We start from the raw sequence: 57,671 nt of genomic DNA, 5'->3' as shown, positions 1-57,671 counted from the left end.
CCGTCGACAACTTATGGATCACCTCCAATTCCAGCAGCTGGGTCTTCAGCGCCTCTACCAACTCACTGCACTGGCTCAGATGCTGGCGGACATGTTCAACATCGCCTTCCGCCTGTACCACAAGGCGCTCCTTGCCACTGGCGGTGTTGTCAATCAAGAACTGCACCGGGACGCCAAATGCCTCGGCATTGAGCGCAGGGTTGAAAAAAACCGTACCTACTCGCAGCAGCTGGCCGTGCCTGCCGCATAGTTCGAAGCGCGGCGCAGGCAGCCCACATTCACACGGGCCGGTCACCCAACGGCCCAAATCGCCAAGGTCATAACGGGTTACCGCCTGCCCTTCGCGCGCGCGGGAGGTAAACAACAAGCGGCCGGCCACACCGGGCTCTGCGGGTTGATCTTGCTCGGCATCAACAATCTCCAGCCATTGGGTATCCGCCAACAGATGAAACACGCCATCGGGCGAGTCACCACAGGCGTGGCCTAACGGGCCCGCATCAACCGAGCCATAAATGGCCGAGCGGATCATCGATACGCCGAAACCGGCCAGGAACTCGCGTTGCTGGGGGTTCAGATGCTCGCCGCCCAGCATGATCTTTTGGACGCCACCGTAAGTCCGCAACCGAGTCTCTTCCCGCACAAACAAGCGATGAATCGTGCCGGGCATACCAATCAGCGTATTTATCCGCTGGTTGACAATCAGCTGGGCAATTTCGCTGTAGTCATCGTCACTCGGGCCACCCATGGGGAAATGCACGGCCGAAAGCTTGTCCAGAATGGTGAAGAAGCTTAATAAGCCGCCATACAGGTTGCCGCCATACAGCAAATTCATTACCCGGTCATTTGCTGGATCAAGCCCCGCCGCAAACAAGCCATCTGCCGCAGCTTGCATTTGCCGGTGATAGTCGCGATAGCTGAAGCCCGCAAGCTTGGGCTTGCCACTGCTACCACCGCTGCGGAAGAACAACTGCGCATCAGCCGTCATCGGTGTTTGCTGGAAAGCGACCTTATCCATAATCGGATGGGCAACCAAATCTTCTGGTTCCGCCGGGGGCTGATCGAGCGTGACATGGTTTGGCAAGGTGTCTGCCGCCAGACTCACCGATACCCGACGCGTCAGCCGTGCCAGGGCATACACGCCATCGTGCGGTTCACCTTCGTATCCATCGTGCATCGCGCCCGCTGACGTCACGCGGCTGACACCGGCGGCCAGCAACATCTGGCCTAATTGCGCCAAATCATTGTCGTGCGCCACCAAACCACAGGTTTGCAGCCGTGTACGCCAGGGTTGCAGCGTCCCTACCAGCTGCGCCCGCGGCACTGGCCGTAGCTGTACGGTGCGAAATAATGGCGAGGCCACCAAGGCGGCGGCTTGCGCCCAGATAATGCGCCAACCCACGCCCTGCCAGACATGCCCCGGCACATCGGAGAAACTCTGATCAAGCCGTGCGAAAGCAAGCTGAGTGCTAATTTCAGCAGACTCTTGCTCGCTAGGGGTCAGCCCGGGCCATTGCCGGGCGCGGCGTGCGAGTGCTTCGGCCAACTGGTCGCCCACTTTACGCAGTACGGCTGGGTCCTCGCTGTCCACCAACACACATTGCGGGCTGGAACAAGCCTGCTGGTCAAGACGACAAACCTCATCCGCTACGGCATCAAGTTGCGCCTCGCTCGCAGCGTTTGGCACCACATAAGCAAAGCTGATGCGGTGCCCCCAATCGATCCAGCGGCAACCAGCTGGCAACTGCCTGCGGATAGCAGTCAATGCCGTATCACCACCCCAGGCGGAAACCGCATCGGCGAGGCTGAACAGGCGGGTCAGATCAGCATTAGGCCAAGGTAACACAGCGAGATAATCTGCCAGCGTACCAGTGCTGTCATGGCGGAGGAAAGCCGCCAACAACGCAGCCGTACGTCCGTTATCGCTGCTACTGGGGCGTAGCCAGTTGATGTTGCCTACCAACAGGCTTTCCAACATGGCGAAGAAAGGCAGCAACGCCGAATTGGCGGGTGTGATATGCACCACTAAACCAAGCGGCCGCCAACTTTCAAAATGCGGGCTGCGGTAATCAATGCGGCGCAGCGAAAACGGCGTTTCACCCAACTCGCGGGCCAGCTTGGTCATCAGTGCATCACGCCGGCAAAAGCTATGCAGCGCAGTGCGGCTTTCCGCATCCAGCTCCAACGCATCGGGATCGTTCAATACCCATTGGGCAAAGCTTTCAGCACAAGCCAATACGGTGTCGCTATCCAGCCGCTGCGCCAGCGTCGTTGGCAACCGTGTCTGCAGTGACGCCAATACGTTGTCGGCTCCGGTCTGGGCCATGAGGGTGCCATGTGCGAGGTACATGCTTAGGACTCCTTGATCAATTCAGATGCCGCCAGCGCACAGCTGCGGCTTTTACTGGTGCCGGCGCGTCCCAGCAGTTCAAACCAGTCGGTTTCGATACCACAGCCACAGTCATGGCCCGGGTGCAAGATGGCCAAATCACTCATCACCACGCTGTGAGCAGGGCTGGAGGTGATGTAGGGTGATACGAAATGCAGAAAGCCCCTTGCGCCGTACGATTGCGTGGCCAAGGTCGCCGGATGGCGGATATAGGCGCGCGAATAGCTGGGAATATGAAAGCGATGATTCGGGCATTCGATATAGGGAACCGGGTGTTCCACCGCACCATAGCCATCCCGGCAGCGGATATCGGGGATGCCCAGTTGCTCGCCCAAGCGCCGATACAACATGGCTTTAGGAATGGCTTGGTCAGCATGGGTCTTCCAGCCGCCTCCCAGAAACACCAATGAATCGGGGTGCAGCTTCAAAGCTGGATAGCCCATTTCCCGCATACGTTCGAGCGCGAACCATAAAAATGCAGGAAAGCCGAAGATACGTACCGGCAAGCCTTCCTCAGCAAACTCCTGCAAGGCACGAATCACGCCAAACGGGTCGAACTCGTTACCATGGCCGTTATGCCGCAAGGCATATACTGCCCGGTTGATTGGCGCGTATTTGCACAGGAACTGGTCGGTATAGGCCGTACCGAGCGTGATCGTGCCAGCAGGCTCGTAACTCAACAGCAGGTAATTGCATGGCGTATCGGGCGTATTCCAGCCATACAGATTGAAGATACGGTCAACCATCGCCTGGGCAGCATCCAGACTGCGCCCGTCGTAGCGCATGCGGCTTTTCTGGCCGGTGGTACCCGATGAGGTCAACTCCAAAGCTTCTTCACCCGCTTTGCTCAGCAGCAGGCGACGCTTGAAGTAATTGGCAAACAGCGGCGGTAGGTTCGACCAGTCGTTTACATTTTCCAGCTTCGCCTTATCCCATCCATTGGACGCCAACCACTGGGCATAGCCCGGCGATTCGTCACAGTGATATTCAGTGAGTTCGCACATCGCGGCGTTAAACAACTGATCGCACGCGGCATCGGCACGATAGGGGGACTCGATGGCGCATAGCGCATCGACATGGGCGAGTGAAGCCACAAATGATCTCCTAAGGAAGATAAATAAGCTGAAGCGAAGGGAAGACGATGAAAATCAGACTGTTGCGGCAGTCATAGGCGAACGCTTGAGCAAGCACCATAGTGGCCAGAGCGCCAAACCCGCACCAATGCTGGCTGCAATGGCGAAGGCAGCCAGGCTGGCACCAGCACCCAGCGCCGCGAGTGCCGAACTACCCAGACCGATGGTGGCGACGGAAATCATCCCCAACATGGCTGCAACCGTACCCTTGCCGCTCTCGCTGGCAAACAGGGTCAGCCGATAGAGCGTTGCGTTGCAAATACCCATGCCGAAGGCGTAGATCGTCAAGCCCAACACCAGCGCCAATAAGTGGCCCGTAGCTAGGGTTACCCCCAGCATCAATAGCAAGCCACCAAAAATAGGCAGCAGCGATAAACGAATCAGCGCATCAAGTTCAAAGCGGGAAACGACATAATTCAGTGCCAGATTGCCCGCAATCAACCCACCAAAAATCGGCAACTGCCACAAACCATAAGCAATGGAACTCAACCCCAGGTTATTCATCAGCAGCAACGGCGCAAGGCCAATCCAGCCAATCAGCGGAATGCTGATCAGCCCCAACGCCAAACTACCCTGCATGAAGCGTGCATTGCCCAGCAATTCACGGTAGCTCGCCAAAATGCTTGCAAGATTAAGCGGTGCCGACTCAAGCCTGCTGCCATCTGTACGGGTAACGCCTATGGTTTCCGGCATGAAAAACCACAGCCCGATCAATGCCAAGACGCCACACAACCCCACGCCCACAAACAGCGTGCGCCACGTCAAGACCTCCAACAGCATACTGCCCAGCAATGGGCCCAAGAGGGGGGACAGCAAGGCGATATTGGCCAAAAGCGCCATGAGGCGAACCGCATCGGTTTCCTGAAAGGACTCTTGCAGTGCGGGATAGCTCACCACCACCACAAAGCCCAGCGCGATACCCTGAACAAAGCGCAATACATTAAATATATGTATGCCACCTACCAGGGGCGTGACCAGACAAGCCACAGCAAACAGCGTTGCGCCAATCAACAACAAGGGGCGACGACCAAATCGGTCCGACAACGGGCCGATGAGCCATTGGAAAGCGACGCCGCCCAACAAATAGGCGTTCAACGCCACAGGCACATGACTGACCGGTGCGCTGAGGTCTGCAACCACATACAACATGGCGGGCATCACAATATCGCTGCCGACGTAGGTCAAAAGTTCAAACGTGGCAAGCAGTAAACAAAAAAACAGCGCCTGGCGGGAGGAAATCGGCAATAACGAGCGGGAAAAAGAAGACATCGGGCCAACAATCTAGTTGAATCAATCAGTTACGGTAAATCGGCAGACTTTCTTTTATAGAGAAAGTCAAAAGAGGTACTGCAGAAAAATATCGAGCCTACAAACGAACAAATTTCCTTAACAACTTTTTAATAACCCGACGCTCTCGGAAAAACCCCTACAAGGGTGTGTTTTTCAAACACGACCCATCGCCAAGAAAATTAGATTAAAATAATCTAATAAATCAATATATTATGTCATTACCTCAACAATGGTCCTGCTACTTAATGATTAAAATAATTAGAACTATCACCACTATATAAAAATCAATATTTATGAACGTTAATAAATAAACTGTACAAATTTACAGATGATGTTGCGGATTTAGGTAGCACCCGATTACCAACCAAGGAATAAACGAACCGAAAAGTTGCCATGACAGTCTGATGCCGCTAAAGGCACAATCACGCCTCGTTTTAGAAAACCGCCTAAGGAATACCCATGCAAGTTCTTAATGCCAAACAAGGCATCAGCTTGGCACTTATCGCCACCCTATTCGCTGCGGGCTGTGCCAGCGACGGTAGCGGCATGAACAAAACAGGCCAGGGTGCAGTCATTGGTGCACTGAGTGGCGCCGTGCTCGGCGCAGCAATCAGCCATAAAAACCGTGGCCGGGGCGCACTGATTGGCGCAGTGGGCGGCGGCTTGGTGGGTACCGGTGTCGGCGCCTATATGGATAAGCAGCGCCAGGATCTGCAAAAAGCACTGGCGCCCGAAGTGCAGGCAGGCAACATCAACATCGCGCAGGCCGGTAACAATGTCATCAAGATCACCATGACGGCCGCCACTGCCTTTGATACCAACTCGGCATCAGTAAAGCCTGGCTTTAATGGCACCATGGACAAGATCGCCAAGGTGGTAAATGTGTACGGCAAAACCACCATCAGCATCATCGGGCATACCGATAGCCAAGGTAGCGATAAGCTCAATCAAGATCTGTCGGAAAGGCGTGCTGCCGCAGTAGCCGACCAGTTCCGCTCACGTGCGGTGATTGACGCGCGGCTTGATTCGCAAGGCCGCGGCAAGATGGAGCCGATTGCCAGCAATGCCAACGAAACGGGCCGGGCGCAAAACCGCCGAGTCGAGTTGTATCTGGAACCTATTGTCGCCAAGTAACGTACGCGCTCACCGTTCCAAATCCGCATTGTTTTAAAAGAACGCCGGCCCAAAGCCGGCGTTCTTACTTACATTACCCAACTCTTTTTGTCCGCAAGGCAAGCCCCGAATACATACAGCTTTTTGCCATTCAGCTCATCAGCCAATAGATTGGTTTTATCCGCTCACCACCGCTACGACGGATTGTTTTTTAAACACCCCGCTATAACAGATATACACAAAGTGGAAATATTTCGTTGCATATGCGGGTGCTAGACTCAGTTTCAGTATTCGAGCCTGTGCCACTTTTTTAAAGAAGCACATTCTTCATGGCCATCCTGCTTGGTAAATCCTGTCCCTTCGAGGCTTTGCATGTCCCGTCGTCCTGTCTTTTATCTAGTTGGTGTCAGTCTCGCCGCCTTGATTGCCTACGCGGCCTTCAAGCCAGCAGTCTCTGGCGATAAAAATAGCGGCGCAGGCGACCGCCCCAGCCAGATCAGCAGTGTATTAAGCCAAGCAGATGACGTAACGCTCCAGGTGGAAGCCCAAGGTACTGTGACGGCGCTGAATACCGTGGAACTACGACCCCAGGTATCCAGCACGGTACGCGAAGTACATATCAAAGAAGGCCAGGAAGTACGCGCGGGCCAGTTGTTGTTCAGCCTGGATACACGGGCCGACGCCGCCAAAGTGGCACAGACAGCGGCAGAACTCACGCAGGAAAAAGCCAAGCTGGCTGATGCCGAACGCAGCCTGAAACGCACTCGTGAACTGATGGGCCAGGGCTTCGTATCACAAAGTGCGCTGGATACAGCCCAAACCACACTGGACAGCAGCCGCGCCAGCGTAGCGGCAAAACAAGCATCGCTCGAAGCCACCCGTGTGGGTTTGGCTTACCAAACCCTAACTGCGCCATTGAGTGGCCGTACCGGCGCGATTGATATCCACCCTGGCTCGCTGGTGCAACCCAGCATGGCGGCGCCTTTGGTTACCTTGACGCAAACCGACCCCATTGCCGTCGCCTTCACCCTGCCCGAACGCGAACTGAATCGGCTGCTCGCCCTCCAGGCCGCCGGCCCTGCCGAGGCGGCTGTCCAACTCGGCAACGAACGCATCGTTGGCAAACTCAGCTTTATCGACAACACCGTCAATAGCGAAAGCGGCACTGTGCGGCTCAAAGCCGAATTCCCCAACACCAAGCACCTGCTTTGGCCGGGTGCATTTGTCCGCATCACCCTCAACCTCGGTGTGGAAAAAAACGCCGTCATCCTACCCAGCAGCGCCCTGCAAACTGGGCCTAAGGGCCAGTTTGTCTACGTGGTGGAACCGGATCAGACGGTGAAGATGCTGCCGGTACAGCTAAAACGTGTGATTACGCGTGAGGGTAAGCAGTTTGCCGTGATTGATGGTCTGCCCGGTGGCAGAAAAGTCGTGGCCGAAGGTGGCCAGAACCTGCGCCCTGGCGCGAAGGTTAGCGAAGGCTCAAATGAAAAGCTGGCCAAAAGTTAACCAACAGAATCCCCCCAAGACCCACAGTTTTCAAGCCACAAGTTAGCGCGACAACGATGTGGTATTGAGTAGCGCCCGACTGATCGCCGCCAGCCAGGCAATTGCCGGCCGGCCCATACGCCCCGTTCCACCCTGGTTCTGTCGACATGCATTTATCCGAACTCTGTATCCGCCGCCCCGTCATGACCTCGCTGTTGTCAATCAGCGTGGTCGTGCTGGGTTTGTTCGCCTACCAAAAGCTACCGATTGCCGCGCTACCGTCCTACGACACGCCCACCATCAATGTCTCGGCCAACCTGTCCGGCGCATCGCCGGAGACCATGGCTGCATCTGTCGCGACACCGCTGGAAAAACAGTTTTCAACAATTGCCGGCCTTAAGTTGATCACCTCCAGCTCGCGGCAGGGCTCGACCTCGCTGACACTGGAGTTTGATGACGATCGCGACATCGACAAAGCCGCCGTCGATGTACAAGCCGCCTTGCTGCAAGCGCAGCGTAGCTTGCCGGAGGACATGACCGACCTCCCTTCCTACCGCAAGGTCAACCCGGCTGATGCGCCGATCATCCTGATCAGCCTGACTTCGCCATCAATGCCGTTGTCGGAACTGAACAATTATGCGGAAAACCTGATCTCGCCCAGCCTGGCCACCATTGCCGGTGTCGCCCAGGTGAATGTGTTCGGGCAGCGCAAATTTGCTGTCCGTGTGAGCGTGGACCCGGACAAACTCACTGCGCGCGACCTCACCATGGGCGAAGTTGCCACCGCCTTGCGCGCCGCCAATGCCAATACGCCTGTTGGCGTGCTGGATGGACAGCGCCAACAGCTGATCATCGAAGCCAACAAACAACTCAACAACGCAGACCAATTTCGCAATCTGATCATCGCCCTGAAGAATGACCGACCGGTGCGACTTGGCGACATTGCCCATGTTGAAGACAGCATTCAATCCGTTACCTCGTCAGCGCTCATCAATGGCGAATTGGGTGTGGTCATGGGCGTGCAACGCCAACCCAGTGCCAATACTGTCGCAGTGATTGATCGCATCCGTGCTGTCGTGCCGGGCTTGGTTGAACAGATGCCCAGCTCGGTCAAGTTGGAATTTCGCAATGACCGCTCCTCGTCGATCCGCGACGCGATTGCGGATGTGAACTTCACCCTGTTTCTCACCATTGCCCTGGTGGTATTGGTGATCTTCCTCTTCTTGCGCCGCGCTACCGCCACGCTCATCCCAACCGTCACCCTGCCGGTGTCACTGATCTCCACCTTTGCGCTTATGGCGTGGCTAGGCCATTCGCTGAACAATATCTCACTTTTGGGCATCACCTTGGCGGTTGGCCTCGTGGTGGATGACGCCATCGTCGTGTTGGAAAACATCGTTCGCTACATCGAAGAGGGCATGCAGCCGCTGGAAGCCGCCATCAAGGGCGCGCGTGAAGTGGGCTTCACCATCGTGTCGATTTCGCTGTCGCTGGTGGCCGTGTTTATCCCCATCTTTTACATGCCCGGCGTCATCGGCAAGCTCTTTCACGAATTCGCAGTGGTGGTAAGTCTCGCCATTGTGGTATCCGGCCTCGCCTCGCTGACGCTTATCCCGCTGCTATGCGCGCGTTTTCTCAAGCATGAGGACCACGATCAACCAAGCAACCCCATCAGCCGGGTGTTCGAGCGCGGTTTCAATGCCCTGCTCAGCGCATACCAGGACACGCTCGACCTGGCGCTCAAACACCGCCGCATCGTCATGTGCGTGGCGCTGGCTACTTTCGGGCTCACAGCCTGGTTCTTCTACACCATCCCCAAGGGATTTTTCCCCGAGGAGGACATCAGCCAGATCACCCTGCGCACCGAAGCCTCGCTCGATACCGCCTATCCCACCATGATGAATCTGCAGGACCAGGTCGCACAAAAGGTTCGGCAGCACCCGAGTGTGACGCAGGTCGTTTCGATTGTGGGTGGCGGTATGAACAGCAACAACGGTGGGCGGATGTTCATTACGCTAAAGCCCAAAGCCGAGCGCCCGCCGATTCAGGCGGTGATTAGTGAGCTACGCAAGGCCACCGGCAATATTCCAGGCTTGCGCGTGTTCATGACACCTGACCAGAACCTGCAAATCGGCTCGGTGCAGACCAATAGCAAATACCAGTATGTGCTGCAAGCAGTGCAGTCCGATGCGCTCTACGATTGGTCGGAAAAGCTGGAAAAGGCGCTGCGCGAAGAAAAACTGCTGACCGATATCAGCAGCAATGCCCAGCGTAAAGGCTTGCAGGCCAGCTTGAAGGTAGACCGCGAGCAAGCCGCCCGATTGGGCGTCACCATGGCAGCCATGCGCGATGCCTTGTATGCCGCGTTTGGCGACCGTCAAGTAGCCACCATCTACACCGCGGTCGACGATTATGCCGTGATGATGCGTTTCGACGACCCATTCCGTACTGACGAGACAGCGTTGGAAAAAGTAAGAGTACGTTCCAATAGCGGCCAGTTGGTGCCTCTAAGCAGCTTCGCCACCGTAACGCGAACCATCGGGCCGACTTCAATCAGCCATCGCGGCCAGCTACAGGCTGTAACCTTGTCGTTCAATCTAACCGCGGGCGTTACGCTGGGCGATGCACTCAAACGTGTGGACGAAATCAAACGCGAAATCCAGATGCCCAATAGCATCCTGACCAGCCTTGGTGGTGATGCCGCAACTTTTGCCTCCAGCCAGACCAGCCAGGTCGCGCTCATCCTCATCGCCTTGGCGGTTATCTACGTACTGCTGGGTGTGCTATATGAAAGCTATATCCACCCCATCACCATCTTGGCCGGTTTGCCCTCAGCCGCGGTTGGTGCACTGGTCACCCTGCGGTTATTCGACAAAGATCTGAGCCTGATCGCCGTTATCGGCATCCTGTTATTGGTCGGCATCGTCAAAAAGAACGCGATCATGATGATCGACTTTGCGGTCGAAGCCCGCCACCGCGGCGAGATCGACCCGGTAAAAGCCATCCGCAATGCCTGCCTGCTGCGCTTTCGCCCCATCATGATGACAACGCTGGCCGCCATGATGGGCGCACTCCCCATCGCACTGGGCCATGGCGCCGGCGCAGAGTTACGCCAACCATTGGGCCTTGCCGTGGTAGGGGGGTTGATCTTCTCGCAGCTGATCACACTTTTTATTACCCCTGTGCTCTACCTGTTCTTTGATGGATTACAGGAACGCTTTACGCGCAAGTCACCCAAGACAGCTTGAACCTGTCTAAAGTCTCGCGTGCTAGGGCAAGATAAGGCGAAAACAGCCGAGGAAGCGGAGTTTACACAGGGTAAATGAGCATTACGAGGGTGTTTTCAACGCCATATTGCCGACGTGCAGCAGACAGTAGACAGGTTCTTAGAAATGGGTGGATTTTTTGTGCAATGAATTAAATCACCTTTGCTTAACCGGCAATAGCGGGTGAACGGCTACAACTTATTTTTAATAGAAAGAGTAGCAGCTACATGAAGATTCAGATTGATTACTGAGAATATACATATCTGACAGCAGCCTGCGCTTGATTTCGAACCTGTAATTTCTCATAAATGGCCGATTTCTGAACACGCACTGTATTCACGCTTTTATTTAGAATCAAAGCCACTTCTTTAACGGTTTTACCCATTACCAACAAATCCAGCACCTTTCGCTCGGCTTGGGATAGTAATTGCAGCCCAGGCATGAAATGTTCACGCCTTATCACCGCTTCAGACATTTCCATCATTGTCCCCCTTTAGCGCCCTCATAAACCAAGCCAGAGCTTCTTCAGTGAAAATACGGGCTTGGTAGAGCGTGGAAGATCCACGCTCTACCAAAGCATGTTGAATTAGTCGGACTCATATTCCTTCGACAATAATCTGGCTTTTGGCATCACGCAGCATGGTCTTTAACGAAGGCAGCATTGCCTCGAAATCAGCCGGCATACACACCACCTGCCCGATAGACTTCACCTCTAGCTCACGCTTTACCGATACTTTCTGCCCTTCCAATTTGTAACTGGCGTTATATAGGAAGTAACGGTCCTCCAATTTAACCGGCTTGGGCATGGACACGACTTTCACATTATTCGGCAATACATAGCTGGCTTCCTCGGTTGCTTTACCAGAAGAGCAGGGGAATGGTTGGGTTCGGACAGGTTCCGGCAAATAACTGGTGATTGCATCAGCCACACCGCCGGATAAGCTGCTTAGTGTGGGCATACCTACAGGACCAGGAAATGCAGCATAGCTTTCAATTTGTGCTTTAAACGTTAATCCCTGCTGGTCACGTTGGGTACGATCTGCATCCAGAACCAAGGTCCCCTCCCCTTTCAAGCCACTGCGCAGCAATAGATTCTTAACCATATTGGCTTGTTCAGTTTCCGGCATATTACGGAATACATAACGATTCAACTCCGCCCCCCAGCCCAGTAACTTTTGCGTGCCCATCAGTTGGGCCGCACCACTTTCCTGAAGAACGAATTGCATCTGTGACTGCGCTTCACTTTTTTGCAGAGCAGGCGTTCTTGCCAAATGGCCACTTTTTGTCAACAGCACAGATTTGCCTCGCTCACCCGGCCCAAGAAAACCAGCGCCCAGTGCCGCAGCGGTTGAATCGGTATAAAGATCCAACGAGGGGATGTAGGTAATCGCATGATTGAATGCACCTACAACCGGCACCTCGGGCAGTCGATAGCTATTGTTGTTATTGATCAATGCTGTGGTGCTGTCGATATCCACTGCTGCCAACAGAGCTTCCAGCAGAGTCGTATGGTCTTTGCAGTCACCATAACGATTACTCAGCACATCTTCTGCCGCATGAGGAACCACCCCCCCACGGCCCAGGTAAATCGCCACATAGCGAATGTTTTGGCGTACCCAGTCCGACAAAATCATGGCTTTACTACGCGCATCCGATACGCCTTGGGTCAACTCCTTTGCCAACGCGGTAAGTTTAGGTGTCGGCTTGGCTTTCTCGGCGACACCTTGCTCATAGGCCTTTGCCAATTCGGCATAGTCCTTGAAGGTGCTGACCTGCAAACGATCGCCATAATCGATATAGGCAACAGAACCCGCTTCGATACGATCCTTAGGCTTCAACCCATAGCGCCACTCATAGACTTTGCGCCCCTTGGCAGCCAGGGCGGGAACCGCCACATAACCGTGCGCCTCCACCTTCAACGCAAGGCTATCGGGCACGTCAAATATCGCTGTGGATTCCTTATGGGGATTAAATTCAGGTAGCGTGGTACTGGTGAAATAACCCGGAAAGACCGGCTGGCGCTTGCGTGAGTACTTGAAATAAGCGCGATCTCCTACCGCGAGGTCGGGGAAGACAATCACCTTGTACTCACCATCATTGAACATAGGTGCATTGCTGGACACCGGATCAGCCTGTGTCTTGATTTGCTCCGGCGTGACGGGCACCTTCCTGCCATCCGCTTTGAGCGTGTAGGCTTCCAGCGAAACCAACTGATCAAGCTGTTTGTTCAGATAGATGTATTGCTGGCCTTCTTGCTGAAGGGCGCGTTCTTCACGTAGCAGCAGTTGCACTTCATTGCTGGCTAGATAACTGCCATCGGCTTCGATACGGTAGTACACATTATTTTTTTCGATCAAGGTCGCAGGATCATCCCCCAACTGAGCTGCTTGAACAGAGGGTATGAGCGCGCTGATTACGAAAGCTAGAACGGTTTTTTGCATCATTAAATTCTTTAGTGGGTTACTAAGGGTAGGTCTTCGAACCTGTTCACGACTTTATGTAGGCAACAATCTCAAAGGTCAAAACAAAGCGTACTGCAACAGTGAAAACAAACGCTAATAAAGTGCATTTATTAGAAAACAAAAAAATCCCTTGACCACCAAGTGGCCAATATCACCTTTTGGGCTTGCAAGCCCCTGCTCTCAGCTTTATTGCCTTACAGTGAAACCTCGCAACGATGGTTAGCTAAAGACTTCAAATACGGCTTAAAAAGCCTCCTGATTTCAACAAACCGACACACAAAGAAAATATTCTTCGTCTGTGTTTCAAATCTGGATACCTATTCAGAAAAGATTGGCACATCCAATCATAAGCAACGCAAGGTCAACGAGCACTTTAATCGGTGGTAGTTAGCTTTAGCATTCAGCTAAAAATCAGATTTTACTAATTTATAAAAATACTGAATTCAAATATTTGGTATCAATACCACACCGATAGATTGGCTTAGCCTTGCTAGGGAAAGTCCGAGCTGTAATAAAAGCGACTTATTAATCAAGCAAGCAGGGTGCTTCTGGCTGTGCATTTACTCTAGGCTGGGACATATTAACGTTACAACACAGTAAATATCTAATTTACAAAATGGTGGAATCCGGTCTGCTGACGTATATATCCATGAAAAGGCTACACAATCAATCTTAGTGTGTGCGCAAATACCCAATCCTTACCTAGCATGCGCTTGATCTATAAGGATGATTTCTTTTGAACATCCCATCGCGCCGCTGTAACACCAAGCACCACACAAATCCCTAACAATGAGCACCTCAAGCACTATTAACCCACCTAGATACAGAAAGACCGATGCAAATGCATCGGCCTTTGTTGTATTTACATCAAACTTACAGTCTTACCAAGAGAGGTTGAGTGTGTACATACCATTGGTACTGCCGGTAAGGCCCGACTCATAAACTACGCGAGCGTAATAGACGGCACTGGTAGACGTATAATTCTTGACGGAAGCGACATCGACCCGACCCTCGCCCAAGATACTCTTTGCCACTTGGTTGCCTTCCGCGTCGTACAGGTAAAGATCATAGTCGGCCTTTTTGGGGCTGGTCAGTTTTCCAACCAGGGTATGACGAGCCGGCACCGTCACCTTGAAGTAGTCCTTATCCAAAGCGAGCGCAATAGTGCCACTCATGGTCGCTGGCGCAAGTACTTCATTGGCCGTTTCCATCGAGTTGTTTGGCTCGACTTCATTACTGCCTGCTGGCGGCCTGGTACCGCCAATGGCTGCTTGTACTGCTGCATACGCATCGAGCATACCAGCACCACAACCACGACAGCTCGCCACAAAAGGCTTGGCAGACGACTTTAGCAAGCTTTCCACTTCGTCCGGCGTAAGTGAAGGCTTGGCGGATATCATCAATGCCGCAACTGCTGAGACGTGCGGAGCCGCCATTGATGTGCCCTGATAGTAGGCATAGCTGTCTGCACCCGGCGCAGACAATCCATTATTCAATATCGAAAGCGTGCCATCACTATCGCCCGTACTTTGGTCGCCCCCTGGTCCTGAAATATCGACCAGATTGCCGAAGTTGGAGTAATAAGCGCGGGTACCCGTCTTGCCATAGGCAGCAACCGCAATCACACCTGAACAGTTAGCCGGGCTGGAACGGCTTACATCGCGCGTCTCATTACCCGCCGCCACTACTACCACGGCACCATTGGCACGTGCTGCATCTATCGCGTTCTGGCTGGTGACATCACATGCGCCACCACCACCAAGTGATAGGTTTAACACACGGGCTGGATGGGTATTGTGTGGTAAACCCGTTACCTCGCCACCCGATGCCCAGATCATGGCATCAGCAATATCAGCAGTGTAACCGCCGCACCTGCCCAGAACTCGCATCGGCACAATCTTGGCCCCAGGGGCAATCCCCGCCACGCCAATACCATTGTTTGCGATGGCAGCAATGGTGCCGGCTACATGGGTACCATGCCAACTGGAGTGAGTAGCAGGTTCGCCAACACCACACTCACCCTCATTGGTCGCATCACCCGGATCGCTAGCATCTGCATCGCGGCCGTCACCATCGTTGGACATCACTACATCATTCACCATGTCGTAACCACCGACCACATTGGCGGCCAAGTCTGCATGCGGCCGGTAGCCTGTATCGATAACCGCCACGTTTACCCCGGTGCCAGTAGAGTGATCCCAAGCCCCCAGCACATTGATGCCTACTGATGTATTTTGCAGATCCCACTGCTCGAACCAGTGACTGTCATTGGGCGCTGCAGCCATATGATGTAACAAGCGATCCGGCTCTGCGTATTCAACGGTAGGGTCGCTCTTGGCGATCCTGCTGGCCATGGCGGCAACTTCAGTCAGCGGCCGTGCGCGGTCCAACTTCCAAACCTGGGCACCCAGCCCCGTCCCACGCACAAACTTTACCGATACACCAAGCTGGCTGCCTGCAGCTTGCATGCGACCTTGCCTTTCAGATTGCAAGGTGGCAACTGCAGTTGCAGAATTTGGGCTGGCCAGGACACTGGAACTGATCGCATCGGCACGGTACTTAACAATGATTCGATCGGTATTGATAGGCTTGCCATTCACGGCAACATCCTGTGCAGCGAATGCCGTACTCAGTGCCATTCCCAGCGCAATCGCCAAGCGGCTACGAAGAAAAAGCGGTGCCCACTGATTGCAGTATTTCATCACATTGCTCCATTTTATATTGTTGCTTCGCACCGGGGCTCTGCCGGCGCTGGATGTGATCCACCCGCAGCAGTCCACGAATGGACTACAACAGGAGAGCCTGGAGGGGGTGTCGGAGAGACTGGTATAAACCAGCCGGCGCCAATTAACTGGGCGGAAAAGAAACCGAAAAACTGCTATGCGAGTGGTAGTGAATACCTCTATGAGTCGAGGTATCTGGTAAAGCGGATAAATACGACGAATACATGCGCAACCCTCCGACAGACGCCAGAGCACCAGCTCTTGGCGGTCAAGACAAAATCGGTTTGTCGTACAAAAAGGTACGACGACTTAAAGCAGCAATATGTCGAGGGATCATCCCGCATTGTGATGAGCAATCACGCTGCCGGGAAGACCGGTCTAGCGCCGATCTGTATGTAAGATCAATGTATGCGTATTCAGAAGCAGTCACAATATATTGTTATTCGACTGTAACTTAGTTACAACATTAAGACGTGCGCAATAACAACATTTAAAGCCGACATCATACAAGTCTTTGTTTTAATTATTTTTTTACATCAACACAGACCCAAAGGCTTCATATACACACTAGAATATGGATATAACATCCAGCATGAAGCGTCCCATTTGTTTCATCTCCGGCTTTGCACCATCTGCTGGACGATGCCTGTGCGCCAAGCAAAAGACACTACCAGTGCACTTGTAATTCGCCGGGGAGTAGATGGACATGGCAAGCAAGGCGGGGCAGTGCCGGCGTGTCGGGCAAATACGCCGCAACCCGCTGCGCTTCATTAAGCAAGCGCATGCGCACCAAGACATTCCTCTCCTTGCCGCCCATTACCAGTTCACCCGGCTGGTCTGCATGCTGCAAATAAACCAGACAAGCACCACAAGTACCCTGGCCGCAACGCCAATACAGCGGTAATTGCCCATCGCCGGCCAATTCACGCACCACGTCGATCAATAACCCACTACTAGGAGTAGTGAATTGAAGTGGCTCCCCCATCCCACCTCCTTGCAATATCAATTTCGTTTCAGGCATTTCCGGCATGATGTTTAAGCTCCGTTGACATGATTCTTCCGGTTGTTCAGAGGCAAGTTGTTGCAGTAGGGCTGGGCTCTGCTAGCTTTAATTTTACTGCGCCCGAAAAGTCAAAGCGCAGCTGTACCACCTAGGCTTTGCCAAGTCGCCTGAACAGATTTCATATAAGCCGCTGTTTATGCGTAAAAGCAGGGAACACCGTGTGCTAAGCTCGCTGGAAACCGTATCAGGCAAGCCATTCCCAACTTATGAAACCGCTTTTCACCCTACTTTCACCACTATTGCTCAGCCTGATGGCGCTGGCGCCCCGTGCCGCCCTTATCGACGATATGCTCAAAGCCCGCGACTACACCCGGCTGGGCCAGTTGGACAAGGTTGCCGAACTCACTGCACGTACCGATGGCACGGCGCTAGAAATGTACCCACGGTATTGGATCATCTCGTCGCAGATCGACCAGATGCCCGAATCGGAGTTGAATTTCTTCCTGGAGCGCTATGCCGGCAGTTACCTTGCCGAGCGCCTACGGGGTGAATGGCTGAAAAGCTTAGGCAAGCGTGGCCAATGGACCTTGTTTGAAAGGGAATGGCCCAAGCTCGCAAGCTGGGAGGCCGGCAGCGAATTACACTGCTATCGCCTGCAATTTGCATTGCAGCGCAATGACACGCGCGAAGTAGTCCGTGATGGTCGTCCGCTCTGGTTCAGCGCGCGCGGCCTTAATGAAGCCTGCGCCCCTGTCTTCGATGCATTGTTTGCCAATGGCAGTCTGCAACAGGATGACGTGTGGAAGCGCATTCGTCTCGTTCTGGAAGCCAATAATCCTGATTTTGCTGCCCAATTGCTACCACGTATCGGCAATCCTGCCGGCATAGACCGTAAACGCTTGCAAGCCGTCGCAAACAACCCCGCCAAAGCGATCAACAACCTCGCCTTCAATAGCCGTGGCGGCCGGGAAGCGGCGCTCTTCGCCATCAACCGGGCAGGCCGGGCCGACGCCGACAATGGCAGAAATCTGCTGGAGAAGATAGTCAGTCACCTACCTGAAGCAGACCGACGCTACGCATGGAGCCGACTAGGCTATCACGCTGCCCGCCAACTACGCGATGAAGCATTGGAATACTACCAACGTGGGTTAAACCTTCAACAACTGGATGATGAGTCACGCGACTGGTTTGTACGTGCAGCACTGCGGGCAGGCAATTGGAATCTGGTAGCCAATGGTATTGATGCCATGCCTGCCGAAAAGCAGAAAGACGCCGCCTGGCGATACTGGCGCGCACGTGCCTTCGCCCAGGCAGGCCAGGTGCCAGAAGCAAATCGCCGTTACGCTGAACTGGCCGGTGAGCATCATTTCTACGGCCTGTTGGCCCGTGAAGAAATCGGCCCTATGGTGGAGCCAAGCCGCGCAACCTACAAACCCAGTACCGCCGAGCTGCAAGCGATTCGCCAACTGTCCTCTGTCGAACGCGCGCTGGCGCTCAATAACCTGGAATGGCGCACTGAAGCAATCCGTGAATGGAACTGGGGCATGCGCGGGCTGACCGACAATCAACTGCTAGCCGCCGCAGAAGTCGCCCGCCAGACCCGTTGGTACGACCGTGCAATCTACTCGGCGGAGCGCACAAAGGATCTACATGACTTCAGCCTGCGTTTCCTGGCTCCCTATCGTGAAGTCACTCAGGTTTATGCCCGCCAGATCGACCTGGATGAGGCCTGGATCTACGGTTTAATTCGCCAGGAAAGTCGTTTTATCAGCGTGGCAAAATCTGGCGTTGGCGCCCAAGGCCTGATGCAGCTGATGCCGGCAACAGCCACCTGGGTAGCCAAGAAAATCGGCATGCGCAATTACAACCCGGCCGCAGTCAATGAGATTGGCACCAACGTGCAACTTGGTACCTACTATCTAAAGCACGTGCTGGAAAGCCTGGGCGACCAACCCGTACTGGCGACAGCGGCCTACAACGCAGGCCCGGGCCGAGCAAGGGTCTGGCGATCGTCCCGGTCGATGGAAGGCGCAATCTACGCCGAGAGTATCCCCTTCGCCGAGACACGCGATTACGTGAAAAAGGTCATGGCCAATGCCATCTACTATTCGCAAGCATTCGGTCAAGGCGAAACCTCACTCAAGAAACGCTTGGGTACCGTGCCTGGCCGTAGCGGTACAGAAGCCCCCCTGGATGACACACCTTGAGCCTGTCTAAAGTCTCGCGAGCTAGGGCAAGATAGGGCGAAAACAGCCGAAGAAGCGGCGTTCAAAAGTGGTAAATGAGCATTCCGAGGACGTTTTCAACATCATATTGCCGACGCGCAGCAGATTTTAGACAGGTTATTAGAACCTATTTACGAGTTTTACTGCACAGCCGTGATCAGGGCTCATTATATTTACAGCCCTACCCTGCACAACAACACCCCGTTCCAAGGAAATGCAATGCCTATACCTAGCAACACCCGCATTCTGGTCATTGGTGGCACTGGCTTCATCGGCTGCAGTTTGGTTGAGCGATTGGCGGCGCGTGGTCATACCGTTACCCTACCCTGCCGGAATCGTGAAAAGGTCAGGGAGGACCTGATCCCCTTACCGGGTGTTACCGTACTTGATGCCGATGTACACAATCCCAAAATACTGGCCGAATTGATGGTTGGACACGCAGTGGTCATCAATCTGGTGGGCATCTTGCACGGCAGCCGGGCGCAATTTCACCGCGCCCACGTTGAACTGACGGAGAAGATCATGGCCGCCATGCAACAAGCAGGTGTACGGCGCTATCTGCATATGAGTTCGCTGGGGGCAAATACCACGGGGCCGTCGCATTATCTGCAAACAAAAGGTGAAGCCGAAGCCAAGGTACGCAATAGCGACTTGGACTGGACAATATTCCGTCCCGCCGTCGTGTTCGGCTCCGGCATATGCTTTCTCAGCAAATTCGCCAGCTTGGTCAAAATGGCACCGCTCATCCCACTGGCTGGCGCTTCAGCCCGTATGCAACCAGTGTGGGTTGAAGATGTCAGCCGGGCTTTTGTCCGCGCACTGGAAGACGACAGCCTGCGCAAACAGTCCCTGAGCCTGGTGGGGCCAACCGTCTACACCCTGCAGGAACTTATGCAATACGTGGGCCAGACTGCCGGCACACCTCGGCCAGTCATCGCCATTCCTGATTGGGCAGGCCGATTACAGGCCGCAGCCCTGTCTATCCTGCCCAACCCGCCGTTGAGCAGCGATAACCTGAATTCGCTGAAAGTCGATAGCGTGGACCCGGCAGGATTCGCCCCCTTGCTAGGCTGGCGACCAACCGCTCTGGAAGCCATTGCGCCGATGATTCTCGCCAACGGCCGGGCTCGCGATCGTTATCTCGCACTGCGTAAGCGACATCGCCACATTTAACCAAACCGCATTTGGCGCTGCCCGGCACAGATAACGCACGCCCAATTTCTATCGATTACTCTTAGAACCTGTCTAAAGTCTCGCGAGCTAAGGCAAGACAAGGCGGAAACAGCCGAGGAAGCGGAGTTTACGAGTGGTAAATGAGCATTTCGAGGGTGTTTTCAACGCCGTATTGCTGACGCACAGCAGACTTTAGACAGGTTCTTAATCAACTCAGCTAAAAGGCGCCCACCTATGCTGCAACTCGTGATTGGCAACAAAGCTTACTCCTCCTGGTCGCTACGTCCCTGGATTCTGCTCAAGCAATTCGGCATTGCTTTCGAAGAAATCGTGATTCCGCTTTATGAGGCAGGTACCGCCGAAAAGATTGGGCGTTATACGCCGACGGGCAAGGTGCCCTGCCTTATCGATGGACCGATCACCGTCTGGGAGTCCATTGCCATCTGCGAATACTTGGCTGAAGAATATCCACAGCACAAGATGTGGCCTGAGGACCGGGCTCGCCGCGCCGAAGCACGGGCCCTGGCCGCGGAAATGCATGCTGGCTTTTCAGCGCTGCGCACCCACCATCCCATGAACGTCCGCAAAATAAAGCCCGCGAAACCACGCCAACCAGAAGTGGAGCGTGATCTGGCGCGCTTTATTGCCATTGTCGAAGGCTTGCGGACACGCTTTGCCGATCAAGGACCTTTTCTCATGGGCGAATTCAGCATCCTCGATGCCATGTACGCCCCGGTGGCAACACGATGCCGCACCTATAGTTTTCCTCTTCCAGCACATACCCAAGCATGGGTAGACCATATCCTGAGCCAGCCTGCCGTACGCGATTGGTATGCTACAGCCGAGGCCGAACCTTGGGTATTGGCAGCAACGGAGCATGCCGGGGAATAATCAGCCTGCAAGCTGGCAGCTTGGCTGAGAAGGCCAATCGCTCCACCAACCTAAGAACCTGTCTAAAGTCTGCTGCGCGTGGGCCTTACGGCATTGAAAACACCCTCGGAATGCTCATTTACCACGCGTAAACGCCGCTACCTCGGCTGTTTTCGCCTTGTCTTGCCTTAGCTCGCGAGCCTTTAGACAGGTTGTAAGGAAACCGTCACGCTAGTTTGGTGGGCTTGTCGGTTGAGTCTTTACCTCACTATGACTATCCGATTCAAACAGCGCCTCCAACTCGGCCATAGCGTCGCGAGCGGTCTGCAGCAATTGGGTTTCATCGTGGTGTACCGCGTACTGACGTTCCAGCAGCGCTTCATCATGCTGACGGAAAGCCGTTAGGGTCTCGTCCACAATCGCACGCGAGCTACCCAGGCCGGCCAGCACATCACCTGCCAACTCCAGGCTGGCGGCAAAGGTCTCACGCGTTACGACATCCACACCGAGATCACGTAGACGGTAGTAGTGAAAGCGATTACGGGCGCGCGCATATATTTTCAGCTGAGGAAAATGCCGCCGCGCCGTCTCTGCCGCCTTAATGGAGGCCTCCACCTCGTCGATAGCCAATACCAGCACTTCCGCTTTATCGGCACCCGCCGCACGCAGCAGCTCTACCCGAGAAGCATCACCATAATAGACACGGCTCCCAAAGCGGCGGACAAAATCGACTTGCTCAGGATTGGCCTCCAGCACCGTGACGGCAATTTTGCGTGTTCGAAGCACCCGGGCAACGATCTGACCAAACCGGCCAAAACCGGCAATGATCACGCGATGCTGTTCCGCCTCGATTTGGTCGAACTCCCTTGGCGGCTTGCGTTCAAGCTTGGGTGCAATCCAGCGCTCATGTACCGAAACGAAAAGCGGCGTCAGCGCCATCGATAACGTTACCGTCATGGTCAGCAACTCTGCCGTTGGCGTATCAAGCAGCTGCTGACTTACCGCTACCGCTAGCAGCACGAAGGCGAATTCCCCTCCCTGTGCCAGGTAAATTGCCAACCTACGCCCAGCCGGGCCATCCAGCCCTACCACTCGACCAATCAAATACAACAGCAGTGCTTTGAGCAGCATCAAACCCAAAGCCAAGCCCAATACCACCAACGGTTGAGCGCGTAGCAAACCCAGGTTCGCCGCCATCCCCACGGCAACGAAGAACAAACCTAACAATACCCCCTTGAAGGGCTCGATATTGGCTTCCAACTCGTGGCGATATTCCGAATCTGCCAACAGCACACCAGCGAGAAAAGCGCCCAGCGACATGCTTAGTCCCGCGGCTTCCATACCCCACGCCATCGCCATTACCAGCAATAGCGTGGCCATGACAAAGATTTCATGACTCTTCGCCCGCGCTACCAACGCAAAAGCTGGCCGCAACAAATAGCGCCCGCCAACCACAACCGCCAACACCGCACCAATCGACACCCAGGCGGAAGGCCGGCTAACTGCTGAAGTCGCCGGCGACAACAGCGGCAAAATGGCAAGCAGTGGAATCACCGCCAAGTCCTGGAACAACAACACCGCAAAACCATCTCGGCCATGCCGGCTGGTTAACTGGTTCTTCTCGGCCAACATCTGCAGGACAAAAGCAGTGGACGAAAGCGACAAGGCAAGGCCAGCCACGATCGCGGCCGTGGTATCGAGCCCCAATAGCCAGCCGATCAAAGCAAGCGCCGTACTGGTCAGCAACACCTGTGCACCACCCAACCCAAACACTGCCCGACGCAGCACCCATAGCCTCGATGGCTGTAGTTCCAAACCAATAATGAACAGCAGCAACACCACGCCGAATTCGGTGGCATGCAAGATAGCACTCGGGTCACCAATCAAACCCAATCCCCAAGGGCCGATCGCAACCCCAGCAGCCAGATATCCCAACACTGACGCCAGACCAAAATGCTTCAATAAAGGTACGGCAATCACCGCCGAAGCCAACAAGACAACTGATTGCGATAGCAAGGACACAAGAAAACTCCGAAACAAGTGCCCGGATAATGGCAAGTAGACGCACACTTCGCCAGTGTTTCAATGGGACAAAAGAGCAAGGCCCCTGGCAAAGATGCAGAAAACGCACGTTCAATACCACTATATTATTACTTTGTCATACTTGCTAAGTGATTGTTTTATATTGGTTTTTCCAGTAGCACTTGTTTTTATTAGAAAGTAGTGTTCTACTGCGCCCCCCCAAAACGGCTGGTATTCATGTCATTAGCAATGTCAACGGCATTATTCCCATATGCGCTCGTTACAAGCTACCCGTTTGTATTGACGTTGCCATTTTTGGGGGCTGCAATATTGCGTAAACCACTGTTTTCAATGAATTAAGAGCATTCGCATGAAAAAAATCCAAAAAGGTTTCACCCTGATTGAGCTGATGATTGTCGTTGCCATCATCGGCATCCTGGCCGCTATCGCCATTCCGCAGTTCGCTGAATACCAGAAAAAGGGCAGTGACAAGGCGGCGCAGTCGGATGTCAAGAATGGCTTGACCGCCTTCGTCAACTCCGCCTCGTCTAATCAATAATCAATAATCAATAATCAATAATCAATAATCAATAATCAATAATCAATAAATATATTCGGCCTGACTCGAATAAGGACAATCGTTTATGAACGTTAAAAAAATCACCCCATTCATGCTGTCTAGCGCATTAGCTTTCTCGTCAATATACGCCAAAGCAGAAACTGAAGGCACGATAGACGGGTCAAAGGGCGGAGGAAAAGCCCAATCTACAGAGATTAAAGCTGAAGACAATCCTTATGTATTAGAAGATTTTAAGTTAAATACTTCAGCCAATGTGATTTTAAAATGGAAAGTAGATGCAACGGCAGCCGCACTTTCCGCTGGTCATATAAAAGGCATGCACACCTTTGCTGGCACAACCGCTGGTGGCTCTGTTAAACAGTGCGAAGGGCCTGGACTTACTGTAATTAACGATGCCGCAGTAAAAATTCCCGACCTTGCGTTAGGTTGCACGCCCTAAATAACTGTTGAACACATGCGGGGAAAATTTGAATCGCCATGCAATATTTCGCCATTCGGTTTAGTTAGCTTTATTTTCCATATGCGAATATGGCAAAACAATTAGCCCCTCAAAGTGCCGCTAAAATGTTGCAATGTCCTGTCTTGCAATGATTCATCCACATGAATCATTGCAAGACACTTTTTATCCAATGCACCACATTCAATTGGATTGCGACCACCATGTCGTCACTTTTTGAATGGGCTGGTATAGAAAACCTTAGCCCCATCAATAAGCAATACGCCAGCGACGGTAGACAAAGCCCAACAACCATGCAGGGCCAATCAGCAGGAATTTGATATCTTCAAAGAAGGAAGGCTTCTTGCCCTCAACCTTGTGGCCGATGAACTGACCCACCCAGGCCAACACAAAAATAAGCAAGCTGATGTAGAAGACTTGGTCGAGCTGGCTCAGCACCAACAACATCAAACCCACCAGCACCAACATACCCGTGGCAATAACCCAGCTCAGCCCAAGGTAATACCCTAAGGCAAGGATAACGAGGCCGATTGCCAACCAAGGTGACACAGCCCAAAGCATACCAAGCAAGCTAAAGGTAATAAGCGGCACGCACAACCAGTGCACCCGCTTATTGAAAGGATGCTGGTGGCTTTCGCCATAACGGTCGAATAGTTGATCGATTGTGCGCATGACGGCTCCCCCGAGCGATATCAACGTTTCCCGTGATTGTGAAACTAAACCTGCCCTAAAAACCAGTTAACAATATAAAAGTGGTCTTCAAACAACTGTTCTTCCATACGGTTGAACTCAAACAGCGGCACCCATTTAGCGCGATCGGCGTCGTCATCGCCACGCACTTTGGGCAACCCTTCGCTGGTCGGCGCCAGCTCAATCAGAAACGCATGGGTGATGGTGCGACCACGCAAAGAACGCTGCGGGTGATCGAAAACACGACTGGCGCGGATAGACCCACCCAACACCGGCGCAGGTACTCTTAAGCGGGCCTCTTCACGCAACTCACGAATCACGGAGTCCTTGATACGCTCATCAGGGTGGACAAAACCACCGGGTAACGCCCACAAGCCTTTACCCGGTTGAGAACGGCGGCGTACCAACAGCACATGGCCAGAGTGAATCACCACCGCATCCACCATCACGAAGGTGGGGGGATAGGGTGAAGCGGCCCAGCTCTGCCGATAACGCTTCAGGAACAGATATTCGCTTTGCAGATTGGCAAAGGTTTCGGTGACGCGAAATGCATTTAGCCAGTCAAATACCGGCGGTGGCAGCAAAGCGGCGCAAGCGGGCCAATCCCCTTGGCGTTCCGGATCAAAAAGCACATGCCGAACACGCGACGCATGCACATCCGGCAGCTCCGGTGCTTCCAGCCGTTGCCATTGGGGGAACAACTCCAGATACTCGGCACTCCCCTTCTTGCCACCGCGTGGCGGGCCAACAATACCGATGCGAAATTGAGCCTGCCTGCTACCCACGTCCGAGTTATCCACGGCGATCACCCGATCAACCAGATTCTGCACCTCGGTCAGCCACTGCTGGTCGTTGTACATGCGATCGGAAATACCTACCACGAATACGCGCGACTGAACCTCGTCGGGCAACGCGAGCCGTATCATCTTCTCGCGGTCTTCCACCGTGAAAGGATGCATTGGGTTACGCGCCTGACGTGCCGAACCACATAGCACTACAACCTTTTCCGAGCGTGCCAAAGCATGCTGCAAGGTCCACAAATGCCCCTGGTGGAACGGCTGAAAGCGGCCGATAAAGATCAGGTAATCGAACTCATGCATGGCTTTTCCATCATTAACGGAATGAAAAAAGGGCAGATCAACCTGCCCTTTCTACGCTTTTAAACTAACGCAGTTATCGAACAGGCTACAACAGCCACCCGTTCCGGCATTGCTGTCTTTTGCATTTGCGCCTCGCTAAACGCGAGCATTCTTTCGATGGGCAGGCGGGCGGCATTCATTTGTTCGGCGGTCAGGTAATCGATACGCGTACCTTCGCCAGCCTGGGCACGTTGCACCCGCTCTACGTTATTCATCTTCATGTAGGGGCATTGGTTACACTGGCAGCCCGCATAAATCGGCGCCTGCTTTATTTTTAGATCAGGCCGCGCCAAACCCATGTTGTAGAGAATACCGTCTTCGGTAGCAACAAAAATGGTGGCATCGGGCTCTCGGTCAAACGCCTTCACCCAATTCAGCATGCCACTGGTCGAGCCGACATAATCAGCACGCTTTAGCACCGGTAGTGGGCTTTCCGGGTGGGCAATCAGGTACTTGGGGCCATCGACAGCGACCATACCTTCATTCAGCGCAGTTTCATTGAACTTGTCGTGCACTTCGCACACTGCCGACCAAAGCGGCATGTCGTAGCCATATTGGTAATTCAGATAGGCACCCATATTGCGATCAGGCGAGAAGATGACTTTCTTACCTTCGGCGTACAAGTGGGCAATAATGTCGTCCACATTGCGGCTGGTCACAATCCAGTCGCTCAGGGCTTTATGCTCAGCCGAACTGTTGATGTAGGAGACATGCACATAATCAGCATGCTTTTCACGCCAAGCTTTCAAGCGCTTGACATCGGTTTGGGTAACCAACGAACAGGTGGAGCCCGCATCAGGCAGGATCACTTCAGCTTGCGGGTTGAGAATCTTGGCGGTTTCGGCCATGAAGCGCACGCCGGCAAAGACGATAACGTCCGCCTGGGCATCACGGGCAAACAAAGAGAGTTCGAGAGAATCGCCGACTTTATCGGCCATTCGTTGGATTTCTGGCGCGGTGTAATAGTGCGCCAGCGTAACGACACGCTTGGACATGGGAGTTCCTTCCATGTAAAAACCACCTTTCCGGCGGCTGACTGAGCCTGACAATTGCAGGCAGTTCTTGCAGGCTGCCAGCGGAATCCCCACTGTTGGTACAACGCAGCACGCCTGAACCATAACAAAATCAAAATCTTTATGCTACCCGTGCAATCAGGTACTCCCTTTGCAGACGCCCAAGGCGTAGGGTCCCGTCGACTTCCTTATACGTGTCCATCATGTCCCTCATGACTTTCGACGCCGCCCGGCAAGCCTTGCTGGATGCCGCCCAGCCGCATAACCACTACGAACTTCTACCACTGCTCAACTGTGATGGGAGAGTACTTGCGACTGCCATCGACGCCCCGATCGACGTCCCGGGGTTCGACAACAGTGCGATGGACGGCTTTGCATTACATCTCTCTCACTTCGATGCCGTACCCTTCGATTTACCGGTAGTACAACGTATTACGGCGGGCCAAAACGGCCACCCGCTGCCAGCCGACACGGCAGCGCGTATCTTCACCGGCGCGCCGATACCACCCGGCTGCAATGCAGTAGTGCCGCAGGAGGAAGCCGAGGCGTACGACGGCAGGGTACAGATAAAAGCTACCATCAACCCCCACCAACATATTCGCCGCCGGGGGGAAGACATTGCCCAAGGCAGTCAGGTGTTACAAGCTGGCCAACGCCTCGCACCGCAACATTTGTCCTTGGCCGCCTCATTGGGCATTGCATCGCTTTCAGTATTCAGACCACTGCGTGTCGGCCTGCTGTGTACCGGCGATGAATTGATACAACCGGGCCAACCATTACCACCCGGTGCTATCTATAACTCCAACCAATTCGCCATCACCACCTTGCTTGGCCGCCTCGGTTGCAGCGTGCATGACTTTGGGCAGGTAGCGGATACCCATGCGGCAACCTTGGCAGCCCTACAGCAGGCAGCAAGCGAATGCGATGTCGTCATCAGCTGTGGTGGGGTATCGGTAGGAGAAGAAGACCACGTCAAAGCTGCCGTCAATGAGCTAGGACACCTAGATTTATGGCGCATTGCCATCAAGCCCGGTAAACCACTGGCATTTGGCAAAGTGGGTAATGCCGACTTCATAGGCCTTCCGGGTAATCCCGTCAGCGCTTTCCTGACCTTCGTCTTACTGGCGCGGCCTTTCTTGCAGAAGCGCATGGGTACGCATGCCCTCCCCTTGCAAGCCATCACCTTGCCTGCCGCATTTACCTGGCCCCGGGCAGATAAACGCCGTGAATTCCTGCGTGCCCGCTTGGCCCAGCAAGCCGACGGTACGCTGGCTGTCGCGCTCTACCCCCAACAGGGTTCCGCTGTGATGAGTGGTTTGGCATGGGCTGATGGTTTGGTGGACTTACCATCCGATACCGTAGTGCACGCCGGACAATCCATATGCTACTTATCACTCGATAGCCTACTAAACTAGGGTATAGAGATAGGGAAGTTAACCAAATACCTTCCTGCAAATTTGCCCAGCGCAGGTTAAAGAATCTGCACAACATGGTTAGACAAGCAACTTTCAAGACTGAAATCAGACAAAACCTTAACAAACAAAAATCGGACAGAACTGATACCTGGAGTATCCCGTCATACCCCTTGCTACCATGACTTTTCGCCACCCATCGTGCTTGAGCCTGCCTAATCAACAAGGCCAAGCACGAAAAAGCATTCTCTTACTTACAAGACCATGCAAATCAACTTGCTCTATTTCGCCCGCTTACGCGAAGCATTCCAAACCGGACAGGAAACGCTCACGCTACCTGACAGCATACAAAACGTAGCCGACCTGGTCGCCCATCTGAGCGCCCGCGGCGGCATTTGGGCCAATGAGCTGGCTGCCAACCAAGTGTTTCGCGTGGCTGTCGACCAGGACTTGGCCGATTTTTCAACTCCGCTGCATGAAGGGGCCGAAGTCGCCATCTTTCCGCCTGTCACTGGGGGCTGAATGGATACGCTGTCTCTACAACCCATCTCTATATCAGTACAAACCGCCGATTTCGACCTGGGCCAGGAAGTCGATACGTTAAGCCAGAGCGATCACAGCATTGGCGCTTTGGTCAGCTTTGTGGGCTTGGTGCGTGACCTTAACCTGGCGGCTGATGTCGTCTCCCTGGAGTTGGAACACTATCCAGGCATGACCGAAAAAGCACTGCAATACATAGCCCAAGAAGCTACCCTGCGCTGGTCATTGAAGGGGGTGCGCATTATCCATCGCATAGGCAACCTACGACCTGGCGAACGTATTGTCATGGTCTTGACTGCCGGCGCACATCGGCACGCTGCCTATGAAGCCAATACCTTTATCATGGATTACCTGAAAACCCGCGCGCCGTTTTGGAAGAAGGAATGGACTCCTGAAGGACCGCGCTGGGTTGCCGCACGCGAAAATGACGCCTCCGCTGCCGCACGCTGGCATCAAATAGTGAGCGAACGTTATGGCAATGACGACCACGATTAGGTAACCAAGCACCCGCAGCGTTTTGGGATATTCCAAACTTGTTTCCACGCCGTTTCGCCAGTGCGTAGCCAACCTCGAACAAGGTTCCAAACAACATCATCCACAAGATAGCCACCAAACCCAGATCATGAGCAGCTCACTCACCCACTTCAATGCAACTGGCCACGCCCATATGGTCGATATCGCAGCCAAAGCGGAAACCCACCGGCTCGCCATTGCCCAAGGCAGCATCCGTATGCTGCCGGCTACCTTTGCCTTGCTCGGCCAGGGAAACACAAAAAAGGGAGATGTGTTGGGCGTTGCACGGTTAGCCGGCATCATGGCGGCCAAACGCACGGGCGAATTGATTCCGCTTTGCCACCCCTTGCCGCTTACTCACGTGAGTCTGGACTTCAACCTCAGCCCCAATGAACCCATCGTCACCTGCATCGCCAGTACCGAAACCGTGGGTAGGACCGGGGTGGAAATGGAAGCAATGACGGCAGTGAGCGTGGCGCTGCTAACTATTTATGACATGCTCAAGGCGGCAGACAAAGGCATGTGCATTGAGATGGTGCGACTAGTGGAAAAACGGGGCGGGAAATCCGGGCACTGGCGTGCAGCACCGGAAAGTGAGTGTAACGACTGAGAACCTGTCTTTAGATGGGTTCTGACACCTCACGGCATGCCCAGACAATAGCTAACGGATCAATTGCTATGTGGACGTGCCGGCCGCAAGTGTTGGGTGCCCTGTTTAAGCCAATTTGCCAGTCCATCCCCCGGCATGGGTTTGGACACATAAAATCCTTGCGCCACATCACAACCCAGCAAGCGAATCAATTGCCAATCCGAAGGGTTCTCCACCCCCTCCGCTACCGTCGTCAGGTGCAATTTCTTTCCCATCTCTATCGTGCTTTGCAGCATCACATGCAGATGGGGTTTTTCTGACGCACCGTGCACGAGCGAGCGGTCTATTTTCAGCTCGGTAAACGGGATGCGCGATAGCTGCTGCATAGACGAAAAACCGGTGCCAAAGTCATCAATCGACAATCCAAAACCCTTCAGGCGCAACCGAGCAAGCGTTCCTAACGCCAATGCCAAGTCAGACATCACCGCAGTCTCGGTAATTTCCAGCACCAGGTATTTAGGCTCAATGCCGATACGATTGGTCACCACAGCAATCCTGTCAGCCAGGTCGGGCGTCGACAAAGACAGGGCGGACAAATTAACCGCCGCGCTGATCGTCATCCCTCTGGCATGCCAATCACGCAACTGTTTAAGTGCATTTTCCAATACCCAGTCGGTCAGTTCACTGATCAACCCATTATCTTCAGCAAACGCAATAAAGCGTGCTGGCGCCAACAAGCCTAATTCAGGGTGCTGCCAGCGCACCAGCGCTTCGACCCCGCGCATCACACCGGAATGGGTCGTCACCTTCGGCTGATAGTGCAGGAGCAACTGCTTATTACGGATCGCTTGATTAAGTTCATCGGCACTGAACCGATAAGCTTGCTCCCCAGCGCCCTCCTTTTCAGCCAGGGCGGCTGGTTGAAACTTGTCTAGTAGATTAACCAAGTTGTCGTAGGAAAGCGGTTTTTGCGCGATACCCAGCACCAGCAGGCCATGCTCGTGCGCCATGGTTTCGACAGTGGAAAGGATGCTGGTTTCACGACTGGAAACCACGATCAAGGAATGGACTTGCTGGCTTTCAGCGATATGCCGGATGAGCTCTACGCCATCCATGTCCGGCATTTCCAGATCCGTCATAAGAATGTCCAGCTTCCCACAGCCCTTGAGCACCTCAAGCGCTTGGCATCCATTCTCTGCCTCAAATACACGTGTTATTCCCAGGTTTGCGAGTAGATCGATAGCATGGATGCGCTGTACGGCGCTGTCCTCGACCACCATGACGCTGAGTTCTGAATTGACAGCCATAGCCACCCCAGCCATAGACACAAATAGGCAAAGCCACCAACTGGCCGCCCCGCTTGCACGGTCAAACCCGGCTTACGTCAGCCGGTTGCCGCTACGCTCGATCAAACCCGGGATCTCATCAAGGCTGGCCACACTGCCAACCCCACCCATACGTATCGCCTCCTTTGGCATACCAAAAACAATGCAGCTTGCTTCGTCCTGGGCAATCGTCGAAGCCCCCAGATCATGCATTTCCTTCAGGCCACGCGCACCATCGTCTCCCATGCCGGTCATGATGACACCCAGTGCATTACGTCCTGCACATTTGGCAGCCGATCGAAACAATACATCCACAGAAGGCCGATGCCGGCTGACCAACGGGCCATCAATGACTTCCACGTAATAATGGGTGGGCGCGCGTTTAACCATCAGATGCTTGCCGCCGGGGGCAATCAATGCCCTGCCACGCATCATGCGGTCATTATTTTCCGCCTCCTTGACTTCGATCTTCGATAAGTTATTCAGTCGCTGGGCAAAAGTCGCCGTGAATTTTTCAGGCATATGCTGAACAATCGCCAGCGGCGGGCAACCCGCCGTCAAACTCGGCAGCAACTGTTCAAGCGCCTGCACTCCCCCGGTAGATACGCCCAGCACCACAATACGCTCGGTCACAGCCAAAACCGTACCAGGCAAGGGCGGGGGGAGGATTGCATCCGCAGTGAGCTTGGGAGACTGGATTTTTTCAGCAACGAACGAGGGTGTGCCGCTTATAGGCGGACGGGTAGGTGCAACACTGGTAATCGAAGGCGCACCACTGGCAAAAGGCGATACCGATTTATCTGACGAAATCGGACGCACATGCCTCAGCTTGCCTGCAGCTGCGTAAGCAGAACGGACAGCAACCAATAAATCAGCTGAACTATCCTGCAGAAAATTACGTACACCAATTGAAGGCTTGGTGATGATACCCAAGGCGCCGAGCGACAACGCCTCCATGGTTACCTTGGCGCCCCGCTCTGTCAGGGTTGAACAGATCACTACCGGTGTCGGGCGCTCTGTCATCAGCTGGCGCAGGAAAGTCAGCCCGTCCATCCGTGGCATTTCGATGTCGAGAATGATCACATCAGGCCATTGGGTCTTCATCTTCTCACGGGCAAAAATCGGGTCGGCGGCCGTGCCAATCACGGTAATCTCCGGGTCCCGCCTGAGTTCCTCGGTCAGCACCTGGCGAACTACGGCAGAGTCATCGACGATCAGCACATTTATAGTCATGAAATTTCCCACATGAATAGAACCCACATGTGCTTGTGATCATGGTTTGGACGACGGTACACCCTCATGCTGAGGGCTGAAGCGAACCCATACATCACCCGTTGCCACATCAAATACGATATGCCGGTGGCCATGACCGGCCACGTGCTCACGACTCACCCGGAACCCGTGGCCCGCAAGCCACTTCTTACCGAATTCAATATTTCTCTCTCCAACAGCCAACGTCTTGCCTACGTCGGCAATCAGCACGTGCCCCCCGCCGAACATCTTGACCTGATAGTCGGCCGGCAACGTGCCGGTAGTCTGAATATAGTGCATGGCCAGGAGGAAAGCCTCCTCGGCATAGCGCCCATCCAGGTTCGACATATTCAGCTGCTGGCTTTGCGATCGTTGTGGCAGCAGATAGTGACACATGCCACCCACCTGTCGGGTGGGATGCCACCACGTCACCGCTATGCAAGACCCCAACAGGGTACGGATACGCGTTTCCCGGTCACCAAAATAGACCTCTCCCGGCTGAAGGAAGATATCAATCTGGAGAGTCATTTTTTAAGATAGATCGCCGGTAAGATTGGCACCAAACCGGCCGGCAACCCGACCAACGTCTCCGAATGCCCCACCACCAGCCACCCTCCAGGTTTAACCCGTTCCACCATGGCATCGACTACTTGACGCTTTGTAGCCGCATCAAAATAGATAATGACGTTACGCAGAAAGACCACGTCAAAATATCCAATATCAGGCATCGCCTGGACCAAATTGATCGACCCGAAACTCACATGTTTGCGCAAGGTCTTGTTCACCAGGAAAGTACCCGCATACTCCCCCGTGCCGCGCATACAAAAACGCTTGAGCAGGTGATGGGGTATCAATCGGCCACGCTCCAGGGGATAAAGCCCTCGCTGGGCAGTGGCCAGCATCCGGCTAGAAATATCCGTACCCAGAATCTCCCACGACGCATGCTCTCCTAATGCATCTGCCAGCACCATCGCAAGCGTGTAGGTTTCTTCTCCACTGGAACAAGCGGCGCTCCACGCACGTACCGGTGTACCCTTGAGGGGTGGTAGCAAGCGATCGCGCAGCGCGTCGAAATGCTTGGGCTCACGAAAAAAATAGGTTTCGTTGGTAGTAATGAGGTCAATGGCGATCTGCCGCTCTTGAACCTCCCCCCCATCGTCGATAAGCCGAAAATACTCGCCAAAATTGGCCAGTTTCCGCTCACGCAGACGCTTGGCCAAACGGCCGGACAGCATTGCCTTCTTGATGGGTACAAGATGGATGCCGATCAAACGATCAATCAACGCTTGATAAAGAGAGAACTCGGCGTCACTCATTTGCGTCAAACCGCCAGGCAAAGTCTGCAAATCGCGGCTGGACGCAGCAGTGGCCAATTCAGCTCTCCAAATCCGGGTCTATCTGCTTTTGAGCGCTGGCCAATTCGGCCATTTCATCGATCGACAGCACATGTTCCAATGCCAGTACGATCACAAAACGCCCTTCGATCTTACCCATGCCGCGAATAAACTCCGATCGCAACTGGGCCCCAAAAGCAGGGGGCGGTTCAATATCCTCTGGGCGCAGCTCAAGTACTTCCTCGACCGAGTCCACGATCACACCCAAGTCATGCCAATCGTCCCCATACTCCGCTTCAACAATCACAATGCAACTACGCTTGCCGATTTCCGTGGTTGCCCGACCAAAGCGTACCGCCAGGTCGATAACCGGCACCACCGCACCCCGCAAGTTGATAACCCCACGTAAAAAGCGCGGCATCATCGGTACTTCAGTGAGCCCGCCGTATTCGATGATCTCCTTGATGTGGATGATTTCCAGCGCGTAAATCTCACCGCCAACACGGAAGGTGAGGTACTGCGGTTGCTCAACAGGCTCGGCTTGTACCGTGCTGCTGCGACGTAAGGACATCATAGTCTGGCTCATGGCAACCTTTGGCTCAGAAGCGAACAAACTGGGATTCGTCAACCGGGGTGGCCCGTTGGCTCAATATCGAGGGGGTGGATTGCAAGGATTTGGACAACTCCACGTTCGACTTACTCTCCGGCGCATTCAGTTTTACCCGCTTTACCGGTGCCACCATTACCGGTGGGGCCGTCATTTCATTGAGTTGCAGACCCACCAGGATCGCCTGTAGTCGCCGGGCGTTGTTATGAAGCTCTTCAGCAGAAGAAGACAGCTCCTCTGCTGAAGCGGCATTGGACTGGGTGGCATGCCCTAATTGGATAATGGCGTTATTCACCTGGACAATGCCTTCGCTTTGCTCCAGCCCCGACGCACTGATTTCACCCACCAATTCGGCAGTACGACGAATCTCGGGCAACACCCCGTCCAGCAAACTGCCGGCCCGGGCGGCAAGCGCATCCGACTCCGCGGCAAGAGCGCCAATCTCGCCGGCGGCCGACTGGCTTCGCTCGGCCAGCTTGCGCACCTCCTGCGCCACGACGGCAAAGCCCTTGCCGTGCTGTCCGGCCCGAGCGGCTTCAATCGCCGCATTTAACGCCAGCAGATTGGTCTGGTAGGCGATATCGTCGATCACCCCTATCTTGCGGGCAATCTGGCGCATAGCATGCACCGATGCCGCAACTGCCTGCCCACCTTCACTGGCCACCGCCGCTGCGCGGCCTGCCAAACCATCGGTTTCCAATGCGTGCTGGGCGCTATTCGCCACTGAAGCGCTGATTTCTTCAAGCGACGTCCCGGTTTGATCCACGTTCGAGGCCTGTTCACTGGCCGTACGCGACAGCGCCGCCGCTGCCGACTCCACTTGCGCTGAAATTCGCACATTCACCTCGGCAAACTCACGCACCTCACGAATGATATCGGCCAACTGATGACGCATGCCCGCCAATGCCGCCATCAAACTTTTATCATCCCCGGCCTGCACTACGATATCGCCACGTAAATCACCATCCGCCACCTGCCTGGCAATACGCACCGCCTCTTCCGGCTCGCCGCCGATCAACCGCGTGATATAACGGGCGACGACATATCCCAATAGCACCGCCAACACGAATGCCGCCGCTGTAAGCATGTGGCTGTACCGGCTAATACCAGCAGACAAGGCAAGGGCACTTTGCATATTGGTTTGCACCGCACGTTGATTCAGCACAATGTCCTGGCTCAGTACCGCAACAAGGGGGGCAAATTCCTTGTCCATCTGGCTACGCAATTGCACCATCGCGTCTGACCCAAATTGGGTCTGTTTTTGTAATTCTTCACTTACCTTCAGATAATTTGGCCAACGGCGCGATATATCATCGCGTAATTCGGCCTCTGCACCACTGACTGTGGCCGATTGGTAATCGGCAAGCAGGTTGTCGACCTTTTCACGGGCAGCCTGCATTCTGCGCTGAGCCGCCACACGCATCCCGCTATCCACCGTATTGGTCAGGTCCCATACGGCCAGCCGGTGCTGTAACATATTGGTGTGTATCTGCGTCAGGGCAACCGCTGTTGCAACGTAGTGAACATTGCCCTCCTGAAAGCGTGCCGTTACACGATTCAAACCTCCTACCGTACTCTGGCCAATCAATAACAAAAGCAATGCCATCAAGCTGAATGCCAGCAGCAGCTTCTTAAACAGGGACAATCGCGTCAGCAGCTTCATGGTGCATTCCCCTCCCAAACGCCAAGGCGTTTTCCTTCCTGCAAGCTGCTGCTCACCATACGCCGCCGCTCATCACTCGATGCGCGCAGAATCAGGTCCGGTACGTCCAGTATCAACGCTACTGCGCCACTCCCCAATATGGTCGACCCTGCCAACCCCTTGACGCCTCGAAACAGATGGCCGAGTGGCTTGATCACTGCCTGCAGCTCACCCTCCAATCGGTCCACTACCAAGCCCGCCCGCTGATTACCGTATTGCACCACCACAATGGCCTGGCGGCCGGGCGCCCGGCCTTCGACTTCGAATAACCGCCGTAGGGGCAGAAAGGGCAACACTTCTCCGCGCAAGCTCAGAAAATTCCGGTTGGCTGCCATGACCTCGACTGGTAGATCCAGGCACTCCAGCACCATATCCAGCGGAATCACAAAAGTACTGGTGCCCACCGCCACCTGGAAACCATCGATAATGGCAAGCGTGAGGGGCATACGCAGCCGAATAATGGTGCCTTCGCCGACCACGGACTCCATCTCGATCGTACCCTTCAACGCTTCAATATTGCGTTTGACCACATCCATGCCGACTCCTCGGCCAGACAGGCTTGTTACGGCTTCTGCGGTGGAAAACCCTGGTGCGAAAATCAGTTGCAGCAACGCCTGATCACCCAAGATTTCATCAGCGCCAATCAAGCCGCGTTCGATGCCACGGGCGCGAATGCGGTCCCGATTCATGCCGCCACCATCGTCACCGACTTCAATCACTACACTGCCCGACTCATGGTAGGCATTGAGCCAGACCGTACCGCTATCCGACTTGCCTCTTTTACGCCGTAGCTCGGCCGTCTCAATGCCGTGGTCCATGGCATTGCGCACGAGGTGTACCAATGGGTCGCTAAGCTTGTCGACCATCGACTTATCAAGCTCTGTCTCTTCTCCCGCCAGCTCAAGCTGAATCTCTTTACCCAGCTCCCGCGCCGTATCGCGCACCACACGGGGAAAACGGCCAAAGATTTCACCAACCGGCACCATGCGCAGGCTCAAAGCTTCATCACGAATACGCTCAACCAGCTCACCCAATGAGCCCAAACTTTCCAGCAAGATAGGATTACCTGCTTGCTTGGCTGATAGCAGCGAAGCCGCGCCGGCAATCACCAACTCTCCCACCAGGTCGATCAACGCATCGAGCCGGGTAGCATCAACCCGCACCACACGGTGCTCTCGCGTTTTGTGCGCCACCTGTTCACGCTGCTTATCCAGGGCAGCCTCTACGGCAGTCGGATGTGCCAGACGCTCCTCTACCAATAACTCACCCAATTGCCTGTGCTCGCCAATTTCAGTTTGCTCACGTTGAATAGCGAGCACTTCCTCCAATTCCTTTGCCGTCAACGCGCCACCACGCACCAATGTTTCGCCCAGCAGTGAGGCCCCTTCGGGCATGTCCTTGATCAAACGGACAAATTCGGCGAGATGCGAATGCGGCGGCAATATACGGACCTTGCTGTCGTCCCGGACAAATTCGAAGACATTTTCAATCGCCACCTTGTCCACACCCGGCCCGGCCGAAAACTGGATCTCAAAACCCAGATAGCAACTCTCCGGGTCCATATCGTCCGGATCAGGCAGCCCGTCATAGAGGGTGGTGATATAGACGATACGCCCCAAGTCCGAGAGATAGCGTAGGAAGGAGATGGGGTCCATGCCATTGCGCAGCACATCCACACCAAAGCGCAGTGAAATATGCCAGTAGTCCGATGCCACCACGTGCTCACCATCTGATTCAACCTTTACGGTCTCCTCTGGCGGAACAACCGGCAACGGTGGCGATGGCTGCTGTGTTTGCTGTAAAAACTCTTCCAGCTGGGCATCGAGCGAAAGCGCTGAAGGCACGGGATGTCCCAAGCGTTCCGCTTCAATCATGCTAGACATATGATCACGGCAGGAAAACAGTAGCTCAACCAACTCAGACGTAATTTCGAGTTCACCCGAACGCATTCGGTCAAGCAGGCTTTCACAACGATGGGTGAAGGCAACAATTCCATTCATTTCAAACAACCCAGCCGACCCTTTGATGGTGTGGGCTGCACGAAACATGGCATTCAGATGCTCCTCCTGCTCTGGGCCGGTCGCGGCTTCCACTGCCAACAACGCGGCCTCCATAGCAGCCAGAAGCTCTTCGGATTCTTCAAAGAAAATCAGCCGGACAGCATCCAGGTTCATGAGCGCCCTTCCCCGGACAGCACAACTGGGTCGCCAAATACGCCGCCCATATTGTAAAGATCTAGCACCGCCAACACCGACCTGGAATGCCCCAGGAAAACCAACGGTTTCTCCTGCCGTGCCGCTTCACGCTTCAACAACAGCAAAATCTGGATGCCGGCTGTATCAAACTCCACCACGCCAGACAAATCGATGTCCAAGCCACTCGCTTCACTCAGGGCAGCTAAGAGGCGTGCTTTGCTCGCACCTGCTTCGTAGATGGTGAAAGGCCCCTCCAAACTCAATGTGCGGCGCTCATCATGGAAGTCGGAGGAAATAGACATACATCACACTCAGGGCTGGATCAGCTTGGCGACCGCACGCAACATCTGATCCGGACGGAACGGTTTGACCACCCAGGCTTTGGCGCCCGCCATCTGACCTTCGATCTTCTTGTCCTCCTGCGCCTCGGTAGTGAGCATGATGATGGGGGTAAAGCGATACTCCTGCAGCTGCTTTACCGCACGTACGAAAGCAATGCCATCCATATTCGGCATGTTCACGTCGGAGATGATCAGATGAATTCGGCGGCCATCGAGCTTGGCCAGTCCTTCACGGCCGTCCCCAGCCTCGACAACATCATAGCCGGCATGCGTCAGGGCCAAGCTGACTACTTGGCGCAGGCTCGGAGAGTCATCAACGATTAGGATGGTTTTCTTGCTATCTGCAGCGGCCATAGCACAAACCTTATCTAGACAGTTCACTTCATTGTAGTGCAGGCCAATGAAAGGCTGCCAGGCGGCTTTATCAAGCAGTAATCAATAAGATACAGCCTGCCCCTCCCCCCGCCATACCCACCACGATCAACAAAAACCGCTGTAATCGGCACAGTAGCAATACGTAGAGAGGGCATTTTCTGGCTAGGTCGAAACGGCTTTTTACCAGCGGAGCATTGAACACAGAGCGGAAAAACCCGGACGCCAATGCTCACGACAGCCAATGGGTATCAATCGGATTTAGGCGGGACCGGCTGGGTATCTTCAAGCAGTGGGGGGTTGGGGGGCTTTGGATGCGCCGGGTGAGGCGGCTTTGGCCGCGAGTTTGGCTCCAAGGCGCTATGCTTGAGCTGATTACGCTTTCGTTCCAGCCGGTGGCGCAGATATTCCGCTTCCGCCTCTGTCAAATCACCATGTGCCAAGGCTTCCCGTATGCGCGCCTCTCGATGCTGAAAGCGCAGCTCGATCTCTTTCACCGGTGTCGGCTGCTGCGGCTCAGGCTCCGCAGCCCACCCCATCGGCAAGGCAAACAGCAAGGCAAGTGGAACAAACAAGCGGTTCATAATAGGCAGCAACAAAGCCAGGACAATTTCAGCATACGCGCGGTGACGAAACTCTAACGCGCGTAATTGTAAACCCCCTTGCCAGCAAGGCCTGTCCGCAATGCTTATTTACAGTTCCCATGCCCTCAGTCAAGACAAGCCGCTAAACTCTTCGTCATGAATACTGCCGCCACGCCATCTAAGAAGATCCTGCTAATCGATGATGACCCGCGTTTACGCGAGCTGGTTCAGCGCTACCTGAATGAACAGGGCCTTTCGGTAGAGGCCTTTGCCGACGCAAGCAAGTTGGAAGGCCGCTTACAGCGCAATCGTCCCCAGCTTCTGTTGCTCGACCTGATGATGCCGGGTGAAGATGGCTTGTCGGTTTGCCGGCGCTTGCGAGCGCTTGGGGACAATATTCCCATCATTATGCTGACGGCACGTGGCGACGATATCGATCGTATCATCGGCCTGGAAATGGGCGCCGATGACTACCTGCCCAAACCCTTCAATCCACGTGAACTCCTAGCCCGCATCAATGCCGTACTGCGCCGCCATAAAGAGCCCTCTGCGCTGGCAGCCCCCCTCACAGAAGGCGAACATTTCGACTTTGGCCCATTTCGGTTGGAAATCAGTAATCGAAAGTTGATGCGTGATAACGAACCCATCCCGCTGACCAATGCCGAATTCGCCTTGTTGCGCGTATTTGCCAGCCACCCACGGCAACCCCTAAGCCGCGAACGATTGATGGAACTGGCGCGCGGCCGTGAGCATGAAGCATTTGATCGCAGCATCGACGTACAGGTCTCGCGCCTGCGCAAGTTGATCGAGAGCCACAGCACTGAGCAGCGCTATCTGCAGACAGTCTGGGGCTTTGGCTATGTGTTCGTCCCCGACGGCGGCGAACGCTGACCCCGCCCATGCGGTTAAGTAGACTGATTCCGCGCACCATTTTTTGGCGTCTGACTTGGTTGACTGCCAGTGCGCTGATTATCAGCCTGGCATTTGTCGTGGCCTTATCGGATTACAACCGCCAGCAGATGATAGCGCGGCAAATGGGCGAACAGATTGTCGAGCTGCTGGCCGACCTGGAGGATCAGCTTGATGGCCTGAACCCAAAGGAACAAGCCGACTGGATTCGCCTCAACAGCCAGCCCTATGCACCCCATCTGGTTGCGATTTATAGCCCCGAGGCCCCCCCCGCCACCGCCTCCCGCCGCGCCCAAATCGTCGCCATTGCCGAAGCCCTGCAAAAGAAGTTGGCGCGCGTGGGCGAGGTGCGCGAAATCCGTCAACCCAAAAAGCAGCTTTGGGTACAGGTGAATATGCTGGGCCAAGCCTACTGGCTGGTAATCCCGTTTGGTCGCTTCCAGTCCGACCCCACATGGACCTTGGCTGGCGCCGCCGCCATGTTCGCTGTACTGGCGCTCAGCGTCGCCGCCCTGTTTGCTTGGCGGCTGAACCAACCACTGCGCGAACTGGGCATCGCCGCGGCCAAACTGGGCCGGGGAGAACGCCCGAAACCCTTACCGGAAACCGGCCCGCTAGAAGTGCAGGAACTCTCTGCCAGCTTTAATCGGATGCTGGCCGACCTGGACACCGCCGAGGGGGAAAGGGCAGTCATGCTGGCTGGTATATCGCATGACCTGCGCACGCCGTTGGCCCGTTTGAAGTTGGGCGTGGAAATGATGAAGGACGCCAGCCTGCAGGACGGCATGCGTGAAGATGTGGATGATATAGAACGTATTCTCAGCCAGTTCATCGACTTCGCGCGCGGCCTGGGCAACGAACAGGCACAGGTTTGCGACCCTGCCGAAATTGCCCGCGGCGTCGCCACGCGCTTCGCCCGTACGGGCGTAGAGGTCGAACTACAATTGTCCGACCACCTACCCCTGGCGAACTTGCATCCCTTAGCGCTTACCCGTGCACTGGCCAATCTATTGGATAACGCCCACCGCTATGGCTTATCGCCCCTGGGCTTGTCGGTGTACTTTCAAGAAAATGCACTGTGTTTCGAAGTCACCGACAGCGGTCAGGGCATTCCTGCCGATCAATTGGTCGATGCACTCAAGCCATTCCATCGACTCGACAAAGCCCGGCGTGCCGATGGGGGAAGTGGTTTGGGTCTGGCGATCGTCGAGCGGATTTCCCGCTTACACGGTGGCCAGCTTCAATTGAAGAATCGTACGGAAGGCGGGCTACAGGCCAGTTTGATATTGCCACTGCCCGACCAAGCGCCAGGGGAGTTGAACTAACGGTAGAAACCAGACTCCCAGGGGACTCGACCCAATCGAGGATGTTGAGATGAGTAATTTGTGCGCGTTTATTTTGCATGCCCATACAAAACCGGAAAAATCGGACGAATTCGAAGCACTGTTCAAAGGGTATGTAGCCCCCAGCCGAGCTGAAGCAGGCTGTATCGAGTACCACATGTTGCGTGACCAGCAAGACCCGACGCTGTTCCTCTTTTATGAAGTCTGGAAGTCACAAGCCGATCTGGATCGGCACTTGGCTTTACCGCATATGCAGCGCTTTATCGAGCAACGCATGGATTATCTGACGCGCGACTTTGATATCCACTTGATCACCATGGTCAGCCCGTCCTCAGCCAAGCGTTAATCGGTTATCGACACCTGATATGGCGTCAATCAACCATATTGGGTGGCTGGACAGCACACGACGTATCAACTGGCCATGACGGGGCGGACTGCTGGGTGCAAGGCACCATAGCAATCGCCTCCCTACCACTGATGAGCGCGTTCAGGTACTGCACAACCCCGGGCCGGGGCCGTGCAGCGATGTTGCTGCAGCTTCCAAGGTCAGCAGGACACCATTCCCAACTGCTGACTCAACTGCTGAATTTCCGCTCGCCATTGTTGCTGCACATGAGGGCGCTGCTGCCGGGGCTTTCGTGCCAGGTCGGCCGCCAATGCGTCCTCCAGCGAAATCAAACGCGCCAGAAGTTGTTCGTCATCCTGCAAGACCGCCCCATCCCTATTTTCAGGCAAGGCCTGACCAACGATTGCAGAACCTGAGCTACCTTGATGACCCAAGGGTGGTCCCAATAACTGCTGGTATGCATTATCCGCATCAAGATACCGCTGCAGATTGCCATCGCTGACCACCCAGAAGCTGCTACAACATTGCTCGATAAAGGCACGGTCGTGCGATACCAAAATAAAGCCACCATCAAACCCGGCCAATGCATCGGCCAGCTGTTGCTTACCCGCCATGTCGAGGTGGTTGGTCGGTTCGTCCAGCAGCAGTAGGTGATAACGCGCCAGCGATAACCCCAGGAACAAGAGGCGTGCTCGCTCACCACCGCTCAACGTGGCCACCAACTGACCATGTCGTTGATATGGAAAACCGGCGGAGATAAGCGCTTGCCGCCGCAATACATCGACTTGCGGGCTAAATGCATACAACGCGGCCATCAGGTCATCTTCATCATGCAGCTGCTGCAATGACTGATCGTAGTAACCGGCCACCACTGCCGGATGATAATAACGTCCATCATGGTCGCGGTCATGCAGCAGATCTTGCCAGCACTGGCGTAGCAAAGACGATTTACCACTGCCATTGGCACCCAGCAATGCAACATGGTCGCCTGGCTTTAGCCATACCTCCTTGGCATTGAATAGCACGGGCAAATCGGGTGTGGCACGCACAGCCAACGCCTCGATCCCCAATAGCAATTTGGCAGGTAATATCTGCCCTTGCAGTGACAATTGCCACGGCGAGCCATCGGATACAAACGACTGCGTTGCCTTGAGCTTTTCAACACGCTTCTGCATCGACTGGGCTTTGCGCGCCAACCCTTCGTTGTCATACGTCCTCCCCCAAATGGCGAGGCGATGACTACTGGCGGCGAGGCGATCAATCTCTTTTTGCTCGGCCGCAAAACGCGCGACGGCAGCACCGTCGGCTTCCTCCAATGCAACCATTGCAGGACTGCATGGCTGGTCGAAGCAGTACAACTGCTTGTCGCGTAGTATCCAACTGTGTTGGGTCACCGTGTCCAGCAACCGCTGATCATGTGATACCAAGACGAACGCCCCCTTCCAGCCCTGCAGAAACTGCTCCAACCATAAAAGCGAAGGAAGATCGAGGTGGTTGCTAGGCTCATCCAGCAACAACAGGTTGGGATTGTGTAATAGCGCTCGGCCAAGCAAGAGGCGGGTATGTTGGCCCCCGCTCAACGCATTGACCGGTACATGGGCAGTCTCGGGATCAAACCCCAACTCTGCAATGAGACAATCAACTCGCCATTGCTGCCCCGGGTCGGCATCAATCGCCATGTGCAAAGCATCGTACAATGTCTGCGACGCCAAACTGGCTGGCAGATGTTGTTCAACATGCTGTAGGCTACATTGCCGCGCGATCTGAATGCTGCCACGTGTGGCTTCCTGTCGGCCAGACAGCAGACCCAGCAAGGTACTTTTTCCACAGCCATTGTGGCCGATCAGGCCAATTCGGTCACCCAGCTTCAGGGTAAAACTCAGGTCGTCAAATAACAGTCCGCTAGGTGTTTCAAGTTGTAACGACTGGGTAGAAATAAGGGTTGTCATAGCGCTTACCAATATTTTGGGATGCAAGCATCCACATCAACGGGCACGCTGACGACAATGAATTGATCGAGTAAAACTCGGTTGGTGAAACAAACTTTGCTCGAACCCATTTATCGCAGCGCGATGAAACGTGGGTAAGCGCCGTCCGCTATGCTGAACATGAGTGTCATCCAATTGATGCACATCATCCAAACTTCCATTTTTACCTCCTTTCTAATGCTGATAACACCAGGTTGATCGGCAACCTCACCCGTCTACTCGACCACTTTCACGGCAGTCACGTAGTACAAGGTCTCACCAAAGCAATCGGTCGGCACACCAATGTGCTGGTTGTAGGTCAGTGATACCTTCTTGCCCAGGCTGGCATTGATGGCTTCCACAACCTTGTCATCATGCACAGTGAACGGGAATTTTTCTGAGAGCGTGCCAGGAATATTAATCATGGCCAGCTCTCCTTCCCAGGTTTTGCATAGCCAGCCCTTTTTGGACAATTTTTGCACATACCCTGCCCGCTCGCCTTCCGCGTAGTTCCAGTTCAGCACCGCCCATAGGTAGGCCGCGCAAATCAACACAATCAGAAGCAAGGAGCCCAACAACCAGCGCCCCCAGCGAATCTTGGCTAACGGGTTTTGCATGAAGTTCCTCTAACGTTTTTGACTCAATGTGCTGCGTTCACAAGCGACTTGCGGCATTTAAGCTCAAGCCACGTCCAACAATTTCTTCAAATACCCCCCAGTGTGGCTGGCCGGGTTAGCCGCAATGTCCTCCGGCGTACCGGTCGCCAGAATCTGGCCACCACCGGCTCCGCCTTCTGGGCCCAGATCCACGCACCAGTCGGCGGTCTTGATTACATCAAGATTATGTTCAATCACCACCACGGTATTGCCATGCTCTCGCAGGCGGTGCAGCACTTTCAGCAACAGGTCGATGTCATGGAAATGCAAGCCTGTCGTCGGCTCATCCAGAATATAGAGTGTTCGACCCGTATCGCGCTTGGAAAGCTCCAACGCGAGCTTAACCCGCTGTGCTTCACCACCCGACAAGGTCGTGGCGCTTTGCCCCAGACGAATATAGCTTAGTCCCACATCCATAAGGGTTTGCAGCTTGCGGGCAATACTGGGCACCGCATCGAAGAATTCGCGTGCGTGTTCCACCGTCATTTCCAGCACTTCGGTGATATTTTTGCCCTTGTACTGCACCTCAAGCGTTTCACGGTTGTAGCGCTTACCATGGCATACATCACAAGGCACATATACATCTGGCAGGAAGTGCATTTCTACCTTGATGACGCCATCACCCTGACAAGCCTCACACCGGCCACCCTTTACATTAAAAGAGAACCGTCCTGGGCCATAACCGCGTTCCCGCGCCATCGGCACGCCAGCATACAAATCACGAATCGGCGTAAACAAACCGGTATAGGTAGCAGGATTCGAACGCGGCGTACGGCCGATTGGGCTTTGGTCTACGTTGATTACCTTGTCAAACTGCTCCAAACCAATGATCTCGTCGTGCTGCGCCGGCTCGGTGTTGCTGCCATAAATCGAACGTGCTGCGGCAGCGTAGAGGGTGTCGTTGATCAACGTCGACTTACCGGAACCCGATACACCGGTCACACAGACGAGCATCCCCAGCGGCAGCGCCAGATTCACGCCCTTCAAGTTATTCCCACGCGCACCCTTTACACTCAACCAGCGGTCAGGTTCCGGTTGGCGGCGCACCTTCGGCACTTCAATCTTGCGTATACCGGATAGAAACTGGCCCGTCACCGAAGCCGGATTGGCCATGACTTCGCCGGGTGTACCCATGGCTAATATCTCACCACCGTGTTCACCCGCACCCGGCCCCATATCCACCACGAAATCCGCAGCGCGTATAGCGTCCTCATCGTGCTCCACCACAATCACGCTGTTACCTAGGTCACGCAAGCGCATCAACGTACTCAGCAAGCGGTCGTTATCGCGCTGATGCAGACCGATGGAGGGCTCGTCCAGTACGTACATCACCCCGGTCAGTCCCGATCCAATCTGAGATGCCAGCCGAATCCGCTGTGCTTCACCACCCGACAACGTATCGGCGGAGCGATCCAGGCTCAGGTAGTCGAGCCCCACATTCACCAAAAAACCCAGTCGGTCACCAATTTCCTTGACGATCTTCTCAGCGATCTGCGCCCGGTTCCCAGCCAGCGTCAGCTCCGCAAAAAATTTGCTCGAATCGCGCAAGGCAAGCTGGCTGATCTCATAGATATTCTTTTCCGCAATCAGCACGTGGCGGGCTTCCAGGCGCAAACGTGCACCGTGGCAGGTTGGGCAAGGTTGGTTATTCAGGTATTTCGATAGCTCCTCACGCACCGCCGTCGAATCGGTCTCACGGTAGCGCCGCTCCAGATTCTGGATGATGCCTTCAAAGGCATGCACCCGTTCAAACTTGGTGCCGCGCTCATTCAGATAAGTAAACGCAATTTCTTCCTTGCCTGATCCTTGCAGCACGACTTGCTGCACTTCCTCGGTCAGTTCATCAAAAACCGTATCGACGCTGAAACCGTAGTGCTCCGCCAGACTGAGCAGCATCTGGAAGTAGAACTGATTGCGTTTGTCCCATCCCTTGATAGCGCCCGCGGCCAAAGACAGGTGAGGGAATGCCACTACACGCTTGGTATCGAAAAATTGGATAGCCCCAAGGCCATCACACTTGGGACAAGCACCCATCGGGTTATTGAAAGAAAACAGCCGCGGCTCCAGCTCGGGCAGCGAGTAAGAACATACCGGGCAGGCGAACTTGGCCGAGAACCAGTGCTCTTTACCGGTATCCATTTCCAACGCAATCGCACGGCCATCGGCATGGCGCAAAGCCGTCTCAAAGCTTTCGGCAATACGCTGCTGTAAGTCAGCACGCACTTTCAAACGGTCGATCACCACGTCAATCGTGTGTTTCTTATTCTTGTCCAGCTTGGGAATCGCATCGATTTCATAAACCTCGCCATCCACACGCACTCTCACAAAACCCTGGGCCCGCAACTCGTCAATGAGATCAAGATTCTCACCCTTCTTGCCCATGATGACCGGAGCCAAGATCATCAGCTTGGTTTCTTCCGGCAAGGCCAATACATGGTCCACCATCTGGCTAACCGTCTGGGATTCCAACGGCTGATGGTGGTCCGGGCAATATGGCGTACCGACTCGGGCGTACAAGAGGCGTAGATAGTCGTGGATTTCAGTCACCGTACCCACGGTCGAGCGTGGATTATGGCTGGTTGCCTTCTGTTCAATCGAAATCGCCGGCGACAGCCCTTCGATCAAATCCACATCCGGCTTTTCCATCAGCTGCAGAAACTGACGTGCATACGCCGAGAGGCTTTCCACATAGCGACGCTGGCCTTCTGCATACAACGTATCAAACGCCAACGACGACTTGCCCGAGCCGCTCAGGCCCGTGATAACAACAAGCTGATGGCGCGGCAAATCCAAGCTGATGTTCTTCAGATTATGCGTGCGTGCGCCGCGAATACGGATCAGATTGTTTGGGTCTATGGGGCGATAGCTCATGGCGGCTCGGTTACGTTAATGCAACCAGTGAGTTTACCGGAGTTCATTCGAGCAGACACCGCTGAAATACGATTACCTAATAGACATCCGGCACAGCCGGTATTTCGCAGAATCGCCGCCATGACACGGGAAACGGAAAAATATATTGCCCCGTACCATCTGGCCGGTATGCCGCATGTCATATCCCATAGGCCGAAACACAATCAAATCGGGACACTTGCGTTATTGACCGGGGTCAATCGTCGTCGCTAGCATGGGTTCATCAGCCTCAAAAAACGATGCGAAAGCCGCACATACAGCGCAACTGGTTGTGACACACAAACATTAATAAAAGCCCCAAAAAAGATGTATGGGCCAAGCACAAATTCCCTTACCTCCCACTTCCTTGCGTAGAAATACGCATATTCAAGCAACGCAAAACTGGATTGGATACAGCGGATGAGCCTAGATAACTTGACCAGAAAACAGCATGAAATTCTAAAACTCAGTGCAACGGGTCTTAATTCACCAGAAATGGCCAAGCAATTAGGTTGCAGCCATAAAACCGTGCGAAATCAATTGAGCATGATTTATGCCAAATTAGGGGTAAGCAACCGCGTACAAGCGGTTGTCCTTTACTCAAGAAATGAATATAAGGACAGTTAACCTATTCACAAAATTTTTTGTTTCTTTACAATCAACTCGTCGTCCCAATTTATATAAATCGGCAGCGACATTCCCGGAACCTCAAGAAGGAAACACCATGCAAGAACTGAATATGCAGGAAACAGAATCCGTAAATGGCGGCGCGGGTCCGCTTATGCTTCTCGGTATTTTATTCGGTGGTTTATATGCCACTGCCACCACAACCATTGTCGCTATTAATGAACTGTAAATTCAGTGGGCGAGAGCATGCTGTCAGTTAATCGACAGCATAAAAATTCACTAAAAACAGCCCTCTCATTTGAACTGTCTATTTTACAACCACCAATAATGGAGAAGACAATGCAAACACTCAAAACACAAGAAATTGAGGCTGTAAATGGCGGAGCTGCTCCGCTGGCATTAATTGCTGGCATCGTAGCTACATTATTTTATGGCTCGGTGACTATCGCAGCAACTGTAACTGGCTAGATAATAGATAAGGTAGCGAAAAGGGCTAGTCAGAATAAATCTATGCATCAAAAAGTGCCTCTTTAAATTCTGCCTCCTTTTTTCTCACTCGCGGCGTTACTCAACATCCTTAAAAAAGGAAAACCATGCAAGAACTCAACATGCAGGAAATGCAAGCAGTAAATGGTGGCGCTGCGCCATGTGCGCTTCCTGAAGAACGAGTCTTTTGTTTGTGGGAATAACTACTTCTTAGGTTTATAGACACGCATTTTTATGCGTGTCATTTGCAGCACCACGACTAAAAAGGAGAAAGACAATGCAAGAACTCAATGTGCAGGAAGTTCAGGTCGTAAGCGGTGGTATAGCGCCCATTGTGCCTGTTGTTCCTGCCCTTGGTTTATTCCTAGGCATTTACTTTGCCGTGACAGAAATCAGCAAGGCTGTAAAAGGCTGACAGTGGAATCCACGGCAGGGTGAATAATAAAGCAGGCCAGCTAAATAAAAGCCAAATTACCATCCTACTCGTGCCAGAGATTTATAGCACCACACCAAAAAGGAGAAAGACAATGCAAGAACTCAACAAGCAAGAAGCTGAAACAGTAAATGGTGGCATCTCTGGTGCCGTCGCAATATTCGGTGTGCTTTATGCCTATATTGTTGGTGCATTGATCAAGAGCCAGCGCTCGTAGTATCGTTGGTGCAAGATGAGCATGCACTGCCCGGTAAATTGTTTTCAGCCGATTATTACTTACCCAAACTCATCTTGCACCACAAAATGGTCAGCTGCATCTTCGTTAACAAAACTCAACTAATACATCCCATTATTACTGGATATCTGAGCATAGAAATACAATCACCACCTCTATCGAGCAGGGGAATTTTCCACCCACTACATGAATTAATTAGGGTTGCATACGCAAAATAAAAAAAAGATGAGCAATCTAGTAGATTAGAATCAATCGACAAATCCTGCTGACAATACAGTCCCAGGTTCTACTTGGTTGATTTCCAAGGGAAAGCCAAGCCATATGCTCGCGACATAATGGCTTTTGAATACTTAAATGCGTTCTCTGCTCTGATGAAAAGCTCACTATTTCGCCAAGAAGTCCTAGAAAAACCTGCGGAAGCGGGCCAAAGCCTCGTACTCGACAATGCAGGCCTGCGCATCATCATGGTGGGCGTTATTCTCCTTCTGGCCGCCCTTGTCGGCTTATCTCTCTTTACCCATTACACACGCCGGGCCAGCGCACCGGGCTTGCTCACACCGCCTCAGGGCACCGTAAAGGTTTTTGCTTTGCGTAGCGGCACCGTGGCGGAACTCAAAGTGGCTGAAGGTGAAAACGTAGCGGCAGGGCAAATACTGGCTGTCATGCGCAGTGAACGCAGCCTGGAGCAAGGCCTGCTTGGGGAGCTTGCCCGGCAGCAGCAAACCCTACAAGGCAGCATGGGAAGGGCCAACAGCCGGGCGCAAGCGGAATTACAGCGGTTATCTGATCGCGATGCAGCTCTACGGCGTGAAATCGATCAATTACATTCATTGCAAGCCATACAAACGCAGCGGTTACATATCGCCGAGCAAAAACGCGAGTCAATGCAGCAAATGCTTGGCAGCGGCTTTATTTCAGCCAATGGCTTTCGTGACCACGAAGAAGCCGTGCTGACCCAGGCGCAGCAGGCCAAGGAGTTGGAGCGGCAACGCGTAAGCCGCGAGGCCGACCGTGAACAACTGAAGCAGGAATTGACCCGTGCTCGTTTGGCTGCCCTCGATGAGCATGCCCAGCTTACCTCGACCCAGTCCGACCTCAAGCAAAAGTCACTGGAAATGGCCGATCGACAAGAATCGCTGATCCGGGCCCCTGTCGCTGGGCGCGTGGCCACGCTACAGGCAGTGGTCGGCCAAATGGCCAATACCAGTCAGCCGCTGTTGGCCTTGGTGCCTGAAGGAACGGAGTTGGAAGCCGAGTTGTTGGTGCCCTCACGGGCCATCGGTTTTATCCAAGCGGGTCAAGCGGTACGGTTGCAAGTAGCCGCCTTTCCTTACCAACGATACGGCCTACAGCCCGGCGTGGTGCGAGCAGTCTCGGAAACGGTATTAGCCCCCAGTGAAGTCAACCTACCTATTTCGACACAAGAACCAGTCTATCGGGTGAAAGTTGCGTTGCAACGCCAGCATGTCACGGCCTTTGGGCAGCAACACACCCTAAGGCCGGGTATGGCGGTTGCGGCCGATATCGTGATCGACCGCCGGCCAGTGTGGCAGTGGCTGTTCGAACCCCTGATTGCCGTCAGAGGACGGATGTTCGACTGATCTACCCAAACCATTGACCATCTTGGCTTTCAAAACCTCGTCTCATTTTAATTTGTTGCCGTGGGTTGATAGACCACGAACCGTACACCCCGTCTAAATAATCCCATTCCCCCCGAGCGCCTGCAATCCTCGCCACCATGTCTTCCTCTCCCCTGAATTCACTCAAGCTATTCAGCGCCCAACGCGTTCCATTGATCCTGCAAACCGAGGTAGCTGAATGCGGCTTAGCTTGCCTGGCGATGGTTGCCAGCTTCTATGGCTTCGAAACCGACCTGAACAGCTTGCGACGGCGCTTTCCCGTCTCGACCAAGGGGGTGACGTTAGCGGCATTGATGCGTATAGCAGACCGGATGAACATGGCGGGCCGGGCGCTGAAGCTGGACATGGACCATCTGGTAGAGCTGCAGACGCCCTGTGTGCTGCACTGGGATATGAACCATTTCGTCGTACTGGTCAGCGCCAATGCCAAAAACGTGGTCATACACGACCCGGCTTTTGGCGAACGACAGCTGACGATTGCGGAAGCCGGCAAGCACTTCACCGGTGTAGCACTCGAATTACGTCCTACCGAGGCGTTTGAGCACAAAGCCGAAGTACAGAAACTGAAGCTGCTGGATTTTACCCGGGGCGTGGTCGGGCTTAAACGCAGCTTGCTGCAAGTGCTGTTTATTTCGCTCGCTTTGCAGGTGTTCGCAATACTCACCCCGTTCTACCAGCAGTTGGTGGTGGATGAAGTGCTGGCCAGCTTCGATGCCGACCTGCTCATCGTACTGGCGATCGGTTTTGGCATGCTGCTGCTGATTTCCGCCGGCACAACGTTCTTACGCTCGTGGTTGATTCTGCGGCTGGGTAATCTTTTTAGCTTCCAGATGTCGGTGCGGCTGGCGCGCCATCTGTTCCGGTTGCCGTTAAGCTGGTTTGAGAAACGCCATATCGGTGATGTGGTATCGCGTTTTGGTTCCTTGCAGGAGGTACAGCGCCAACTCACCAGCGGCTTGGTTGGGGCTGTAGTGGATGGCCTGATGGCCTTGATCACCGCCGCCATGATGTTTGTCTACTCCCCCAAGCTGGCAGGGGTCGTATTAGTGTCAGTGCTGCTCTACGGGCTGATCCGTTGGGCCACCTACGGAGCAAGCCGGCGCTTGGCCGAGCAGCAGATCGTAGCGGAGGCAAAGGAGGACAGCCACTTCATGGAAACCGTGCGCGCCATGCCTTCGGTGCGGGTATTTGGCCACGAACCCGAACGGTTGCAGGGTTGGCAGCATAAGTTGGCGGACCACTTCAACGCCGGCATTCAGTTGGGCAAATTCAACTTGGCGTTTACTACGGCCAATGATGTGCTGTTCGGCCTGCAAAACGTGCTGGTGATTTACCTTGGTGCAAAGTTAGCCATGGAAAACGTCTTTTCGGTGGGGATGCTGTTCGCTTTCCTGAGTTACAAAACGCAATTCACCGATCGCGCGGCAGCATTGATCAATCAATGGGTCAGCCTGCGTATGCTGGACCTCCACCTTGCCCGCCTTGCCGACATTGCACTAACCGAAACTGAGGCTGATATCGATGGCCAAATGGTGGAAGTCGTCTTGGCTGGCAGCCTTGCGGTACAGGGCCTGGGCTTTCGCTATTCGGAATCCGAGCCTTGGGTATTCCGCGATTTGAACTTTACGGTCAATGCCGGGGAATCTGTTGCCATCATCGGCCCCTCGGGCTGCGGGAAAACCACGCTGGTAAAAATGTTGATGGGCCTAGTGGCGCAAGAGGAGGGTGAGGTCCGGGCCGATGGTCACGATATACGCAAGATGGGTCTGGGGCATTACCGCAGCCAAATTGCAGCGGTGCTGCAGGACGACCAATTATTGTCCGGTTCGCTAGCGGACAACATCGCCTTCTTTACGCCGCAGCCGGATTTGGAACGCGTTGTACTGTGCGCACATACCGCGGGTGTACATGAAGAAATCATGGCCATGCCGATGAACTACCAGACGCTGGTGGGTGACATGGGGTCCAGCTTGTCCGGCGGCCAAAAACAGCGTGTGCTGCTGGCACGCGCGTTGTACCGCCAACCCAAGATACTGTTTCTGGACGAAGCCACCAGTCATCTGGATGTGGCACTGGAAGCGCGTGTCAACGAGGCCATCAAGCAACTCAATATCACCCGCATCATCATCGCCCATCGGCTGGAGACCATACGCTCTGCTGATCGGGTCATCGACCTGTTCGACATGAAGCACAATGCATCCCCGCCTACGCCCACGATCAAGCCGGAGGGCGCGCTGGCTGCCGCTGTATAACCAGTTCAAGATCTGCCGCGAGCAACCGTCAGCACGGTGAAGTGAAGCGCAGAAACCAAGTAGATGTACTCTGGGGCGAAGGCTTTGGGACAACGCTATTTGGGTTTGTATGCCAAGAATATCCTTGCCAACTCCCCGCTCTTGCTCAATTTTTCCACCGCAGCACGGAGCTTATCGTTTATGCCGGGCGTCGCTTTCTTTGAAACGACAAAATATCGTTCCGTCCCCTCTAACTCAAACTGGGTTGGAAGGATCTTGATCTTCCCAACGAAATGATCTCGCTTGATTTCATCGGCTAACGCAAAATCGTTTTGAAAAACAAAACGCCCACGCCCGGCAATCAACTTATTCAGGTTCGTCGACGTATCCTTTGCGCCCGCATCAAACTTAATACTTGGGTGGGCAGCCAGAATATCAACATGCACCGTGCCATTCACCACCAATACCACGCCGTCATCACCAAGCTTAGCCAAGTCGTCAAAACCCTTGATATCCACCTTGTCGTCGATTCTTGCCGCTAATACGCTTTGTGTGGCGTAGATCGGCGTCTCGATGAAATCAAGCTTGGCTTTGCGCTTATCCGTCTTCGCCAAACCGCAAAATGCATCAAGCTTCCCTTCCTCCAGCCATGCCTCAATGCGCGGTAGAGGCATAAAGTCGCGTAGTTCACTGAACTTCAACTCCGGGTCGACGCGCTCGATTGCTTTAAAGACATCCACGCACAACCCGGTTATGGTTTCGCCATCCTTGATGAATTTTGGTTGACTATCCTGCGCCGCCGTACGGATTTCCAGGGCCGAAGCGGCTATAGGTTGCATCACTGCTATCAAACCAACGAGAAGTGTTTGTACAGTGTGTTTCATATCGCCTACTTGCTCAGAATAAAGAGCCCACAAGAAACGGTTGATGACAGTGGAACAGAAGGTGAGTAAAGAATAGGCCGAATCTTTACGCACGTGCCCATTTAATAGGATTCAAACCAAAGGAATCAGATTGATGAGCCTGACGCTCAAACCCATCACCCGCGAGAACTTCGACGCGGTCATCGACCTGCAACTGCTTGATCATCAAGCGCACTATTTGGCGAGCAATGCCTATTCGATTGCACAGGCCAGTTTCTTTCCTCACTACAAGACCAGAGCAATCTATGCCGCGGGAGAGCTGGTCGGCTTCCTGATGTATGTGTCACGTAAAGAAGAGGGCAGCCCTGGAGAATACGGTATCTGGCGCTTCATGATTGATGCACGCCATCAAGGTAAAGGCTATGGTCGTAGGGCATTGCAGCTGGCCATCGACGAGATTCAAAGCAACATTGATGCAGAGCGTATCTCGACCTGTTACTTTCCTGAAAATCCTATAGCGAAGGATTTCTACGGTAGCTTTGGTTTCGTCGAAACGGGCATCGACGAAGACGGTGAAATGAACGCCGAGATAAGGCTATAGCGTTGTAATTGGTTTACGCTGTCCCTGACAGAGCATGAATTGGTTTAAAAACCTGTTCCCCGATCTGTAGCGAGCAGCTGTCAGCAGGGCGCAGAGCCGCGCAAAAACCGGAATGTACTTTTGTACATGAGGAATTCGAGCAGCACATAAGCCCTGATCACAGTTGCGCAGTAAGATCGTAAACAGGTTCTAAGAACCTGTTCACAGTCTCGCGAGCTAGAGCTAGAGCTAGAGCAAGGCAAGGCAAGGCAAGGCGAAAACAGCCGAGGAAGCGATGTTTACAAGTGGTAAATGAGCATTCCGAGGTTGTTTTTAACGCGGTATTGCTGACGTGCAGCAGACATTGAGCAAGATCTGACAGCACCTTAGGGTTGGCCATGGCAGGAGAATCCCACGGCCAACTGCCGGGTTTTGTTAGAATTGCGTCTTTTGCAGCCGCTGTCCCTCCAAGTCCAACCATGTCCCCGTTTGAATTCCGCGCCTCTGCCGGCCTGTCTGGCCTTTACGCCTTGCGTATGTTGGGCATGTTTCTGGTGCTGCCAGTCTTTGCCCTTTATGCCAGCAAGTTGCCAGGCGGCGATAACCATACGCTGGTCGGCATGGCACTCGGCGCTTATGGCCTTACCCAGGCGCTCCTGCAGTTACCCCTGGGCATGCTGTCCGACCGTATCGGCCGCAAACCGGTCATTTATGGTGGGCTGATTCTGCTGGCAATCGGCAGCGTCGTGGCTGCCACCGCGCAAGACCTCATCTGGATCACCATCGGCCGCGCCCTGCAAGGCGCAGGTGCCATTTCCGCCGCGATTACCGCTCTCCTGGCCGACCTGACGCGTGAGGAAAACCGCACCAAAGCTATGGCGATGGTAGGCGGCTCGATTGGCATCACCTTTGCCATATCGCTGGTGGCTGCACCAGCCATCGCGGCTCAGTTTGGTTTATCCGGCATCTTTTTACTGACAGCGGGCCTTGCGGTAGCGGCGATGCTCGGCGTGTGGAAAATCATTCCCGACCCATCACAAAGCCGCTTCCACTCCGACGCTGAAGCTAACCCCAAACGGCTGGGTGCTGTACTGCGCGACCCACAACTCCTGCGCCTGAACTATGGCGTTTTTGCCTTGCATGCCGCCCAGATGGCATTGTTCGTTACGCTGCCCCTGGCCTTGGTTCAAAGCGCACATCTTGCTTCGAGCGAACACTGGAAAGTCTATCTGCCCGTCATGGCCATTGGTTTTGCCCTGATGGTGCCGGCTGTCATCGTGGCCGAAACCCGTAATAAGCTTAAACCCGTCTTCATTGCTGCCGTCGCGCTGATGCTGCTGGCGCAGCTGGGCATGACCACCGGTTTCGATACGCTGGCCCGCATCGTCATCTGGCTGGGGGTCTATTTCATCGCCTTTAATATCCTCGAAGCAACACAGCCGAGCCTGATTTCGAAAATTGCCCCCGCCGATGCCAAAGGTACGGCCATGGGCGTCTATAACACCACCCAATCGCTGGGGTTTTTCGTCGGTTCGGTGGTGGGCGGCTGGCTTTATCATAAGGGCGGCACCCTGCCTGTGCATATTTTTTGCGCAGTACTGATCGGCGTGTGGCTGATAGTCACCATCGGGCTGCGGCCACCCATGCCGGTCCGCACCTTGATGTACCATATCGACGATTCCCAGCTTGGCAACGCCACTAATTTGGCCCGTCAACTCGCCCAACTGACCGGCGTGAAAGAAGCCGTGGTGATCGCCGAAGAAGGTGTAGCCTACCTTAAAGTACTGCGCGAAGGCTGGGACGAAGCTGGCGCTTTGGCGCTATTGGCAAACAAGACATCGTAGGTCGGGCTTTTCAACCCGACGCATCGCATCTCGGGTTGAAAAGCCCGGCCTACAAACGGAGAAAATCGTATGGCATCACTCAACAAAGTCCTGCTGATCGGCAACCTGGGACGTGACCCAGAAATGCGCTATATGCCTGATGGCTCGGCTATCTGCAATTTCAGCATCGCCACCACTGAAAGCTGGAAAGACAAAAACAGCGGTCAAAAGCAGGAAAAGACCGAATGGCACAACATCACCATGTACCGCCGCTTGGCTGAAATCGCTGGCCAATACCTGAAAAAAGGCAGCTCGGTCTATATCGAAGGCCGCCTGCAAACACGCAAGTGGCAGGACAAGAACACGGGCCAGGATCGCTACACGACTGAAATCATCGCTGATGAAATGAAGATGCTGGGTGGCCGTACGGGTGGTGGATCGGAATACGACCAGACCCCACCCAACTACGAAGCCGCCCCAGCCGCCGCAGCACGCCCCACCAGCAATAACATGGGCGGCGGCGCGGCAGTCAGCACCCCTCAACGCCAAGCTGCGCCGCAAAAACCCCAGAGCTTTGACGATTTCGAAGACGATATTCCGTTCTGATTAATCGACAACACCAGCCCCAAAAGCCCTGATAAATCAGGGCTTTTTGCTTTTGTGCGCCCAGCATGGGCGCACTCCTGCGGGTGGAAGTCCCGCCGTAAGTTGATCACAGCGAACGAAGTGAAGCGCAACTGCGTGAGGGCGACCGAGCGTGGGAAGGAAGCGTGGATCGTAAACCGCGAGCCGATGGACAAGAACCGGATAGAAGGCGCTGCCGAGCAGGGCGAGCGGGCATGACT

General features: G+C 54.2%; 49 protein-coding genes and 1 pseudogene (1 of these 50 running past the window's edge). 25 read left to right on the top strand and 25 right to left on the bottom strand.

Going from position 1 to position 57,671, the window contains the following annotated elements:
• The 3 genes in view from CSQ89_RS02590 to CSQ89_RS02580 are tightly spaced (at most 54 nt apart) and all read right to left on the bottom strand, a layout consistent with a single transcriptional unit that may run on beyond the window.
• Positions 1–2,347, bottom strand: the 5' portion of a protein-coding gene (locus tag CSQ89_RS02590; RefSeq protein ID WP_099404634.1) for an acyl-CoA reductase. Its footprint begins 98 nt before the window's first position; 2,347 of the gene's 2,445 nt are visible here — the first part of the coding sequence; it begins with the start codon at positions 2,345–2,347; its stop codon lies beyond the left edge, outside the window.
• Positions 2,348–2,349: 2 nt separating this feature from the next.
• On the bottom strand, positions 2,350–3,480 hold the full coding sequence (locus tag CSQ89_RS02585; protein WP_099404633.1) for a LuxE/PaaK family acyltransferase: 1,131 nt from the start codon (positions 3,478–3,480) through the stop codon (positions 2,350–2,352).
• Positions 3,481–3,534: 54 nt separating this feature from the next.
• The gene (locus CSQ89_RS02580; protein ID WP_099404632.1) at positions 3,535–4,788 is read right to left on the bottom strand and encodes an MdfA family multidrug efflux MFS transporter; all 1,254 of its coding nucleotides are present in this window, start codon (positions 4,786–4,788) and stop codon (positions 3,535–3,537) included.
• A gap of 480 nt (positions 4,789–5,268) precedes the next feature.
• Here CSQ89_RS02580 and CSQ89_RS02575 point away from each other — a divergent pair, with 480 nt between their 5' ends.
• The 3 genes from CSQ89_RS02575 to CSQ89_RS02565 all read left to right on the top strand — a co-directional run bounded on the left by CSQ89_RS02575 (position 5,269) and on the right by CSQ89_RS02565 (position 10,658).
• The gene (locus CSQ89_RS02575) at positions 5,269–5,943 is read left to right on the top strand and encodes an OmpA family protein (protein WP_099404631.1); all 675 of its coding nucleotides are present in this window, start codon (positions 5,269–5,271) and stop codon (positions 5,941–5,943) included.
• A 351-nt stretch (positions 5,944–6,294) separates the two neighbouring features.
• Positions 6,295–7,431 (top strand): efflux RND transporter periplasmic adaptor subunit, encoded by a 1,137-nt coding sequence (locus tag CSQ89_RS02570; RefSeq protein WP_099404630.1) that lies wholly within the window; start codon positions 6,295–6,297, stop codon positions 7,429–7,431.
• 146 nt (positions 7,432–7,577) lie between these two features.
• Complete coding sequence (locus tag CSQ89_RS02565; protein WP_099404629.1) at positions 7,578–10,658, top strand: efflux RND transporter permease subunit; 3,081 nt, start codon at positions 7,578–7,580, stop codon at positions 10,656–10,658.
• 262 nt (positions 10,659–10,920) lie between these two features.
• On the opposite strand, the gene CSQ89_RS02560 is transcribed toward CSQ89_RS02565, so the two are convergent.
• From CSQ89_RS02560 to CSQ89_RS02545, 4 genes are all read right to left on the bottom strand, one after another.
• A complete protein-coding gene (locus tag CSQ89_RS02560; protein ID WP_158228878.1) occupies positions 10,921–11,151 on the bottom strand; it encodes a response regulator transcription factor in 231 nt (76 codons plus the stop codon).
• A gap of 121 nt (positions 11,152–11,272) precedes the next feature.
• Positions 11,273–13,033: a DUF3857 domain-containing transglutaminase family protein gene (locus CSQ89_RS02555; protein ID WP_158228877.1), complete on the bottom strand. Its 1,761-nt coding sequence runs from the start codon at positions 13,031–13,033 to the stop codon at positions 11,273–11,275.
• A 986-nt stretch (positions 13,034–14,019) separates the two neighbouring features.
• Positions 14,020–15,840 carry a S8 family peptidase gene (locus CSQ89_RS02550; protein ID WP_099404626.1) on the bottom strand — a complete coding sequence of 607 codons (1,821 nt, stop codon included), beginning with the start codon at positions 15,838–15,840 and terminating at the stop codon, positions 14,020–14,022.
• 688 nt (positions 15,841–16,528) lie between these two features.
• Positions 16,529–16,846: a 2Fe-2S iron-sulfur cluster-binding protein gene (locus CSQ89_RS02545; protein ID WP_158228876.1), complete on the bottom strand. Its 318-nt coding sequence runs from the start codon at positions 16,844–16,846 to the stop codon at positions 16,529–16,531.
• Positions 16,847–17,130: 284 nt separating this feature from the next.
• Between CSQ89_RS02545 and CSQ89_RS02540 the strand changes: the two genes are divergently transcribed.
• The 3 genes from CSQ89_RS02540 (at position 17,131) to CSQ89_RS02530 (ending at position 21,153) form a co-directional block, all read left to right on the top strand.
• Positions 17,131–19,071: a lytic transglycosylase domain-containing protein gene (locus CSQ89_RS02540; RefSeq protein WP_099404624.1), complete on the top strand. Its 1,941-nt coding sequence runs from the start codon at positions 17,131–17,133 to the stop codon at positions 19,069–19,071.
• Between the two features lie 237 nt (positions 19,072–19,308).
• The gene (locus tag CSQ89_RS02535) at positions 19,309–20,262 is read left to right on the top strand and encodes a complex I NDUFA9 subunit family protein (RefSeq protein ID WP_099404623.1); all 954 of its coding nucleotides are present in this window, start codon (positions 19,309–19,311) and stop codon (positions 20,260–20,262) included.
• A 234-nt stretch (positions 20,263–20,496) separates the two neighbouring features.
• On the top strand, positions 20,497–21,153 hold the full coding sequence (locus tag CSQ89_RS02530) for a glutathione S-transferase family protein (RefSeq protein WP_099404622.1): 657 nt from the start codon (positions 20,497–20,499) through the stop codon (positions 21,151–21,153).
• Between the two features lie 210 nt (positions 21,154–21,363).
• Here CSQ89_RS02530 and CSQ89_RS02525 read toward each other — a convergent pair whose 3' ends face one another.
• A complete protein-coding gene (locus tag CSQ89_RS02525) occupies positions 21,364–23,154 on the bottom strand; it encodes a monovalent cation:proton antiporter-2 (CPA2) family protein (protein ID WP_099404621.1) in 1,791 nt (596 codons plus the stop codon).
• Between the two features lie 370 nt (positions 23,155–23,524).
• On the opposite strand from CSQ89_RS02525, the pseudogene CSQ89_RS22830 reads away from it, so the two are divergent.
• Together CSQ89_RS22830 and CSQ89_RS02515 are read left to right on the top strand one after the other, a co-directional pair.
• Positions 23,525–23,621, top strand: a pseudogene (locus CSQ89_RS22830) (prepilin-type N-terminal cleavage/methylation domain-containing protein); the annotation flags it as partial.
• A gap of 177 nt (positions 23,622–23,798) precedes the next feature.
• Positions 23,799–24,173: a hypothetical protein gene (locus tag CSQ89_RS02515; RefSeq protein ID WP_099404619.1), complete on the top strand. Its 375-nt coding sequence runs from the start codon at positions 23,799–23,801 to the stop codon at positions 24,171–24,173.
• Between the two features lie 267 nt (positions 24,174–24,440).
• Here CSQ89_RS02515 and CSQ89_RS02510 read toward each other — a convergent pair whose 3' ends face one another.
• The 3 genes from CSQ89_RS02510 to nadA are packed head-to-tail and all read right to left on the bottom strand — an operon-like array spanning position 24,441 to position 27,015.
• A complete protein-coding gene (locus CSQ89_RS02510; RefSeq protein ID WP_099404618.1) occupies positions 24,441–24,863 on the bottom strand; it encodes an Mpo1 family 2-hydroxy fatty acid dioxygenase in 423 nt (140 codons plus the stop codon).
• Positions 24,864–24,907: 44 nt separating this feature from the next.
• Positions 24,908–25,981: a bifunctional nicotinamide-nucleotide adenylyltransferase/Nudix hydroxylase gene (locus CSQ89_RS02505; RefSeq protein ID WP_099404617.1), complete on the bottom strand. Its 1,074-nt coding sequence runs from the start codon at positions 25,979–25,981 to the stop codon at positions 24,908–24,910.
• Between the two features lie 59 nt (positions 25,982–26,040).
• The gene (gene nadA, locus CSQ89_RS02500; RefSeq protein WP_099404616.1) at positions 26,041–27,015 is read right to left on the bottom strand and encodes a quinolinate synthase NadA; all 975 of its coding nucleotides are present in this window, start codon (positions 27,013–27,015) and stop codon (positions 26,041–26,043) included.
• 221 nt (positions 27,016–27,236) lie between these two features.
• On the opposite strand from nadA, the gene CSQ89_RS02495 reads away from it, so the two are divergent.
• The 4 genes from CSQ89_RS02495 to moaC all read left to right on the top strand — a co-directional run bounded on the left by CSQ89_RS02495 (position 27,237) and on the right by moaC (position 30,108).
• Complete coding sequence (locus CSQ89_RS02495; protein WP_099404615.1) at positions 27,237–28,448, top strand: molybdopterin molybdotransferase MoeA; 1,212 nt, start codon at positions 27,237–27,239, stop codon at positions 28,446–28,448.
• Positions 28,449–28,709: 261 nt separating this feature from the next.
• A complete protein-coding gene (gene moaD / locus CSQ89_RS02490) occupies positions 28,710–28,967 on the top strand; it encodes a molybdopterin converting factor subunit 1 (RefSeq protein ID WP_099404614.1) in 258 nt (85 codons plus the stop codon).
• On the top strand, positions 28,968–29,480 hold the full coding sequence (gene moaE / locus CSQ89_RS02485; protein ID WP_199065166.1) for a molybdopterin synthase catalytic subunit MoaE: 513 nt from the start codon (positions 28,968–28,970) through the stop codon (positions 29,478–29,480).
• A gap of 127 nt (positions 29,481–29,607) precedes the next feature.
• Positions 29,608–30,108 carry a cyclic pyranopterin monophosphate synthase MoaC gene (gene moaC / locus CSQ89_RS02480; protein WP_099404638.1) on the top strand — a complete coding sequence of 167 codons (501 nt, stop codon included), beginning with the start codon at positions 29,608–29,610 and terminating at the stop codon, positions 30,106–30,108.
• Between the two features lie 59 nt (positions 30,109–30,167).
• Here moaC and CSQ89_RS02475 read toward each other — a convergent pair whose 3' ends face one another.
• From CSQ89_RS02475 to CSQ89_RS02430, 10 genes are all read right to left on the bottom strand, one after another.
• Positions 30,168–31,394, bottom strand: a complete 1,227-nt coding sequence (locus CSQ89_RS02475; protein WP_158228875.1) for an EAL domain-containing response regulator — start codon at positions 31,392–31,394, stop codon at positions 30,168–30,170.
• A gap of 72 nt (positions 31,395–31,466) precedes the next feature.
• Positions 31,467–32,645: a protein-glutamate methylesterase/protein-glutamine glutaminase gene (locus CSQ89_RS02470; protein WP_099404612.1), complete on the bottom strand. Its 1,179-nt coding sequence runs from the start codon at positions 32,643–32,645 to the stop codon at positions 31,467–31,469.
• Between the two features lie 39 nt (positions 32,646–32,684).
• On the bottom strand, positions 32,685–33,191 hold the full coding sequence (locus CSQ89_RS02465; protein ID WP_099404611.1) for a chemotaxis protein CheD: 507 nt from the start codon (positions 33,189–33,191) through the stop codon (positions 32,685–32,687).
• The gene (locus CSQ89_RS02460) at positions 33,188–34,036 is read right to left on the bottom strand and encodes a CheR family methyltransferase (protein ID WP_233202939.1); all 849 of its coding nucleotides are present in this window, start codon (positions 34,034–34,036) and stop codon (positions 33,188–33,190) included. Before CSQ89_RS02460 ends, CSQ89_RS02465 begins: the two co-directional genes overlap by 4 nt.
• A 1-nt stretch (position 34,037) precedes the next feature.
• A complete protein-coding gene (locus CSQ89_RS02455; RefSeq protein ID WP_233202938.1) occupies positions 34,038–34,571 on the bottom strand; it encodes a chemotaxis protein CheW in 534 nt (177 codons plus the stop codon).
• 25 nt (positions 34,572–34,596) lie between these two features.
• Complete coding sequence (locus CSQ89_RS02450) at positions 34,597–36,267, bottom strand: methyl-accepting chemotaxis protein (RefSeq protein ID WP_099404609.1); 1,671 nt, start codon at positions 36,265–36,267, stop codon at positions 34,597–34,599.
• Positions 36,264–38,480 (bottom strand): chemotaxis protein CheA, encoded by a 2,217-nt coding sequence (locus CSQ89_RS02445; RefSeq protein ID WP_099404608.1) that lies wholly within the window; start codon positions 38,478–38,480, stop codon positions 36,264–36,266. Before CSQ89_RS02445 ends, CSQ89_RS02450 begins: the two co-directional genes overlap by 4 nt.
• Positions 38,477–38,803 carry an STAS domain-containing protein gene (locus CSQ89_RS02440; RefSeq protein WP_099404607.1) on the bottom strand — a complete coding sequence of 109 codons (327 nt, stop codon included), beginning with the start codon at positions 38,801–38,803 and terminating at the stop codon, positions 38,477–38,479. Before CSQ89_RS02440 ends, CSQ89_RS02445 begins: the two co-directional genes overlap by 4 nt.
• A 9-nt stretch (positions 38,804–38,812) precedes the next feature.
• The gene (locus CSQ89_RS02435; protein ID WP_099404606.1) at positions 38,813–39,196 is read right to left on the bottom strand and encodes a response regulator; all 384 of its coding nucleotides are present in this window, start codon (positions 39,194–39,196) and stop codon (positions 38,813–38,815) included.
• A 269-nt stretch (positions 39,197–39,465) separates the two neighbouring features.
• Complete coding sequence (locus CSQ89_RS02430; RefSeq protein ID WP_099404605.1) at positions 39,466–39,798, bottom strand: hypothetical protein; 333 nt, start codon at positions 39,796–39,798, stop codon at positions 39,466–39,468.
• A gap of 156 nt (positions 39,799–39,954) precedes the next feature.
• Between CSQ89_RS02430 and ompR the strand changes: the two genes are divergently transcribed.
• The 3 genes from ompR to CSQ89_RS02415 are packed head-to-tail and all read left to right on the top strand — an operon-like array spanning position 39,955 to position 42,396.
• The gene (gene ompR, locus CSQ89_RS02425; protein ID WP_099404604.1) at positions 39,955–40,689 is read left to right on the top strand and encodes an osmolarity response regulator transcription factor OmpR; all 735 of its coding nucleotides are present in this window, start codon (positions 39,955–39,957) and stop codon (positions 40,687–40,689) included.
• Positions 40,690–40,697: 8 nt separating this feature from the next.
• The gene (locus tag CSQ89_RS02420; protein WP_099404603.1) at positions 40,698–42,032 is read left to right on the top strand and encodes an ATP-binding protein; all 1,335 of its coding nucleotides are present in this window, start codon (positions 40,698–40,700) and stop codon (positions 42,030–42,032) included.
• 49 nt (positions 42,033–42,081) lie between these two features.
• Complete coding sequence (locus CSQ89_RS02415) at positions 42,082–42,396, top strand: putative quinol monooxygenase (protein WP_099404602.1); 315 nt, start codon at positions 42,082–42,084, stop codon at positions 42,394–42,396.
• 200 nt (positions 42,397–42,596) lie between these two features.
• Here CSQ89_RS02415 and CSQ89_RS02410 read toward each other — a convergent pair whose 3' ends face one another.
• The 3 genes from CSQ89_RS02410 to uvrA all read right to left on the bottom strand — a co-directional run bounded on the left by CSQ89_RS02410 (position 42,597) and on the right by uvrA (position 47,890).
• Positions 42,597–44,345, bottom strand: coding sequence for an ABC-F family ATP-binding cassette domain-containing protein (locus CSQ89_RS02410; RefSeq protein ID WP_099404601.1), 1,749 nt, complete (start codon positions 44,343–44,345; stop codon positions 42,597–42,599).
• A gap of 254 nt (positions 44,346–44,599) precedes the next feature.
• Positions 44,600–44,980 carry a hypothetical protein gene (locus CSQ89_RS02405; protein ID WP_099404600.1) on the bottom strand — a complete coding sequence of 127 codons (381 nt, stop codon included), beginning with the start codon at positions 44,978–44,980 and terminating at the stop codon, positions 44,600–44,602.
• 63 nt (positions 44,981–45,043) lie between these two features.
• The gene (gene uvrA, locus CSQ89_RS02400) at positions 45,044–47,890 is read right to left on the bottom strand and encodes an excinuclease ABC subunit UvrA (protein ID WP_099404599.1); all 2,847 of its coding nucleotides are present in this window, start codon (positions 47,888–47,890) and stop codon (positions 45,044–45,046) included.
• A gap of 438 nt (positions 47,891–48,328) precedes the next feature.
• On the opposite strand from uvrA, the gene CSQ89_RS02395 reads away from it, so the two are divergent.
• From CSQ89_RS02395 to CSQ89_RS02380, 7 genes are all read left to right on the top strand, one after another.
• The gene (locus CSQ89_RS02395; RefSeq protein WP_099404598.1) at positions 48,329–48,535 is read left to right on the top strand and encodes a response regulator transcription factor; all 207 of its coding nucleotides are present in this window, start codon (positions 48,329–48,331) and stop codon (positions 48,533–48,535) included.
• A 97-nt stretch (positions 48,536–48,632) separates the two neighbouring features.
• Entirely contained in the window at positions 48,633–48,764 is a 132-nt protein-coding gene (locus CSQ89_RS22360) for a class IIb bacteriocin, lactobin A/cerein 7B family (protein ID WP_158228874.1), read from the top strand.
• A gap of 17 nt (positions 48,765–48,781) precedes the next feature.
• On the top strand, positions 48,782–49,003 hold the full coding sequence (locus CSQ89_RS02390) for a class IIb bacteriocin, lactobin A/cerein 7B family (RefSeq protein ID WP_099404597.1): 222 nt from the start codon (positions 48,782–48,784) through the stop codon (positions 49,001–49,003).
• Between the two features lie 295 nt (positions 49,004–49,298).
• Entirely contained in the window at positions 49,299–49,436 is a 138-nt protein-coding gene (locus tag CSQ89_RS21940) for a class IIb bacteriocin, lactobin A/cerein 7B family (protein ID WP_139022843.1), read from the top strand.
• 112 nt (positions 49,437–49,548) lie between these two features.
• Entirely contained in the window at positions 49,549–49,671 is a 123-nt protein-coding gene (locus tag CSQ89_RS23470; RefSeq protein ID WP_255408612.1) for a hypothetical protein, read from the top strand.
• A gap of 389 nt (positions 49,672–50,060) precedes the next feature.
• Positions 50,061–51,290 (top strand): HlyD family secretion protein, encoded by a 1,230-nt coding sequence (locus tag CSQ89_RS02385; RefSeq protein ID WP_158228873.1) that lies wholly within the window; start codon positions 50,061–50,063, stop codon positions 51,288–51,290.
• A 137-nt stretch (positions 51,291–51,427) separates the two neighbouring features.
• Positions 51,428–53,581, top strand: coding sequence for a peptidase domain-containing ABC transporter (locus CSQ89_RS02380; RefSeq protein WP_099404595.1), 2,154 nt, complete (start codon positions 51,428–51,430; stop codon positions 53,579–53,581).
• A 95-nt stretch (positions 53,582–53,676) separates the two neighbouring features.
• On the opposite strand, the gene CSQ89_RS02375 is transcribed toward CSQ89_RS02380, so the two are convergent.
• Positions 53,677–54,444 (bottom strand): substrate-binding periplasmic protein, encoded by a 768-nt coding sequence (locus tag CSQ89_RS02375; protein ID WP_099404594.1) that lies wholly within the window; start codon positions 54,442–54,444, stop codon positions 53,677–53,679.
• 133 nt (positions 54,445–54,577) lie between these two features.
• On the opposite strand from CSQ89_RS02375, the gene CSQ89_RS02370 reads away from it, so the two are divergent.
• From CSQ89_RS02370 to ssb, 3 genes are all read left to right on the top strand, one after another.
• The gene (locus tag CSQ89_RS02370; protein WP_099404593.1) at positions 54,578–55,024 is read left to right on the top strand and encodes a GNAT family N-acetyltransferase; all 447 of its coding nucleotides are present in this window, start codon (positions 54,578–54,580) and stop codon (positions 55,022–55,024) included.
• A 458-nt stretch (positions 55,025–55,482) separates the two neighbouring features.
• Positions 55,483–56,847, top strand: coding sequence for an MFS transporter (locus CSQ89_RS02365; RefSeq protein ID WP_099404592.1), 1,365 nt, complete (start codon positions 55,483–55,485; stop codon positions 56,845–56,847).
• A 69-nt stretch (positions 56,848–56,916) separates the two neighbouring features.
• Positions 56,917–57,432, top strand: coding sequence for a single-stranded DNA-binding protein (gene ssb, locus CSQ89_RS02360; RefSeq protein ID WP_099404591.1), 516 nt, complete (start codon positions 56,917–56,919; stop codon positions 57,430–57,432).
• The last annotated feature ends 239 nt before the right edge of the window (positions 57,433–57,671 follow it).

The organism is Chitinimonas sp. BJB300, assembly GCF_002735695.1.
Taxonomy (GTDB): domain Bacteria; phylum Pseudomonadota; class Gammaproteobacteria; order Burkholderiales; family Chitinimonadaceae; genus Chitinimonas.
The sequence above is the reverse complement of the archived record's forward strand: the minus strand, read 5'-3'. Positions and strand labels throughout refer to the sequence as shown.

What these genes read in the sequence shown, in the direction of transcription:
- CSQ89_RS02580 (WP_099404632.1), bottom strand. Translation starts at nt 4,788, where the DNA reads ATGTCTTCTTTTTCCCGCTCGTTATTGCCGATTTCCTCCCGCCAGGCG.
- CSQ89_RS02575 (WP_099404631.1), top strand. Translation starts at nt 5,269, where the DNA reads ATGCAAGTTCTTAATGCCAAACAAGGCATCAGCTTGGCACTTATCGCC.
- CSQ89_RS02570 (WP_099404630.1), top strand. Translation starts at nt 6,295, where the DNA reads ATGTCCCGTCGTCCTGTCTTTTATCTAGTTGGTGTCAGTCTCGCCGCC.
- CSQ89_RS02565 (WP_099404629.1), top strand. Translation starts at nt 7,578, where the DNA reads ATGCATTTATCCGAACTCTGTATCCGCCGCCCCGTCATGACCTCGCTG.
- CSQ89_RS02560 (WP_158228878.1), bottom strand. Translation starts at nt 11,151, where the DNA reads ATGTCTGAAGCGGTGATAAGGCGTGAACATTTCATGCCTGGGCTGCAA.
- CSQ89_RS02550 (WP_099404626.1), bottom strand. Translation starts at nt 15,840, where the DNA reads ATGAAATACTGCAATCAGTGGGCACCGCTTTTTCTTCGTAGCCGCTTG.
- CSQ89_RS02545 (WP_158228876.1), bottom strand. Translation starts at nt 16,846, where the DNA reads ATGGGGGAGCCACTTCAATTCACTACTCCTAGTAGTGGGTTATTGATC.
- CSQ89_RS02540 (WP_099404624.1), top strand. Translation starts at nt 17,131, where the DNA reads ATGAAACCGCTTTTCACCCTACTTTCACCACTATTGCTCAGCCTGATG.
- CSQ89_RS02535 (WP_099404623.1), top strand. Translation starts at nt 19,309, where the DNA reads ATGCCTATACCTAGCAACACCCGCATTCTGGTCATTGGTGGCACTGGC.
- CSQ89_RS02530 (WP_099404622.1), top strand. Translation starts at nt 20,497, where the DNA reads ATGCTGCAACTCGTGATTGGCAACAAAGCTTACTCCTCCTGGTCGCTA.
- CSQ89_RS02515 (WP_099404619.1), top strand. Translation starts at nt 23,799, where the DNA reads ATGAACGTTAAAAAAATCACCCCATTCATGCTGTCTAGCGCATTAGCT.
- CSQ89_RS02510 (WP_099404618.1), bottom strand. Translation starts at nt 24,863, where the DNA reads ATGCGCACAATCGATCAACTATTCGACCGTTATGGCGAAAGCCACCAG.
- CSQ89_RS02505 (WP_099404617.1), bottom strand. Translation starts at nt 25,981, where the DNA reads ATGCATGAGTTCGATTACCTGATCTTTATCGGCCGCTTTCAGCCGTTC.
- nadA (WP_099404616.1), bottom strand. Translation starts at nt 27,015, where the DNA reads ATGTCCAAGCGTGTCGTTACGCTGGCGCACTATTACACCGCGCCAGAA.
- CSQ89_RS02495 (WP_099404615.1), top strand. Translation starts at nt 27,237, where the DNA reads ATGTCCCTCATGACTTTCGACGCCGCCCGGCAAGCCTTGCTGGATGCC.
- moaD (WP_099404614.1), top strand. Translation starts at nt 28,710, where the DNA reads ATGCAAATCAACTTGCTCTATTTCGCCCGCTTACGCGAAGCATTCCAA.
- moaE (WP_199065166.1), top strand. Translation starts at nt 28,968, where the DNA reads ATGGATACGCTGTCTCTACAACCCATCTCTATATCAGTACAAACCGCC.
- moaC (WP_099404638.1), top strand. Translation starts at nt 29,608, where the DNA reads ATGAGCAGCTCACTCACCCACTTCAATGCAACTGGCCACGCCCATATG.
- CSQ89_RS02475 (WP_158228875.1), bottom strand. Translation starts at nt 31,394, where the DNA reads ATGGCTGTCAATTCAGAACTCAGCGTCATGGTGGTCGAGGACAGCGCC.
- CSQ89_RS02470 (WP_099404612.1), bottom strand. Translation starts at nt 32,645, where the DNA reads ATGACTATAAATGTGCTGATCGTCGATGACTCTGCCGTAGTTCGCCAG.
- CSQ89_RS02465 (WP_099404611.1), bottom strand. Translation starts at nt 33,191, where the DNA reads ATGACTCTCCAGATTGATATCTTCCTTCAGCCGGGAGAGGTCTATTTT.
- CSQ89_RS02455 (WP_233202938.1), bottom strand. Translation starts at nt 34,571, where the DNA reads ATGATGTCCTTACGTCGCAGCAGCACGGTACAAGCCGAGCCTGTTGAG.
- CSQ89_RS02450 (WP_099404609.1), bottom strand. Translation starts at nt 36,267, where the DNA reads ATGAAGCTGCTGACGCGATTGTCCCTGTTTAAGAAGCTGCTGCTGGCA.
- CSQ89_RS02445 (WP_099404608.1), bottom strand. Translation starts at nt 38,480, where the DNA reads ATGAACCTGGATGCTGTCCGGCTGATTTTCTTTGAAGAATCCGAAGAG.
- CSQ89_RS02440 (WP_099404607.1), bottom strand. Translation starts at nt 38,803, where the DNA reads ATGTCTATTTCCTCCGACTTCCATGATGAGCGCCGCACATTGAGTTTG.
- CSQ89_RS02435 (WP_099404606.1), bottom strand. Translation starts at nt 39,196, where the DNA reads ATGGCCGCTGCAGATAGCAAGAAAACCATCCTAATCGTTGATGACTCT.
- CSQ89_RS02430 (WP_099404605.1), bottom strand. Translation starts at nt 39,798, where the DNA reads ATGAACCGCTTGTTTGTTCCACTTGCCTTGCTGTTTGCCTTGCCGATG.
- ompR (WP_099404604.1), top strand. Translation starts at nt 39,955, where the DNA reads ATGAATACTGCCGCCACGCCATCTAAGAAGATCCTGCTAATCGATGAT.
- CSQ89_RS02420 (WP_099404603.1), top strand. Translation starts at nt 40,698, where the DNA reads ATGCGGTTAAGTAGACTGATTCCGCGCACCATTTTTTGGCGTCTGACT.
- CSQ89_RS02415 (WP_099404602.1), top strand. Translation starts at nt 42,082, where the DNA reads ATGAGTAATTTGTGCGCGTTTATTTTGCATGCCCATACAAAACCGGAA.
- CSQ89_RS02410 (WP_099404601.1), bottom strand. Translation starts at nt 44,345, where the DNA reads ATGACAACCCTTATTTCTACCCAGTCGTTACAACTTGAAACACCTAGC.
- CSQ89_RS02405 (WP_099404600.1), bottom strand. Translation starts at nt 44,980, where the DNA reads ATGCAAAACCCGTTAGCCAAGATTCGCTGGGGGCGCTGGTTGTTGGGC.
- uvrA (WP_099404599.1), bottom strand. Translation starts at nt 47,890, where the DNA reads ATGAGCTATCGCCCCATAGACCCAAACAATCTGATCCGTATTCGCGGC.
- CSQ89_RS02395 (WP_099404598.1), top strand. Translation starts at nt 48,329, where the DNA reads ATGAGCCTAGATAACTTGACCAGAAAACAGCATGAAATTCTAAAACTC.
- CSQ89_RS22360 (WP_158228874.1), top strand. Translation starts at nt 48,633, where the DNA reads ATGCAAGAACTGAATATGCAGGAAACAGAATCCGTAAATGGCGGCGCG.
- CSQ89_RS02390 (WP_099404597.1), top strand. Translation starts at nt 48,782, where the DNA reads ATGCTGTCAGTTAATCGACAGCATAAAAATTCACTAAAAACAGCCCTC.
- CSQ89_RS21940 (WP_139022843.1), top strand. Translation starts at nt 49,299, where the DNA reads ATGCAAGAACTCAATGTGCAGGAAGTTCAGGTCGTAAGCGGTGGTATA.
- CSQ89_RS23470 (WP_255408612.1), top strand. Translation starts at nt 49,549, where the DNA reads ATGCAAGAACTCAACAAGCAAGAAGCTGAAACAGTAAATGGTGGCATC.
- CSQ89_RS02385 (WP_158228873.1), top strand. Translation starts at nt 50,061, where the DNA reads ATGAAAAGCTCACTATTTCGCCAAGAAGTCCTAGAAAAACCTGCGGAA.
- CSQ89_RS02380 (WP_099404595.1), top strand. Translation starts at nt 51,428, where the DNA reads ATGTCTTCCTCTCCCCTGAATTCACTCAAGCTATTCAGCGCCCAACGC.
- CSQ89_RS02375 (WP_099404594.1), bottom strand. Translation starts at nt 54,444, where the DNA reads ATGAAACACACTGTACAAACACTTCTCGTTGGTTTGATAGCAGTGATG.
- CSQ89_RS02370 (WP_099404593.1), top strand. Translation starts at nt 54,578, where the DNA reads ATGAGCCTGACGCTCAAACCCATCACCCGCGAGAACTTCGACGCGGTC.
- CSQ89_RS02365 (WP_099404592.1), top strand. Translation starts at nt 55,483, where the DNA reads ATGTCCCCGTTTGAATTCCGCGCCTCTGCCGGCCTGTCTGGCCTTTAC.
- ssb (WP_099404591.1), top strand. Translation starts at nt 56,917, where the DNA reads ATGGCATCACTCAACAAAGTCCTGCTGATCGGCAACCTGGGACGTGAC.